The 57671-nt window shown below is 49.6% G+C and carries 49 protein-coding genes and 2 pseudogenes (2 of these 51 only partly in view); 16 read left to right on the top strand and 35 right to left on the bottom strand.

Annotation, left to right across the window (positions count from 1 at the left end):
• Positions 1-2735, bottom strand: the 5' portion of a protein-coding gene (locus H3M12_RS09325) for an SbcC/MukB-like Walker B domain-containing protein (protein WP_129032478.1). The gene continues 448 nt to the left of window position 1, outside the view; 2735 of the gene's 3183 nt are visible here — the first part of the coding sequence; the start codon lies at positions 2733-2735; the stop codon falls past the left edge of the window.
• 3 nt (positions 2736-2738) lie between these two features.
• Complete coding sequence (locus H3M12_RS09320) at positions 2739-3923, bottom strand: metallophosphoesterase family protein (protein WP_129032477.1); 1185 nt, start codon at positions 3921-3923, stop codon at positions 2739-2741.
• Between the two features lie 542 nt (positions 3924-4465).
• Between H3M12_RS09320 and H3M12_RS09315 the strand changes: the two genes are divergently transcribed.
• Entirely contained in the window at positions 4466-5272 is an 807-nt protein-coding gene (locus H3M12_RS09315) for an aldo/keto reductase (RefSeq protein WP_129032476.1), read from the top strand.
• An 85-nt stretch (positions 5273-5357) separates the two neighbouring features.
• Here H3M12_RS09315 and purH read toward each other — a convergent pair whose 3' ends face one another.
• The 4 genes from purH to H3M12_RS09295 all read right to left on the bottom strand — a co-directional run bounded on the left by purH (position 5358) and on the right by H3M12_RS09295 (position 9851).
• Entirely contained in the window at positions 5358-6890 is a 1533-nt protein-coding gene (gene purH / locus H3M12_RS09310; protein WP_182150660.1) for a bifunctional phosphoribosylaminoimidazolecarboxamide formyltransferase/IMP cyclohydrolase, read from the bottom strand.
• 30 nt (positions 6891-6920) lie between these two features.
• Positions 6921-7469, bottom strand: a complete 549-nt coding sequence (locus H3M12_RS09305) for a phosphoribosyltransferase family protein (protein ID WP_129032474.1) — start codon at positions 7467-7469, stop codon at positions 6921-6923.
• A 3-nt stretch (positions 7470-7472) separates the two neighbouring features.
• Positions 7473-8549 carry an NCS2 family permease gene (locus H3M12_RS09300; protein WP_182150659.1) on the bottom strand — a complete coding sequence of 359 codons (1077 nt, stop codon included), beginning with the start codon at positions 8547-8549 and terminating at the stop codon, positions 7473-7475.
• Between the two features lie 363 nt (positions 8550-8912).
• Entirely contained in the window at positions 8913-9851 is a 939-nt protein-coding gene (locus tag H3M12_RS09295; protein WP_182150658.1) for a DMT family transporter, read from the bottom strand.
• Positions 9852-10058: 207 nt separating this feature from the next.
• Here H3M12_RS09295 and H3M12_RS09290 point away from each other — a divergent pair, with 207 nt between their 5' ends.
• Both H3M12_RS09290 and H3M12_RS09285 read left to right on the top strand, forming a co-directional pair.
• On the top strand, positions 10059-10970 hold the full coding sequence (locus tag H3M12_RS09290; RefSeq protein WP_182150657.1) for a LysR family transcriptional regulator: 912 nt from the start codon (positions 10059-10061) through the stop codon (positions 10968-10970).
• An 81-nt stretch (positions 10971-11051) separates the two neighbouring features.
• Positions 11052-11870, top strand: coding sequence for an aldo/keto reductase (locus tag H3M12_RS09285; protein WP_129032470.1), 819 nt, complete (start codon positions 11052-11054; stop codon positions 11868-11870).
• 291 nt (positions 11871-12161) lie between these two features.
• On the opposite strand, the gene H3M12_RS09280 is transcribed toward H3M12_RS09285, so the two are convergent.
• The gene (locus tag H3M12_RS09280; protein ID WP_182150656.1) at positions 12162-12422 is read right to left on the bottom strand and encodes a hypothetical protein; all 261 of its coding nucleotides are present in this window, start codon (positions 12420-12422) and stop codon (positions 12162-12164) included.
• A gap of 109 nt (positions 12423-12531) precedes the next feature.
• On the opposite strand from H3M12_RS09280, the gene H3M12_RS13140 reads away from it, so the two are divergent.
• The 4 genes from H3M12_RS13140 to H3M12_RS09260 all read left to right on the top strand — a co-directional run bounded on the left by H3M12_RS13140 (position 12532) and on the right by H3M12_RS09260 (position 15120).
• Positions 12532-12579: a hypothetical protein gene (locus H3M12_RS13140; RefSeq protein ID WP_404820012.1), complete on the top strand. Its 48-nt coding sequence runs from the start codon at positions 12532-12534 to the stop codon at positions 12577-12579.
• 249 nt (positions 12580-12828) lie between these two features.
• Positions 12829-13149: an ArsR/SmtB family transcription factor gene (locus H3M12_RS09270; RefSeq protein ID WP_129032468.1), complete on the top strand. Its 321-nt coding sequence runs from the start codon at positions 12829-12831 to the stop codon at positions 13147-13149.
• Between the two features lie 69 nt (positions 13150-13218).
• Positions 13219-14073, top strand: coding sequence for an arginase family protein (locus tag H3M12_RS09265; protein ID WP_129032467.1), 855 nt, complete (start codon positions 13219-13221; stop codon positions 14071-14073).
• Positions 14074-14160: 87 nt separating this feature from the next.
• A complete protein-coding gene (locus tag H3M12_RS09260; RefSeq protein ID WP_129032466.1) occupies positions 14161-15120 on the top strand; it encodes a nitronate monooxygenase in 960 nt (319 codons plus the stop codon).
• A 139-nt stretch (positions 15121-15259) separates the two neighbouring features.
• Here H3M12_RS09260 and xerS read toward each other — a convergent pair whose 3' ends face one another.
• Together xerS and H3M12_RS09250 are read right to left on the bottom strand one after the other, a co-directional pair.
• Complete coding sequence (gene xerS, locus H3M12_RS09255; protein ID WP_129032465.1) at positions 15260-16324, bottom strand: tyrosine recombinase XerS; 1065 nt, start codon at positions 16322-16324, stop codon at positions 15260-15262.
• Positions 16325-16527: 203 nt separating this feature from the next.
• Complete coding sequence (locus H3M12_RS09250) at positions 16528-17853, bottom strand: MFS transporter (RefSeq protein ID WP_233449172.1); 1326 nt, start codon at positions 17851-17853, stop codon at positions 16528-16530.
• Positions 17854-17996: 143 nt separating this feature from the next.
• Here H3M12_RS09250 and H3M12_RS09245 point away from each other — a divergent pair, with 143 nt between their 5' ends.
• The 6 genes and pseudogenes from H3M12_RS09245 (at position 17997) to H3M12_RS09220 (ending at position 26096) form a co-directional block, all read left to right on the top strand.
• Positions 17997-18893 carry a LysR family transcriptional regulator gene (locus tag H3M12_RS09245; protein ID WP_170954968.1) on the top strand — a complete coding sequence of 299 codons (897 nt, stop codon included), beginning with the start codon at positions 17997-17999 and terminating at the stop codon, positions 18891-18893.
• A gap of 170 nt (positions 18894-19063) precedes the next feature.
• A pseudogene (locus H3M12_RS09240) lies at positions 19064-21261 on the top strand (Tex family protein).
• 343 nt (positions 21262-21604) lie between these two features.
• Positions 21605-21754: a hypothetical protein gene (locus H3M12_RS09235; protein ID WP_182150655.1), complete on the top strand. Its 150-nt coding sequence runs from the start codon at positions 21605-21607 to the stop codon at positions 21752-21754.
• An 84-nt stretch (positions 21755-21838) separates the two neighbouring features.
• Entirely contained in the window at positions 21839-22735 is an 897-nt protein-coding gene (locus H3M12_RS09230; protein WP_182150654.1) for an IS30-like element ISLsa1 family transposase, read from the top strand.
• 143 nt (positions 22736-22878) lie between these two features.
• Positions 22879-23484, top strand: coding sequence for a hypothetical protein (locus tag H3M12_RS09225; protein WP_129033429.1), 606 nt, complete (start codon positions 22879-22881; stop codon positions 23482-23484).
• A gap of 1898 nt (positions 23485-25382) precedes the next feature.
• Entirely contained in the window at positions 25383-26096 is a 714-nt protein-coding gene (locus tag H3M12_RS09220) for an alpha/beta hydrolase (protein WP_182150653.1), read from the top strand.
• 185 nt (positions 26097-26281) lie between these two features.
• On the opposite strand, the gene H3M12_RS09215 is transcribed toward H3M12_RS09220, so the two are convergent.
• From H3M12_RS09215 to msrB, 4 genes are all read right to left on the bottom strand, one after another.
• Positions 26282-27157, bottom strand: a complete 876-nt coding sequence (locus tag H3M12_RS09215; protein WP_129031423.1) for a DMT family transporter — start codon at positions 27155-27157, stop codon at positions 26282-26284.
• Between the two features lie 342 nt (positions 27158-27499).
• Positions 27500-27934 (bottom strand): NUDIX domain-containing protein, encoded by a 435-nt coding sequence (locus H3M12_RS09210; RefSeq protein ID WP_129031424.1) that lies wholly within the window; start codon positions 27932-27934, stop codon positions 27500-27502.
• Between the two features lie 23 nt (positions 27935-27957).
• A complete protein-coding gene (gene msrA, locus H3M12_RS09205; RefSeq protein ID WP_129031425.1) occupies positions 27958-28479 on the bottom strand; it encodes a peptide-methionine (S)-S-oxide reductase MsrA in 522 nt (173 codons plus the stop codon).
• Positions 28472-28936: a peptide-methionine (R)-S-oxide reductase MsrB gene (msrB, locus tag H3M12_RS09200; RefSeq protein ID WP_129031426.1), complete on the bottom strand. Its 465-nt coding sequence runs from the start codon at positions 28934-28936 to the stop codon at positions 28472-28474. Before msrB ends, msrA begins: the two co-directional genes overlap by 8 nt.
• An 871-nt stretch (positions 28937-29807) precedes the next feature.
• On the opposite strand from msrB, the gene H3M12_RS09195 reads away from it, so the two are divergent.
• Entirely contained in the window at positions 29808-32066 is a 2259-nt protein-coding gene (locus tag H3M12_RS09195) for a hypothetical protein (RefSeq protein WP_182150652.1), read from the top strand.
• Positions 32067-32165: 99 nt separating this feature from the next.
• Here the strand turns inward: H3M12_RS09195 and H3M12_RS09190 are convergent, their stop codons facing one another.
• The 6 genes and pseudogenes from H3M12_RS09190 to H3M12_RS09170 form a co-directional block, all read right to left on the bottom strand.
• The gene (locus H3M12_RS09190) at positions 32166-33203 is read right to left on the bottom strand and encodes a DUF5776 domain-containing protein (protein WP_129031428.1); all 1038 of its coding nucleotides are present in this window, start codon (positions 33201-33203) and stop codon (positions 32166-32168) included.
• A gap of 324 nt (positions 33204-33527) precedes the next feature.
• The gene (locus tag H3M12_RS09185; RefSeq protein ID WP_233449240.1) at positions 33528-33908 is read right to left on the bottom strand and encodes a matrixin family metalloprotease; all 381 of its coding nucleotides are present in this window, start codon (positions 33906-33908) and stop codon (positions 33528-33530) included.
• A gap of 8 nt (positions 33909-33916) precedes the next feature.
• Positions 33917-34627: pseudogene (locus H3M12_RS09180) on the bottom strand (alcohol dehydrogenase catalytic domain-containing protein); the annotation flags it as partial.
• Positions 34628-34864: 237 nt separating this feature from the next.
• Entirely contained in the window at positions 34865-35836 is a 972-nt protein-coding gene (locus H3M12_RS09175; RefSeq protein ID WP_325065010.1) for an enolase C-terminal domain-like protein, read from the bottom strand.
• A 3-nt stretch (positions 35837-35839) separates the two neighbouring features.
• On the bottom strand, positions 35840-36031 hold the full coding sequence (locus H3M12_RS13080; protein WP_318531338.1) for a hypothetical protein: 192 nt from the start codon (positions 36029-36031) through the stop codon (positions 35840-35842).
• Between the two features lie 104 nt (positions 36032-36135).
• Positions 36136-36846: a GntR family transcriptional regulator gene (locus H3M12_RS09170; RefSeq protein ID WP_129031431.1), complete on the bottom strand. Its 711-nt coding sequence runs from the start codon at positions 36844-36846 to the stop codon at positions 36136-36138.
• A 250-nt stretch (positions 36847-37096) separates the two neighbouring features.
• Between H3M12_RS09170 and H3M12_RS09165 the strand changes: the two genes are divergently transcribed.
• On the top strand, positions 37097-37957 hold the full coding sequence (locus H3M12_RS09165) for an alpha/beta fold hydrolase (protein WP_182150650.1): 861 nt from the start codon (positions 37097-37099) through the stop codon (positions 37955-37957).
• Positions 37958-38042: 85 nt separating this feature from the next.
• On the opposite strand, the gene H3M12_RS09160 is transcribed toward H3M12_RS09165, so the two are convergent.
• The 7 genes from H3M12_RS09160 to parE all read right to left on the bottom strand — a co-directional run bounded on the left by H3M12_RS09160 (position 38043) and on the right by parE (position 47629).
• Positions 38043-38852 carry a WxL domain-containing protein gene (locus H3M12_RS09160; RefSeq protein ID WP_182150649.1) on the bottom strand — a complete coding sequence of 270 codons (810 nt, stop codon included), beginning with the start codon at positions 38850-38852 and terminating at the stop codon, positions 38043-38045.
• A gap of 46 nt (positions 38853-38898) precedes the next feature.
• Positions 38899-39969 (bottom strand): WxL protein peptidoglycan domain-containing protein, encoded by a 1071-nt coding sequence (locus H3M12_RS09155; RefSeq protein ID WP_182150648.1) that lies wholly within the window; start codon positions 39967-39969, stop codon positions 38899-38901.
• Between the two features lie 77 nt (positions 39970-40046).
• A complete protein-coding gene (locus H3M12_RS09150) occupies positions 40047-40685 on the bottom strand; it encodes a hypothetical protein (RefSeq protein ID WP_129031435.1) in 639 nt (212 codons plus the stop codon).
• Between the two features lie 424 nt (positions 40686-41109).
• Positions 41110-42045: a manganese-dependent inorganic pyrophosphatase gene (locus tag H3M12_RS09145; protein ID WP_129031436.1), complete on the bottom strand. Its 936-nt coding sequence runs from the start codon at positions 42043-42045 to the stop codon at positions 41110-41112.
• A gap of 39 nt (positions 42046-42084) precedes the next feature.
• The gene (locus tag H3M12_RS09140) at positions 42085-43044 is read right to left on the bottom strand and encodes a LysR family transcriptional regulator (protein WP_182150647.1); all 960 of its coding nucleotides are present in this window, start codon (positions 43042-43044) and stop codon (positions 42085-42087) included.
• Positions 43045-43180: 136 nt separating this feature from the next.
• The gene (gene parC / locus H3M12_RS09135) at positions 43181-45586 is read right to left on the bottom strand and encodes a DNA topoisomerase IV subunit A (RefSeq protein WP_233449239.1); all 2406 of its coding nucleotides are present in this window, start codon (positions 45584-45586) and stop codon (positions 43181-43183) included.
• A 72-nt stretch (positions 45587-45658) separates the two neighbouring features.
• Positions 45659-47629, bottom strand: coding sequence for a DNA topoisomerase IV subunit B (gene parE / locus H3M12_RS09130; RefSeq protein WP_182150646.1), 1971 nt, complete (start codon positions 47627-47629; stop codon positions 45659-45661).
• Positions 47630-47887: 258 nt separating this feature from the next.
• Here parE and plsY point away from each other — a divergent pair, with 258 nt between their 5' ends.
• Positions 47888-48514, top strand: coding sequence for a glycerol-3-phosphate 1-O-acyltransferase PlsY (gene plsY, locus H3M12_RS09125; protein WP_225423481.1), 627 nt, complete (start codon positions 47888-47890; stop codon positions 48512-48514).
• Positions 48515-48646: 132 nt separating this feature from the next.
• On the opposite strand, the gene H3M12_RS09120 is transcribed toward plsY, so the two are convergent.
• The 9 genes from H3M12_RS09120 to H3M12_RS09080 all read right to left on the bottom strand — a co-directional run.
• Positions 48647-49522 (bottom strand): aldose 1-epimerase family protein, encoded by an 876-nt coding sequence (locus tag H3M12_RS09120; RefSeq protein ID WP_129031441.1) that lies wholly within the window; start codon positions 49520-49522, stop codon positions 48647-48649.
• Positions 49523-49609: 87 nt separating this feature from the next.
• A complete protein-coding gene (gene hslU / locus H3M12_RS09115) occupies positions 49610-51028 on the bottom strand; it encodes an ATP-dependent protease ATPase subunit HslU (protein ID WP_129031442.1) in 1419 nt (472 codons plus the stop codon).
• A 20-nt stretch (positions 51029-51048) separates the two neighbouring features.
• Positions 51049-51591: an HslVU peptidase proteolytic subunit gene (gene hslV, locus H3M12_RS09110; RefSeq protein WP_129031443.1), complete on the bottom strand. Its 543-nt coding sequence runs from the start codon at positions 51589-51591 to the stop codon at positions 51049-51051.
• A gap of 20 nt (positions 51592-51611) precedes the next feature.
• Positions 51612-52553, bottom strand: a complete 942-nt coding sequence (gene xerC, locus H3M12_RS09105) for a tyrosine recombinase XerC (protein ID WP_129031444.1) — start codon at positions 52551-52553, stop codon at positions 51612-51614.
• A gap of 223 nt (positions 52554-52776) precedes the next feature.
• A complete protein-coding gene (topA, locus tag H3M12_RS09100) occupies positions 52777-54888 on the bottom strand; it encodes a type I DNA topoisomerase (RefSeq protein WP_182150645.1) in 2112 nt (703 codons plus the stop codon).
• Between the two features lie 134 nt (positions 54889-55022).
• Positions 55023-55916, bottom strand: coding sequence for a DNA-processing protein DprA (gene dprA / locus H3M12_RS09095; protein WP_129031446.1), 894 nt, complete (start codon positions 55914-55916; stop codon positions 55023-55025).
• Positions 55917-55957: 41 nt separating this feature from the next.
• Positions 55958-56740 (bottom strand): ribonuclease HII, encoded by a 783-nt coding sequence (locus H3M12_RS09090; RefSeq protein ID WP_129031447.1) that lies wholly within the window; start codon positions 56738-56740, stop codon positions 55958-55960.
• Positions 56724-57593: a ribosome biogenesis GTPase YlqF gene (gene ylqF, locus H3M12_RS09085; protein ID WP_129031448.1), complete on the bottom strand. Its 870-nt coding sequence runs from the start codon at positions 57591-57593 to the stop codon at positions 56724-56726. Before ylqF ends, H3M12_RS09090 begins: the two co-directional genes overlap by 17 nt.
• Before the next feature lie 11 nt (positions 57594-57604).
• Positions 57605-57671, bottom strand: partial view of a YozE family protein gene (locus H3M12_RS09080; protein WP_129031449.1) — the 3' end only. It continues 155 nt past the right edge of the window; 67 of the gene's 222 nt are visible here — the last part of the coding sequence; the start codon falls outside the window, past its right edge; the stop codon is at positions 57605-57607.

The raw sequence follows: 57671 nt of genomic DNA, 5'->3' as shown, positions 1-57671 counted from the left end.
ACCCGTTGGAGGTAGTTCTGAACCACGTAGGTTTCAAGTTTCAACTTCTGATCGTTGCCATCTTTTCCCGTGACGATATTGTATAATCCCGTCAACTCGGCAAATCGTTTGGCGAAGTCACCTTGGTCACGTAAAATCTGCTGGATTTGCTGGTAGCTAGCTTGTGCCGTTTTGGCAGCGGTCGTGGCGTTGGCTTGCTCTCGGATCAGCTCGTCACGTTGCGCTTGTTGGGTGGCCAGGGTAGCTTTTAACGCCGCTAGATCTGGGATCGTTTGGTCGGACAACTCAGACTCCAGGGCCTCAATCGTCGCCGTGAGGTTCTGGGCGTCACGGTGATAACTGGTAATGGTGGTCTGCAGGTGATCCATGGTCCCATCAGCGATGTCTGCTAACCACTGCTGCAACGTAGCGAGGTCCTGGGTGGGGGCCGTCATGGCGTTAAGCGCCGCGGTGAGGCTATCATTTAACGCCGTGACCTGGTGTTGCTTGGCCGTCAATTGTTGATTCAAGTCTTCAAGTTTGGTCGTAGTCGTCGATTGGTCCAGCTGAGCTTGATGGGTTTCAGTCGTCGCCTTTTGGCTAGTTGCCGTGTAGGTCGCGATTGCTTGCGTCAATTGCGTTTTTTCTTGGGCCAATTGTGCGCTGGATCCCGCATCACTTGGTAAGACTTTCTGGGCGGCTTGCAGGTCACTTTGTTTCCCTTTCAAGGTTGCCTGCTGTTGCGCTAAGGTGACTTGCGCTGCATTTAAGTCGTCACGCTTGGTGGTCAGTTGCGTTTCCAAGGCTTGGACGGTTTGGGCAGCTTTTTCGGCTTGTTTCAACTCGGTCGTGGCCGTTTGCAATTGCTGGTCAAACGCCGCTTTAATCGTCTTCAGCTCAGCTGTTTGGGGTAAGCTGATTAAGCTCGTGTTCTGACGTAATTGTTGGTACTGTGTGGTTAGTTGGGTGGTCGCCGTTGTTTGGTCCTGTTGCGCAGTAGCCAGTTCTGTCTGTAATTTTTGAATCTGCTCTTGACCGTTGGCAACACTCTTTTGCGCCGCCGCCAGGGTGTTTTGCGATGCATCGACCGCTGTCATGGCCGCTTTCAACTCGGTCTCACTGGCCGCTACGTGGGGCTGCATATGCGAATGGTCCAAAGAGCCACAGACCACGCAAGGTTCACCGTTGACCAATTCCTGTTGAAGTTGGGCAATCATCAGGTCTTGTCGCCGACCCTTTTGGGTTTGAAAGTCAGTTTGTGCGGCCGTCAATTGATTTTGACGGTCTTGCTGAGCCGTTTGAGCTTGGTCATAATCCGCCTGAAGCCGTTTGACCGTGGCGCGAGTCGTTTGTTGCTGGTTAAACAGGGGGGTCAGGGTATCCACGGCTTGGGAGCGTTGCTGCGTGAGGTGATCTTTAGTTGTCCGTAACTCATCTACTGGCGCTAAAGCAGCTCGTTGTTGGGTAATGGTCGCGGCTAAAGTATCAATTTGGGCCTTCTGGTCAGTATATTGTTTTTGGGCTTGGGTTACCGTTGGTTGGAGCTGAGCTACCTGCGTCGTCAGATCTTCGACTTTTTGGGCCTGGGGGATGAGGGTGATCAATTGGTCGACCCGGTGCTGTTGCTGGTCAAAATCGGCGGCTTGATCCGTCAACTTTTTTTGCGTTTGTTGGGCTTGTTCGACCCGGTCGTTGGCCTGGACGGCAGCTGTTTGGGCGGCCGTTTGGGCCTGTTTAAGGTGTTGTTGGTCGGCTTGGGCCTGCTGATAATCCCTAACCGTATCGCTGAGCGTAGCGGCCCAGCGTAACTTGGACAATTGCGCTTCTTGGGCAGCAATTTGTGGCTTTTGTGCCGTGATTTTTTGCTGATAGTCCGCCTTAGTCGTTGCGAGACGTTTGAATTTCTGGTCGATATCGCGACCTTGTTGGTAAGCCGCGGTGGCGTGGTCGAGCGCTTGTTGATTGGTTTGCGCGTTAGCCGTTACCTTGGTTAACGTTTGTTGCCGTTGCGTAACGAAAGCTTTCAGCAGGGCAGGTTGTTCCGGCGCCGCGGCTTGCTGTAGCTGGTCTTGTTCGGTGGGCGTCCACGTTGCCGCTGTGAGTTGAGCCGTTAATTGGTTGGTGAACTGTTGACCGGTCTGGCTGGCCGCGTCATACCGTTCCTTCAGTTTGGCGGTAAAGTCCGTGTACAACTGGGTCCCAAAGATTTTCTTTAAGATGCGCTCTTTGTCCGTTGTCTTGGCCTTCAAAAATTCCGAGAAGTCGTTTTGCGGCAACAGGATAATCTTTTTAAATTGATCGGCATTCAAATTTAAAATTGACATGATTTCCGGGCCCACGTCGGCGGGTTTAGCCGCGATGCTGGCCGTTTCCGTCCCGCCAACGGTGGTCATGGTCGCCAACGTGGCGGTCGCGTTCTTTTTGGTCGTACCGTTCCCCCTTTTCTTGGCTAACGATTGCTCCGGAGACCGAGTGATTTTATAGAGTTGGTTTCCTTGCTCGAAATAAAAGGTGATGGTCGTGGCCTGATCAGCAGGGGCAAATTGACTGCGCAGTTCCTTAGCCCCGCGGCCGTCCGCACCGTCATTAGTGGTGCTGCCAAATAGCGCGTAGGTCATGGCATCAAAGATGGTCGATTTGCCGGCCCCGGTATCGCCACCAATTAGAAAGATGGGGGCCTCTTCGAGCTGGCGAAAGTCAATGGCCGCTTCTTGGTAGGGGCCAAAGTAAGTCATTTTTAAGTAAACGGGTTTCATAGATTATTCCTCCTGACTCAAGTCGATGAAGATATTGTCGACTAATCGCTGCTGTGGCTGGGATAGGTCGTGACCGGTGACCGCGTGAAAGAACTGACCGACTAAATCGTCGGGACTGAGGGTGCCGGGCGTGGCCGTTTCTGGGTGGTCAATCGGCTTAGCTTGGGTGTCGGCGTAGTCGAGTTCCACAACGGTCCCATATATTTTTTGCAACTCGGCTCTGACGTTTAGGTGTTGGCTACGGTCAAAGTCTTCAATCGTGATAGCAAACCAAGCTTGGTTGCAGGGCTGTTGATGGTAATACTCGGGATCCGTTAACGTTTTCCAAGGGGCCTTTAACGCAATTAAGTCCGTGTGGGGCGTGATGGGCTTGAAGGTGTGGGTGATGTGGTCGGCGGTGATGTCAACGATTTCCACACCTTTTCCGTGAAATTTGGGATTGGCTTCCTTCACGTTGAATTTGACTGGACTCCCGGCGTAACGGATTTTATCTTTCATCGGAGAAGCTAACCGGGTGTGGATGTGGCCCAGCATGACGTAATCAAAGGCTTCGAACAGACTAGCAGGAAGACTGGCCAAGCCACCGACCTTGGACGTGGTTTCGCTGGTCAGGTCCAACTCATCATCGGCACTGGCGGTTACAGCAAAGTGGGTAACTAGCAGATGGCGTTTCTGCGGGTCAAATAATTTGACCAAATCGGCGATAACCAATTGCATAGCATCGTTAATCGTGTGGATGGCCTTAGTTTGGTCTTCGGACATGCCTTGGTGACTGTAATAGACTCGAGCATCCATGGGATCAAAGAACGGCAGTAAGAAGATTTGCGTGCTCGCCGTTTCGATGGGCGTAAAGGCTTCTTCTAATAATGTGTTCAAATGAAACCCGGTATTGGCTAACCATTCACGGCCGTAGTTCAGGCGTTTAGCCCCGTCATGATTTCCCGAAATGGCGTAAATCGGAAGTTGATGCTCAATATTAATCGCGCGAAACATGTGGTCCAACGCGGTCACGGCGTCGGTATTGGGAACGGCGCGATCGTACAGGTCGCCGGCGACCACGATACCATCCACGTGCTCATCCAGGGCAATTTGTAAGATTTGTTGAAAGGCTTGTTCTTGTTCAGCCAATAGTGAGTAACCGTTGAGCGTCCGCCCGATATGCCAATCGGCCGTATGTAATAATTTCATGGGAAGTCCTCCTTGTTAGTCTGGTTAAGGTCTATTATGCCACATCTCACGTTCTTCGAACAAATGTTCGTTATCGAAATCCTGAAAATAACAATTAATGTCTTAATTATTAGAAAATTCGCCCGGGAACAGCGTAGAGTGGAAAGAATCACAAAAGTAAACCTGATTTGAGAATAGCAAATTGTAAAGTTCCAATGGTTTATTTTTACGTTCCCAGTATGGCTTACTCTGACTTTCAGCATAATCCTCTAGGATGACACCTGCTGACGTTTAACCACTAAAGTTTTAACTTTTTAATTCATCATAAGTTTTAATTGTCGGTCTCAAACCAGTTCTAGTGGACGATTTCCACCTCACATCATTAGCGGGCAACTTCCTTTAAAGGGTCAATCAGTTGCCGCCAGGACGATGACAAGGTATGATGGTCATAGAGATTGGCACCGCTTCATCAGCTTCAAAGTACCAGCAGTGTCAGTCAAATGGACGTTTTACTAGTCTGTTAAGATGAGAAAACGTAACTACTAAAAAAGTGAGGTCATCACATGCAAACTGCACAGTTAAGCAATGGCGTCACCATCCCCGTTTTAGGGTTTGGGACGTATCAGATTGACAACCAAGATGTTCCGGAATCTCTGCAAACGGCATTAGATGCCGGGTACCGGCACTTTGATTGTGCCCACATCTACGGCAACGAAGCCGAAGTCGGGGCAGCCCTCAAAAAAGCTGACGTCGACCGCAAAGATTTATTTATCACGTCCAAGGTCTGGAATGCCGATCAAGGCTACGACAAGACGCTGGCCGCTTTTGACCAGACATTAAAGGACTTACAACTCGATTACTTGGACCTCTACCTGATTCACTGGCCCAATGAAAAGGACTTTGACTTAACGTTAGAGACTTGGCACGCCTTAGAAACCCTTTACGATCAAAAGAAGGTCCGGGCGATTGGCGTTTCGAACTTTTCCAAGGACCAGCTCCAACAACTCTTTGACGTCGCTAAGGTTAAGCCGATGGTCAACCAAATCGAACGACACCCTTACAAGGTTCAAGCCGACTTGGGCCAATTTGACCAGGATAACGACATCGTTAACGAAGGCTACTCCCCAATCGGTCATGGGCACATGATTCTGGAAGACGAGACCATCACGAAGATTGCTAAAGCCCACGAGAAAACACCGGCGCAAGTCGTCTTACGTTGGCAAGTCGACACCGGCTTCGTGGTCTTCCCGAAGTCTTCGAAGGCCGCTCGGGTCCGGGAAAACTTCGACATCTTTGATTTTGAACTAACCGCTGATGAAATCAAAGCCATCAACGCCTTAGACCAGGATAAGCACCTGAATTACGATTAATAAATTTGATTTAAAATGAAGCCCAAAATAACGCCCCCGACCTTAATTTGTCGGGGGCGTTTTATCTTGTCAAAAGGTATACCAGTTAGTGGCGGAAGTGCCAGTGACCGGTAAAGACTAAGGCGACGCCGTGTTTGTCGGCCATGGCGATGGAGTCTTTATCACGAATACTCCCACCAGGTTCGGCAATCACGTGAATTCCGTGTTCCGCAGCGTATTCGACGCAGTCATCCATGGGGAAAAAGGCGTCGGAGACCAAGACGCTATGGTCATAACCTGCTTTACCCTCGGCCTTAGTGACGGCAATCTTTAACGCGTCAATCCGATTCATCTGCCCGGGACCGACGCCGAGCGTTTGACTGGTGGTGTTGACCAGAATGGCGTTACTCTTAACGAATTTAATGGCCTTCAAGCCAAACTGAATCGCGGCGAGTTGTTCGGCTGTGGGTTGGGCCTGACTAGGGACGGTGAAGTTAGCCAGGTCATCAATCACGTGATCGCGTTCCTGCTGTAACAGACCGCCACGCACGCTCACGTATTCTGGGGCTTCCGGGTCCTTGGCGTGGGTGAAGTCGACCGTTAACAGACGTAGATTTTTCTTTTTGGCCAGAACAGCGTAGGCATCATCGTCAAAACCGGGGGCAATAATGATTTTTAAGAAAAGCTGGTGCATCTTTTGCGCCGTCGCCAAATCAACGGGCCGGTTCAACACGATGATGCCGCCAAAGATGGACATCGTGTCTCCGGCGTAGCATTTATCCCAAGCCGTTTCAAGGTCATCCGCCGAGCCCACACCACAGGGATTCATGTGCTTCAAGGCGATCACGGTTGGCCGGTCGAATTCGCGAATCAACCCCAGCGCCGCATCGGCGTCCTTTAAGTTGTTAAAGGAGAGCGGTTTCCCGTGGAGCTGCTTGGCTGCCGGAATGGAGAAGGGTACTGGGGAGGGGTCGCGAAAAAGCGTGGCGGCTTGTTGCGGGTTCTCCCCGTAGCGCAAGGACTGTTCTTTCTGGTAGGTCAAAGTTAGTTGGTCCGTCGCGGTATCATCATCAGTTAAGTAGGTCGCAATCAGCGCATCGTATTGGGCCGTGTGTTGGAAGACCTTGGCAGCTAGCCGTTTCCGAAACGCGATGTCATCGTTATGGGTTTGTAACGCTTGACCGACCGGCTGATAATCGTCGGGGTCACAGACCACCAAGACGTCCGGGTAGTTCTTGGCCGCAGCCCGAATTAGTGACGGTCCGCCGATATCGATTTGTTCCACAGCTTCGGCGAGAGTGACGTCCGGGTCCTGAATGGTCTGGGCGAAGGGATATAGATTGACACAAACCAGGTCGATAGGGGTAATGTTGTGGTCTTTTAAGGTTTGTTGGTGCTCAACGTTGTCACGTTTCGCTAAAATTCCGCCGAAGACTAACGGATTCAGCGTTTTAACGCGGCCATCCAGCATTTCGGGAAAGTGCGTCACGGCTTCAATGGGTGTGACCGGGACGTTGGCGGCAGCTAAGACGGCCTGGGTGCCACCGGTGGAAACTAATTCAAAGTCTTGAGCCAGCAAGGTTCGGGCAAAATCGACTAATCCAGTTTTATCAGAAACGCTAAGTAACGCACGACGCATGAGAAATTCCTCCTATTATATAAGTAGTGATTAAGCACGGGGAAACAGCGGCAGGGGAGCCAAAAACTGAATATCGGTGCGAAAAGCGGCGGCGCCCTCGGCCAAGACCGCGACCTGACCGACAACTTGGGCGTTGACTTTAGCCATCAATGCTTGCGCAGCTTCCAAGGAGCCCCCGCTACTAATGACATCATCAACGATCACGACCCGGTGACCGGCTAAGCGCTGGGCATCGTCGCCATCCAGGACCAGCCGTTGGGGAGCACTGGTCGTAATTGCGCTGACGGGGACGGACAATGGAGAGCGCATGTAGTCTTTTTGTGACTTCCGCAGGACCACAAATTGTGAATGATTGGTCACCCGGCTCAATTCCTGGGCCAGGGGGATGCCCTTGCTTTCCATGGTCACTAAGTAGTCGAAGTCGGCGGGTAATTTGGTAGCTAACGCTTGCGCCGCATAATCGGTCAATTCGGCATCCCCCAATAAGACGAACGACGCGATGGCCAGTTCATCACTAATGGGAATAATCGGCAATTGTCGGGTCAACTTCCCGACGGTTAACGCATAAGTCTGTGGCATGTATTAGACCCCCAATCCAAGTAGTGGCAAGACGAATTTTAAAATGGCGCCGGTCAGGAGGCCGGTAAATGGATCAACAATGGCGGTAATCACCAGGGTAATGGCTGCGGCTGTGGTTCCCGTGCCGTGTAGCGCAATCGCCGCGTTTTCCGGGAAGATGACCACGACACCTAAAATCAATAGAAACCCGGCAATCGACGCGCTCGGAACGAATTTCCCTAACTTGGCCAACCACCCAAAGGCTAAAATGACGGCCATGATGAGCATCATCATGATACCCGCCACGACGGGTTCGGGGGCACTGGCGGTCGCCGAGATGATGGCTTCGACGGGCGCGCCACCTAACAGGCTGGTTCCCATGTCGGCAATGGCTTGTGTCCCGGTCAATAGGTTCAAGTTAACGGGGTTGGGCTTGATGCCGGTCATTTGTCCGGTGATCAACCCGTAAGAGATGTTGGCCCCAATGTTTAGGCAGGCCAGACTCAAGGCGCCGCGAACGACCCGAACGTTCACGGTTGGCTTGGTAAAAATGAAGCGGCGTGCCGTGACGTGTTCCGGTAGGTCGGCGTGGTAGTGTTGAATACCGACGGCGGCGAGGCTCGACCCCACAACCGAAATGGTGATGGTCCACACCAGATCCTTAGTGATGAGATAGATGATGACGGCTAGGGCAATGGAGATCCAGCCGGTGAGCTGTTGGTCTTTGGCTAACGAGAGGGCAATCTTAGCCAGCATGATGCCAACCCCCGCCATCATCCCTGCCATGATGCCGTTACCCAGGACGTCAACGATCTTCGTCAGGGTTCCGGTCAGGCCAATCACCAACATGATGACGGATCCGCCGAAGATGATCGACGTCCGTTCCGGCAAACTTCGGCCCAGTTTTCCGGTCAGAGCGAGCGACTCGGCTTGAAACGAGAGGGGCGCTACCGCCCCAAAGGCCCCGTTGACGGCCGAGGCAAAAATAAACGAAAACATCGTGGGAAAAATCGCAAATCCAAGGGACATGGCCATGATGCCTTGAGGAATCCCATTAAGCACGACCCCAATGGCGGACAGTAAGTCAGTTAACCAGTGCATATTCGCTTCCTCCTAATTTAAAGTTCGTCTTTAGTGAACATTATATTGTAAATAAATGGTAATTACTACATAAAATTATAAAAAAGCGAACTTTTTTGCAATTATAAATATAATTATAAGCAAAGTAGTCAATTTTGTATTAAGCTACCTGCTTGCAGATTTATAATCCATTTAATTTTATTTGTAAATAATGCGAAAATGTTGGGTATCAATGTTGTAGACCCCTGACATTGCCCTGTTTGGGCAGGGGGCTTCTGCTAGATTTAACCTAAATTTGATAGGGGAATCAATACAAATGAAACAAAGGACCCACAATTCGCGTTCGAATTGCGGGTCCTTTGTTGTTGGAGCGGCACTAACTGCTTAGATCAATTCAATTGTTACGATACCAAAGATGATGGTCAGGATGCCCGAGACTTGTATTTTGTTGACTTTGTTGACTTCAGCACCTAACAGCCCCCAGTGGTCGATCACCAAACTAATTACGATTTGTCCCATCAGACCGAGGATAGTGGCCAAACCGATTCCAATTTGCGGGACCAGCAGGGCGGTGATCAAAATATTGATTCCGCCGATAACACCGCCCAAGAAATTCCAGGCGGGCGCCGGGGCAGCAACCAGGTAGCCCAGCTTTTTGAAATTACCTTGAACCAGGTTGATCACAAGCAAGATGAGCGTAGCAATCAGAAAAGTTAAGAATGCTGAATGGATCGGTGACTTTAACACGGTCCCCACGTGGCCGTTGATCGTTGATTCGGTGGCAAACGCGAAGCCGTCTAAGAGGGCGGTGATTTGCCAGATAAATTTCGAAGATTTGGTAGTGGAGCGTGGACGCGGCGTTTGCTTCGCCAAGATTCCCGGGAGCGCCAGCGTGATCATGATCCCAGCGATGATCAACACGATACCGGCTAGTTTGGCTAGTGTTAGCGGACTCGGTTGGGTATCCAACCAGCCGAAGTTATCGATGACCATGCTCATCAGGATTTGACCGACCATCGGGATGACGACCGTTTGGACACTGCCCAGAATGGGGAACAGAAAGATGTTCAGCGTTAAACAGAGCATGCCAATGATTCCGCCCAAATAGCCCCACCAGGGCAGCGCGCTCAGGGTGTCGTTGATGAGCGGCAGGTCTGCCTCCGTAACGAGGCTCAGAATGAACAAAAAGAGTGCCCCAATGATAAATGAGATTAAAGATGATAAGAACGGTGTTTTAACCCGATTGCCCAATTGCGAATTGATCGATGTTTGAAGGGGAATAAACCCACCCGTTGTGATTCCTAAAATGATAAAAAGTAACATGTAAGTCAACCATAAAATGATAAATATTAGCATAGCGGAAAAAACTGGTATCAGGAATTGCTTAACGAGTTAGTCTCGTATTAACTAATGGTTAATGTAAAAACCGCGATAATCATTATTAACGCGGTTGTGCTAAACTTGACGTTTAATTAAAAGGAAATTAGTATTGCGGTAACAACGCGTAATTCAGAGATGGAGGGGTTATTTATGTACGATGCCAAGTTAGCGACCTTTATCCAAGTGGTGCGTGCCGGTAGTTTCTCCAAGGCCGCAACGCAACTATTTATTTCGGCTGTTTCGATCATGAAACAAATGAATAGCCTTGAAGAGATGGTTGGTGTTAAGTTGTTGAACCGAAGCACACAGGGTGTGAGCTTAACCAAAGCCGGTAATTTCTTTTATGAATCAGTGAATAAATATATGACTGAAGCCGATCGGATTGTGGCCCGGACCCGCGACATTGCCCAGCGGGGACCTAAAACCATTAAAATTGGAACTTCGCTGCTGCGTTCGGCGCAACCGTTGATCAAAGTTTGGTCGGGGATGGCTGATTACACTGATTACCAAATTGATCTGGTTTCATTTGAAGATGATCCGCTTAGTATGCAGCGGATGTTTATAAATCTGGGAACTAAAATCGATTTTTTTGTTGGGCCGATGAATTCTGAACAAATCGAACATGGCCCATACCAGACCTATGAACTGTCAGAAACAAAATTATACTGGGGCGTGCCAATCAGTAACGGTTTGGCGACTAAGCAGCGGTTGACTTTTGATGACCTGCAGTCTGAAAAGGTCATCTTGGTCAAACGCGGCCTGTCACCACGGCTGGACACGCTGCGTGACCGGCTGGAAGCGTACCATATTACCGTGATCGATAGTGATGATTTTTATGATATTAATACGTTTAATATTTGCAGCCAGAATAATTACATTATGGAAACTCTGGGAATTTGGCAGGATGCTTACGCCCCAATCAAAGCAGTCGCGATGGATGCAACATATCAAATGCCTTACGGGATCGTTTATTCACAACGCGCCACTGCTGCGGTACAACAGTTTATTGAACTGATTGGGGCGGAATATCGGCGGCAACGGCCGGCATTAACGTCAGGTTAACGTGACGCTAATCAAGCGATTATTCTGTTTTTTAGTCAGTTTGAGTAAAATGAATTCATCAGTTAGAAAGGAAGTTAAACGATGGATTATTTTGAATTGAATAACGGGGTAAAAGTCCCGGCGCTTGGGTTTGGAACGTATCAGATGGCGCCTGCCGTCACGGAGCAAAACGTGGCGGCGGCCATCCGTTTGGGATACCGGAGTATTGATACCGCCCAGAATTATGGCAATGAAGCCGAAGTCGGTGCGGCGGTGAAGGCGAGTACAGTGGCCCGCGAAGACTTGTTTATCACCTCTAAAACGCAAACTTCCGGCTATCGGAGCACGCTGCGTGGAATTGATGAATCGCTGCGGACGGCGCAGTTAGACTATTTGGACCTCATGCTCATTCACTGGCCAACAATCGACAATTCCGGTACGTATCGCGCGTTGGTGGAAGCTTACCAGGCCGGTAAATTGCGGGCTATTGGCGTTAGCAACTTTAATAGTTCAAAATTACAAGAGCTAATGGCCTATGCTGAAGTTAAGCCGATGGTCGATCAGATTGAGACCCATATTTATTGGCAACAAAACAAGATGCACCGCTTTTTGGCGCAGCATCATATTCTGCATGAATCTTGGGCCCCCCTGGGCGAAGGGCTGAGTTCGGTGCTAACGGATCCGGCAATCGTCCGGATCGCAACGGAACATCACAAAGCGACTGCCCAGGTTATTTTGCGTTTTCTGACTCAACAGGGCATCATGGTGATTCCCAAATCGATTAATCAGCAACATATCGCTGATAATTTGAATGTTTTTGATTTTAAATTAAATGATCAGGAAGTTCAGACTATCCAAAATTTGGATCAGGGACATTCGGACATCGGTTGGCCCGTTTCCATGGAGCAAGAAGCTTATTGATCGCGGTGCACAGTCAACGAGCGTTGATGAAGAATTTTAAGCGGGAACCAATTCATTTACGGATTGGTTCCCGCTTTTTGATTTTAATAGTACGTTCGCGATTGTTGGGTATGACCGGCGGTGAAGCGAAGCACCGAGTTAAAAAGCCTAAATATTAATTATCAAAGCGTGTGGGTATAATAATATTTGTAATGAAAAATAAACACATGCTACTTGACGTGCATGCGCAGTGTAAAGAGGAGTTAATAATTAAACGAGTGTCGAAGAAAAATCAATGCAATGAAAAAAAGGTCATGTCTGGCGAATTTTATGACAATATGGACGCGGGTTCAGCGAATCAATGAATTTAACTAAATTGCGGAGACCACGTCCGGTCTGCGTCAGCGCGACCCATTTCTTCGGGCCGCCCTTGGGACTTATTCCGACGGGCTGTCCGTTCTTCCACCGATTTGCGCTAATTTTGGCTTGGTCAACGTTCACGTTGGCAAGGACGTTTTTATTAATTTTGATAATAAATTTGTGGATGACGGGGAAATCTTTATTGGTGATCATACGATGATTGGTCCCAACTGTACCTTTGCAACGGCTTCTCACCCGGTGTCACGGGCTTCAATTTAATAAAACGATTCATATTGGCGATAATGTCTGGATTGGCAGCGGTGTGACGGTGCTGCCGGGAATTACGATCGGTGAAAATTCAATCATTTAAATTAAGTTAGAACTGCTCATTAAAAATACCCCCACTAAATTAACTTAGTGGGGGTATTTTTAATTTAGTTTGATAGTTTAGAGTTTCTTCAATCCCTTACGTTGTTCGTCATCAATCATGTGCGTGTACAATGATTGCTCAACTGCAGACTTATCAATGGTCAAAAATAAGCGGCTTCGCATGACAATAAATTTTATATTTTTCCCATAATTCTATTTACATATCGTAAATTATGAATATAATAGAACTATGGAAATTAATACAAAGTTGTTTTCGGTCCTATCTAACCAGACTCGGCTCGATATTCTACAATGGCTCAAGAATCCAGAAAAGGAGATTACTTCGGTATCGTGTGAAACTGTACGGTTCATGATGCGGGAAAAGGGAGGAATTTGTGTGACCGACATCGTTAAACGTGCCGGTTTGGCCCAATCAACTGTTTCTAAATACTTAAGTGATTTGCAAAACTGTGGGTTGTTGATTTCGGAACGGCACGGGAAGTGGACCTACTACCGACGGAACGACAAGCATATTCATGAGTTAGCACAGTACGTGGCAGAGGAATTGTAAGAAATTCCTTTTTATTTCCACTTAAGTATCGTTAATTTTCGATTTATAAATATAAATGGAGGCTTTAGTATGACGGAGAATTTGCGTCTGGTGTTGCCACAATGGCCGGGCGGGATGAACGCTAATTATCAAATGGGAGCTAAAATTCTGGAGGCCTTGGTACCCGAAAGTTCTCAAACGGAAACCTTGCACATCCCGGTCGATCAAACGGCAGTTACCGATAATGACCGTATCGACGGTGAAACAAGCCTGTTACGACAAATGCAAACGACCGCTGACACGTTACGGATCAAACAACCCCAGCGAGTCATCACCCTCGGGGGCGATTGTTCAATTTCGGAAGCGCCCTTTGATTACCTGCACGGCAAATATCCCGATGATTTGGGTATCATCTGGTTAGATGCGCATCCCGATGCCTCTGATCCGGACACTTCGCACCATATTCACGAAATGGTCGTAGCTAATTTGATGCAAAAAGGGGCGGCCAAATTTAACCAGCAGGTCCGACACCCATTTACCCCTAAACAAGTCTTGTTTGCCGGGTTACAAACGCAAGCGTTACGCCCAATGGACCATCTAGTTTCTGATTTACAGATGGCAGTACTCACGCCCGCAGACTTGGCAACGACTAGTGATCGCCTCTTAGCCTGGTTTACGGCAGCCGGCATCAAGCACGTGGCCCTTCACTTAGACCTAGACGTCTTAGACCCGGACGATTTTCGGTCTGTTTTACCGGCAGAGCCCGGGTTAGACCGACAAAAATTTGGCGCAGCTATTGGGTCGATGAAGTTGGCAACGGTTAGCCGGGTGCTCCAAGATGTGAGTGCCCACGCCGAGCTAGTTGGGCTATCGATTGCTGAACACATGCCGTGGGACGCCATTAATTTGCATAATGAACTCCAAAAACTAGCCATTTTTAAGTAAACACGACTAAATAAATGCCAGATGGCATTTATTTTTTCATCTAATATATTCATATTTAGCGATATATAAATCTAAGGAGGAACCTAAATGAACCCCATTACGAAAATCTTACAAACAACGTACCCGTTGATTCAAGCTCCAATGTCTTGGTTGACCAATGCTAAATTTGTTGCTGCGGTTAGCGATGCCGGTGGTTTAGGTGTCCTGGGCCCTAACGCTGGTCAGCAAACGAATGCCAGAGACCCGCATGAAGTGGCTGAACGCATGCGGGCAGAAATCAAGCAGGTCCAAAATCTCACTTCAAAATCATTTGGCTTAAATATTTTAACGCCAAACGACGGTAAAAGCTTGGCCGATACTACTTATACGCGTGAAATCCTCAAGGTCGCTTTTGCCGAGGGCGTGAAATATTTCGTTGTAGTCGGTACAGCCCACCAAGAATTATTTCAACTCATCAAAGCGCATCAGGGAATCATCATCTTTCGGCCCTTAACACCAACAGTTGCGCAAATGCAGTTAGGGGAACGTTACGGGGCAGATATCGCGGTCGCCACCGGCTCAGACGAAGGCGGGGTATTACCGAAACAAGATTTTGGAACGTTCACCGTTGTTCCAACCATGGTCGATGCCGTCAACATCCCCGTATTAGCTGCTGGTGGCATCAATGATCGCCGCGGTGTTAAAGCGGCCCTTGCTTTGGGTGCACGGGGCGTTTACATTGGGAGTCGTTTCTTAATGACGACCGAGTCGCCGATGAGTCCCGTGGCTAAAAAAATGGTTGCGACGGCAACGCACCACAACCTTTTTCGGGTATCTCCCACGCAACGTTCGCTGGACACACGGCCAGCGAAAAAATATGCTCAAGTCCAACTGGCTACGCCCAAAGACAACGATTTGGATCATCAAATCAGCGTTAATGGGGGCGTACGTCCGGGGATGCTTCAAGGGGATTTTCAAACGGGTATCGTGAGTGTGAATACTGGTGTCGATACGCTTAAAAAGGTATTACCGGTTAAAACCCTCATCCAATCCTTAATGGAGGCATAAGCGAGTTGTTACTGAGGCTCAGTTAAATTTATTTTGGACAAATCAGGTGAACTTATTTCTGAAAACACCGCCCCTGCTGAATTTGCGTAAATTTCAGCAGGGGCGGTGTTTGTTTTTTCTGAAGACAACGCTGTATCGCCTAAAGTTTCTTCAATCCCTTACGTTGTTCGTCATCAATCATGTGCGTGTATAAACCCGTTGCAGTTGTCGAGTTTTGCCCCAGCTGGGTGGCGACTAATTGCTCATTCTTCGTTGCCAGATACAATTTTGAAGCCAAAGTATGCCGCAACTTATGGGGCGTGATGCGGACTTTGAAGGCACTCGAATACTTGGCGACCATTTTTTCGATGGAATTAGCCTGCATCCGGGAGGCCTGGCCGCGATAAATGGTCAAAAACAAGGCCCGGTCACTGGCCGTTGCGTGATAAAGTGTGGGACGTTGCTCAACGTAAGCCTGAATATAGGGCATGGTCCAGGGGGCAATCGGCACGGTATCGCGTTGGCCCCCTTTGCGCACGACCCCAATCGTAGCGGTCTTTAAGTTCAATTGGCGCAAATCCGCGTTGGCCGCTTCGGATACCCGCAGGCCACTGCCGAGTAAGAGGGCGTTGATGGCGAGGTCCCGGCGCTTATCGCGTTTAAAATACCGCCGTTGGGCCGGTGTCAGGCCTTGTTCGTACTTATGATCGATGAAGTCGAGGTAGTCGTGATCCGTATTGCCCAGCATCAACTTGGTCTTGAGGTTCGCCGCCCGGGTGGCATAAGTTTCATTTGTCCGTACCAGCGCAATCTTATGCATCACGTTACGGTCAAAGTAGGCTTCACCGTGCTCATCTTCAGTGTCTTCGGTCAGATACTTGAAGAGCGAAGATAACGCGTTCAACGAGCGGTTGATAGTGGGGTGAGACCGACTGCCCCGCGCACCGGTCAGTTTTGTTTGGTTCAATAGGGCGGACTTGTAGAGTTCCACCGTTTCCTTTTTCAAATGGGCCAATAGGTCGAGGGAAATCTCGGTCGGCTGCGTCGCCGTGGTGAGGCCCTCGCTAATCAACCAGTTAAAGAAGCGCCGAAATTCGGTCAGGTACTGATACAACGTCGCCGGGGACAGGGGAATCGTCGATTTAGCCTGATAGTATTCCTGGACGAACCAGGGCGCTTGGGCGAGTTCTTCGTCGATGAGTTTTAAATAGTGTTGCTTTTCCATAAACAGGGCCTCCAAACAGACGTTCTTGACTTTAGCTTAGCATATTTGCCGGGAGAAGACGACTGTTTAACTGGGGGTAAAATGTCTTGTTTAAATTAAACAGGAACTAATTTAGCCATTTTAGACTCATCAATGGTGTCCTTATCAGCGTTAAAATGATTCTAGCCCATGCTATACTTAACGAGTGTGACTTTGCCCATACTTTAATTCGACTTTTTATAGACTAGTCGTTGGTGTGCAGCTACTCGAACCAGGTTCAGCGTAATACCCAGACCAATTAAGACGAGTAGTGCCATCCCCAGTGATTCAAAATGGTAAGCTGAAAGTAACCCGTTGTGTGAAAATAACGTTGCAAGCGTTGCTAGTCCCGTAACGCCACCAAGTTGCAACATGATGTTAATTAGACCGGAACCGATACCGGCTGCTGAGGGCGATAATCCGGTTACGGCTAAGGTGGTCACGGGACTTAAAATCCAGCCTTGGCCGTAGCCAATCAGAACCATCGGGAGGGCAACGGTTACCCAATAGTTTCCACCGGGATGAATGCCTAGTAAGCCCAGGAAACCAATCAAGCCAATCATCAGTCCCCATAAAAGTGGTTGACGATTACCATACCGACAGGTTAAATGATCCACCTGGTGAGCAGACCAGAAATTAACCAACGTCATGGGCAAAAATGAGGCTCCAACTAAAATTGGATTCAGGTGGTATAACGTTTGGAGAATCCGGGGAGTGAAAAACCAGAAGCTAGTAATTGCCGCCGAATAAACGAATCGAATCAAATAGGCTTGAGTACGGGAGGCATTATTTAAAATAGCCACTGGAATTAATGTTTGGGGGCTACTTATTTCGTGATGGGCAAAGCCTCCCAGCAGTAGCAGACCAATCAGTAGGGAAAGTAGCCGATTGCCATAGCCGTTAATTCCGTTAATCAGGCCCACAATACCTAAAAACGAAAGGGCAACTCCCGACCAATCGAGGGTGCGTCGTTGCCGACTTGACGCTGGCAGATAACGCTGGGTTAACCAAATTAAGCCTAGGGTGATGGGTAAATTAATAAAAAAGCCAGCACGCCATGACCATAAAGTTGTGATGCCCGCGCCGATAATGAGGCCGAGACTAACCCCAATGCCAGACATTGCCCCATAAACGGCAATTGCGTGGTCCCGTTGAGAACCTTGATAATTATCCATAATAATAGCTAAGGTGGCGGGCGCAATGATGGCGGCCCCAACTCCCTGGACAGCGCGGGCTAAAATGAGCATGAACATACTGGTTGCTAAGCCCACGGTCAGTGAACTGATTCCGAAAATCAGGAGCCCCGTGATAAAAATTGGCTTTCGGCCCCATAAGTCACCTAAGCGTCCACCCAGAAGGAGGAGGCTGCCAAAGGTGAGGCCGTAAGCATTGCTGATCCAGGTCGCTTGATTCGTCGTCATCGCAAAAGAACGGCCGATTTCGTTGGAGCAGGTAAAGACGAGGGATGTGTCTACCAGAATAATGAAATAGGCCAGCAGGAAAATTAACATGATAAAATCAAAGTGTTTCAAACGCATCGTTTAAACGCCAGCTTTCTTAACTAATAAGTAGTCTTAGTTTAAAACCAGTGAAATCGGTTGGGAAGAAAGCTTTTGTTAAGGCGAATTAAGGGATGGTTAATGGAGGAATGGCAATGTTAGATATGATGAGTTTGGCGATTTTTGAATTGGTCGTGACTAATGGGAGTTTTACGCAAGCTGCTGCTCACGGTTATTTAACGCCCCCGGCCGTCAAACGACGGATTGAAGAGCTAGAAAAGCAGATTGGGGTGACTCTGTTTTTAAGGACCGCCCAGGGTGTGCAACTAACGGCAGCGGGAAAATTACTCCATCAACAGGCGCCCGCCTTGATTAATCACAGTGAAAGTCTCCTGAAACAGGTTCAGCATTATACGGGAAGTCAAGCTAAAGTGATTCGGATTGGAACGTCCACGTTGAATCCGGCTAGTCGTCAATCTGCCTTGTGGGCCGAAGTTAGTCGTCAGCTACCAGATTATCGGTTTCAATTCATTCCGTTGGAGACCCTGAACATGGGATTTCCGATGCTGTATCAGCACTTAGGTGAACAGGTTGATCTGTTAGTTGGTCCTTCAGGCTTTCAGCAAACACCCTCGCATATTCATTTTTACCAACTGGCAACGGCTAAGCTGACCTTGACTATGTGCCAGACCGATGCTTTGGCTCGTCAGGCCGTGATTCAGCCGGATGATTTGGTCGGAACTAAGTTGGCCTTAATTCCCCAATATGAATCAAATGCGATTGATCAGGTTTACGACTATTTGGCCCAAGCCCAGATCAAATTTACGGCTATGGCGGCCGATGCCCACTATACGATTGAGACGTTTAATCGGGATATTTTACCGAATCAGCCTTTATTGACCCTCGATTGTTGGCCGGCAATTTTACCCGGGACAGTCACGCGGCCGTTAAATCTCCCCGTCAGCATTCCTTACGGTATCATGGCGCCGTTAAAATTAACGCCAGCCATGGTTAAGCTGACAAACGTGGTACAGCAAATCATCGATAATTAAATAACCCTGGTTTGTACGACTCTGGTTTGGGGATGCACTATGGGTATCGTCTTAATCCGACCGACCCATGCTATAATTAATGAATATGGCCTACCTGCGTTTATCTTTAGCGTTGACGACTAAAATGACAGATAAAATTGAATTTAATTTTGACTTAACGGAGGAATGACATGGTACTCAACTCAGCATCAACTGGCCTCGTAAAACTAGCCAGGTCCGTTCATCAACAACTTAGTCACTACCGCGTCCAACAGATTCAAGCGGTACTGACGCTATTAGATGAGGGCAACACAGTTCCCTTTATTGCCCGTTACCGCAAGGAGCGGACCGGGACCCTCGACGAAGTGGCGATTCGTGAAATCGAAGACGAGGCCCACCGGCTGCAAAAATTGAACCAGCGGCGCCAGGATGTCCTGAAGCTCATCCAAGAACAGGGAAAATTAACGGCACCCCTCAAGCAGCAATTGGCTCAGGCAACCGTCCTGCAACAGGTCGAGGACCTTTACCTGCCGTACAAACAAAAGCGGCGGACCAAGGCCACGGTCGCCCGTTAAGCCGGATTAACGCCACTAGCCCAGTGGTTATTGACGTTTCCTGCTGGGGACCTCGACACGAAAGCGGCAACGTTTATCGCGGCGGACAAGGATTTACCCAATCTCCCGGCAGTTTGGGCCGGAGTCCACGAAATCTTGGCCGAAACCTTCAGTGAGCAGGCGGCCTTTCGGGAATGGATTCGCCGGTACACCTGGCAACACGGTGACCTAACCAGTAAGCTCAAACGCGGGGCCCAAGCCCTCGATGAGCAGCAGGTCTACGCGACTTACTATGACTTTAGTCAGGCCTTGAAACAGCTCCCGCCATACCGGATTCTCGCCATTAACCGAGGGGAACGGGAAAAAGTGTTATCGGTCGGGATTGCGGTCGATGACCCATCGATTCTACAATATGGTCATTTTCGCTTAGTCGGGCAGCACCAGGGACCGGCCGTGGCGAAAATCACGGCCGCGTTCGCCGACGCTTACAAGCGTTTCTTAGGCCCGGCCATTGAACGGGAACTCCGTCGGCATTTAACTGAGCAAGCCAACAATCACGCCATTCAGGTCTTCGGCAATAATTTATACCACCTGTTGATGCAGGCGCCTTTGAAGGGGAAAGTTGTCATGGGCTTTGACCCGGCATACCGGACCGGGTGTAAGCTCGCCATCATGGATGCCAACGGGCGTTTTTTAGCCAAACAGGTTATTTATCCTCACAAGCCGGCTAGTGGCAAGCAACGAGCGGCGGCTGGACCCGAATTTAAACGGTTGCTAGAACAGTACCACGTGGAAATGATCGCCATTGGTAACGGGACCGCGAGCCGCGAATCCGAGGAATTTGTCAGTGAGATTTTAAAAACGTTAGATCATCCCGTCTACTACGTCATCGTCAACGAAGCGGGGGCATCGGTCTACTCGGCCAGCGCTAACGCCCGGCAGAATTTGCGGACCTCCACGTCGAAGAACGCTCGGCCATTAGTATTGGCCGCCGGTTACAGGATCCGCTGGCGGAACTCATCAAGGTTGACCCCAAAGCCATTGGTGTCGGTCAGTACCAACATGACGTGCCCGAAAAGGCGCTGGATGCGCAACTAGACCGGGTAGTTGAAACGGCGGTCAATCAAGTGGGGGTCAACGTTAATACCGCTAGTCCCGAACTTCTAACCCACATTTCTGGGTTAACCACGACCACGGTGCAAAACATCGTGACGTTTCGCAACGACCACGGGGCTTTCGCCAACCAGCAGACGTTAAAGGCCGTCCCGCGGCTGGGACCTAAGGCGTACCAACAAGCGGTCGGCTTCTTACGTATCATCGACGGTAGTGAGCCCTTGGATAACACGGATATTCATCCGGAAAGCTATGTGGTCGCGCGACAACTCCTTAAGGAAATGGGGACCACGACTAAAGCGTTGGGAACGGCCGACTTACAACAACAGGTCCGTCAATTGAACACGGCTAAGTGGGCGCAACAATTAGACATTGGGACGGCCACCTTAACGGATATTTTAGCGGGGCTGAGTAAACCCGGACGCGATTTGCGTGATAGTATGCCCGCTCCGTTATTACGCCAGGACGTGCTGACCATAGCGGATTTAAAACCCGGTATGGAGCTACAAGGCACCGTCCGTAACGTCGTTGATTTCGGCGCCTTCGTGGACATTGGCGTCAAACAAGATGGGCTGGTCCACATTTCACAGTTAGCCGACCACTATGTTAGTGATCCTAACGCCGAAGTGGCGATTGGGGATGTGGTGACCGTCTGGGTCTTAAGCGTGGACGAACAACGGAACCGGATTCAACTCACTATGCGCCAACGCCCACAAGATTAAACACACTTTTAGTTAAAATTCCCATGATGTCAATCATGGGATGGGGGAGCCTGAGACTGTAACAGAATTAGCCTCTTAAACCATGCCAAAGACTAATTAAGCTCACCCTAGATCAAGGTTATTAATGAGTACAATCTGTTATAGAACCTAAAAAATTGCTAACCTCTCGTTAAAGTGCCTCCCCTAAGTTGGCGTAAATCCAAACTTAGAGGGGGCATTTTAACGAATTAGATGACCAGTTATTCGCGTTACACGACTAAATAATTTCTATATTTTAATGATGTGTTTACCCGCTTTGTTCTGACGCCTGCGTTATAATTAAATTTGTAGGGGGTTAATATAAATGAAAAAAATAATTTGGGGTGTTTTGGCGGCTGCTTGTGCACTATTATTAGGACTTGGGACACAGTCTGCTAACGCTGCGTCAAAATATACAGTTGTTAAACAAAAATGGAATTTAAACATAACTTATTTAATTCGGCAAATTCTATAATTAATCCGAACAGAAATTAAAAAGCCCAAAGCAATCACTTACAATGGTAGTAGCTAATTCCAACCAATATAGGGAGTGATTACTTTGAGTACATCTACTTTATCACGTTTTCAACGTGGCGCACTAGCACAACTGGTCAATGAGGGGAATAAATCTTACCAAGTAATGGCTGACGCCTTAGGCGTCGCCAAAGCTACGATTAGCTATGAGTTGGACCGGGTTAAACCTTATGATCCAGAATTAGCTCAGCAAGATGCAGATCGCAAAAGGCGGAATTGCGGTCGTCGTTCGATGCTGACGGCAGCATTAGCGACTTTAATTACCAATCACTTACGATTAACCTGGTCACCAGAAACCATTGCGGCCGCTTATAACTTGAGCACTGCGTCAATTTATAATTGGCTTAATCGTGGCTGGCTCCCCTTCAAATTGACTGATCTACCCAATCGGAATGTCCGCCAGCACCGAGTGAGCGAAAATCGTGGGAAATTTACAAGTGGGACTTCCATCGAACAACGGCCAACAACTGTTGATCAACGGTTAGCTTTTGGTCATTGGGAAGTAGATACGGTGCTTTCTAGTCGAAGTGAGTCACGATCATGTCTGGTTACATTCGTAGAACGTAAGACCCGACTTCTATGGGCCATCAAAGCCCCTAATAGAACGGCTAAGGCTCTAAACACCGCCTTTGGCAAGTTTATGGGGGCCTTCGGTCCCCAAGTAAAATCCATTACTGTTGATCATGGTAAAGAGTTTGCCAATTATCAGGCCTTAGAACAGGATTATCAGATCAAAGTTTATTTTTGCCATCCATATTCACCATGGGAGCGAGGTTCCAATGAATATTTTAATAGACGGTTACGCTGGTTCTTCCCGAAAAAGACCAATTTTAGCCAAGTAACGACTGATGAGATCCTAGCAGCACTTGAACTAATTAATCAACGACCATTAAAAATACATCATCAACAGACTGCCATTTAAAGATTCCGGGCTTGTTCGGATTAAACTTGTAATTTGCCATTCCTAAAAAGGTTAGCAAGTCGGTTACGATTTGGAATAAAAAGCATACCAAAAAGATTAGCAACCTTAAGCGCGTTCCTAATAGAACTTGGAGAAGCACCGCAATGCTTACGCTAAAGCACGGTAAAACTAATGCAAAATATTATCGTATTACGGGATGGAATACGAAGAAAACCAAGTCAATTACCGGATATGTTTGGCATGGCTTTGTCAAACCGGGTCTTGCCAAAGATATGCTTAAATCGCAATATATTACCTTAAACATTTTTCCAACAACTAAGGACTATGCAAATTATATAAAGTATTCACCGTCTCAGGGAATAACTCGGCAAATGCTGAAATTACTTCCGCAGAGTAAGCTTGATTTGCAACTCACTAGATTGGCTGGGGCTAAATATAGTTACTACTATTATGATGGGATGAAACCGCTTGTTATAGCTGGCAGTTTCAATGCAAAAAAATATAAAAACATCAAATCTTTCCCTAAAGTAACTAAGTATTTGGCGCAGAGTCGCAAATCAGCTACTAAGACTAGAATTAAAAAAATTAAGAGTATTCTTTCATCTTATGGTTATTCAAAATCGAAGCTTAAAAGCTTGAAAAATTATCACGTTGGATTAATGGTTGTTGATCACACACAGCTGGGAAGTGCAGCGATGTATCCAGATAACGATTACAGCTATGCTTTCGTCATTGCTCAGAAGAAGTAATCAGGACTTTGGGTAATCAAAATTAAGCAGTGGGTCCTGTAGGCTAAGAAGACAGTTCAAATTAATTAAAGCGGCTATAGAGTTGCTAAAATGGCATGATTTCCGAGATGATTTGGAATCATGCCATTTAATATTTGTAATGACGCTTGAATTGGGAGCGAAAACTGATTGAGAGACGTCTTAAACCTTACACATTAGAAATAGGGTATGCGTATTTTAGCTAGAGAGCTGATTCCTGCCAAATCCGAACAAGTCACTAATAGACACTTTAAAAAAGGGGGAGGCCATCTTTCTCTATTTCCATTAATGAGGAAATCCACCTTGGTTAACACATACATCTTAGGGTACTGGAGTGTGAGGGGGGCTTATTTTAAATCGGCGAGTTATATTTTGCTGACAATTAGATGCTAATCGCAATTAGGGGGAGCGACCGTGGTATTTTTAGTTTAATTGGTAATTGGTGGGCGAGCAAAAAAATATTGGCGACAAGCCATACTATTGGCCATGAAATAAGTAGTAGGTTCTTTTTTGTCATAAAGTATTTTTCATATCAGGTTACGGCGCAATAATAATAGATTAAAATCCGTCTGGTTTAATTCCAGACTATTATCTTTAAAATATTAATTTTAATGAAAGTAGCCATTGAAAAATAACCGCCCTTGGAGGTAGAGAATTCGCTACCCAGTAACGGCAATAGCACGATTTAACGTTATGAGATTACCATTTAGCTTTTCTTTTCAAATTAGTTGTTATCTTATATAAAAACCGTGCTTTTTAGTTAGTTTAACCGCAATTTAGTCATTATAACTGGATGATTAAATTCAGCAATGCAAGTTATAAATCCCGGTATAATAGCATTCATAGCGGTTGATTTTCAGCAAATCAACCGGTCAGCAGTCAAAAACAGCTGGGCCTAGCAAGCCTAACAATTAGCTTGAACACCTAAAAACGCGGGTTTTGAGCAACAACTCTGCGATTTAACTTTAACTGCGAATGACTGATCAACTGTTGCTAATGTAGTCGCAATCATTCTACTATCGCTGACATAGCCAACCCAGTAGCAAGAACGGTTAAATCGCCCTAAATTCGGCAAAATCAGACGTTGATTCTGAGCACACGTTCAGCTTTTAGATGGGTAGTTGATCACGAACGTGCGCTGACAGCCGCGTTTAAAATCAGCACTTTTATAGTTAAGACTTGCCAGTTGGTCCTGAAATAGGTTGTCAGACATGATCATCTGAATTTTAACTGGCTTTAATCGAAAGAGTCACAATAATTCGATTCGGTTCATCTGTCAGTTAATTTTGAGGACCTTGCTAAGAAACGGTTGCTAATTTTGGCAACGGACGTCAAAGAAATTAAAAAACGTCACTTAAGTTAACAGGGGGTAACCTAAAAATGGCGTTTGCACGTTTCTGTTTCTCTACTTTACATAATATATATTATCGAAAGCAGTCTTAATTTTACTCAAACTCGGGATTCAAACTCCCCATCAGCTTTTCACAACAACTTGTCTTACTTTTGTCTTCATTAGCACTTTAAATTTAAAGTGGCGGCGCTTTTTAAAATTGCAGCACGCCGTTTTGAATTGCAATTACACTGGTGTTCAATTACTGGTCCTAATGAAAAATATATGTTCACCAGCAATTTCAGCTAATGATCAAGTCATCAAGCTCAATCCGCTTTTAATTAATAAAATATTTTTTACGCCTGAGTGGCACTCTTTTAATTGTAACACAGCCATCGCTTTCCAACGAAAGCCAACTTGATTGAAAACTCCTGCAAGCCATTGCCGCTCTTTTATTTGTAAAAAGAAGCCTTATATTCTGGGTTTTCTGTGAATTATGCCTAAACCGTGTCTGGTTCATGATAAAATGAATTACAGGAGGATTTATTTTATGAAAAAGATTCGTAAATGGTTACTGGGCGGTCTTCTAGCCCTGCTGCTTATCATTATAATTGGTGTGATTGTGCTTAAACAGCAAGCCTATACACCCAGCACCGCCGCTACGACCGCAGCCAAAACCAGTATCATGGTCAGTTCGACAACCAAATTTCAAGGAAACGACGCCAATCCCCAGATTATTTTCTATCCCGGCGCTTTGGTGGATCCCAAAAGCTACAGTATCTGGGCTCATCAGGTTGCTCAAGCTGGCTATTCCGTTTATATCGTTCACTTTCCCTTAGATCTCGCCGTTCTGCGGGTTAACGCTGCGAACAAAGTCCGTACTAAACAGAATTACGTGATTGGTGGCCATTCGCTTGGCGGTACCATGGCTAGTCGGTACGCACATCAGCACCAGAAAGGACTTAAAGGCGTCTTTTTCCTGGCCAGCTATCCGGAAGCTAAAGGGAGTTTGCGGCACACCAAAGTCCCCGTCTTATCACTAACCGCAACCCGTGATGGTGTTCTGAACCAAGCGCACTACCAACAGGCCAAACGTTTCCTACCTCAAGAAACTAAGTATGTCCAGATTTCTGGCGGTAATCACGCGGGTTTCGGAAGCTATGGTCATCAAAAAGGTGATCATGACGCCACGATAACGGTAAAAAAGCAACAACGACTTGTCGCCCACCGGTTAATCACCTGGTTGAATAATCGGGTTCGCTAATGGCTATTAACTTATCAGCCGCAATCATTAGTGAGGTTTAATAAAAATAGTCTAAAAAAACACTCTGAGCTCGGCATAAAACCGACTCAGAGTGTTTTTGTGCGTTTTGTGATTATATATGTTCTTGGCAACGTCAATGTTTATTTAACTAAATCATTTAAGTGAGTCTGTGTTCGCATCGGCCGCTAGCCAAACCGACTGGTCACTAACACACTTAGTAAAATCAGGAACAATCCACCAAAGAAGCCACTAGAGATAGGCTCTTGGAGAAATAACCAACCTAAAATACTACCGACTACCGGTTGAATCAAGAAAAAGATTCCAGAAGCCGGACTATCGAAACGCCGCAAGCCCTGGTTCCATAGGAAAAAGGCCAGCGCCGTCGAAATGGCACCCAGATAAAAAATACTCAGGAAAATGTGGGGACTCCCCCAGTGAATCGTCTGTAAGACCTGGTGTTGGTACCCAATGACGGGAGTCAAGCAGATGATGGCGACAACGGTTGCCAGTAAAGTGACCTGCAGGCCATCATATTCTGACCCAATCAGTTGCACTAACGCTGACATTAAGGCCCAAGTCAGTGCCGCAATCAGTAAGCAAATGACCCCTAATGCAATATGCTTCCCGGTAACTTGGTGACCGACAATAGCAAGAACACCACTACTAGCCAACGCTAAGCTTAACCAATGGTACCAGTGCGGTCGTTGCTTGAGTAAGGGCCAACTAAAGAGAATCATAAAGGCGGGCGTAGCCGTTGTGACGACTGATCCTAGCTGGGCTGAAGACAGCCAAGTTCCCGTTTCCTGGGCCACGATAGAAATCGTATCACCGATAATTCCCACCAACCCAATCAATCCTAGGTTACGCCAATCCCAATGCCATTGGATGCGGCGCAGTAACGCTAGTGCGAGCAGAACCACTGCTCCCACGACGTAACGCAACCACACTAGCTGAATTGGTAGAATCTCAGCCACAACACTTTTGACGACTACAAACATACCGCCCCAAATGGCCGCAGCCAACACGAGATCAACACTTCCGAGTATTCTATTAGTTTTCAAGATAAATTCCTCCGCTTATTTTATTTAACTTGCGATAAAATCAGCGGACACGCGCCGCTGATTAGTGGCGCGTCGGAACATCACATTCAAATAATGGTGCTAAAAACATTAGTCTCACTTCCTTAGAAAAAGTATTACCAGTATATCATAGGGCCTAGATTGGCGCTAACTACGTGGTTATTCGGTCATTCCTGACAAAAAGCACGCATCAACCAAGCCGCTTCATTTACCTATGAAATTCAGTGGGCACTTAATTTGAGACCTACTTAAAAAGCTTCGATTTTTGAATTACTCACCAAAAAAGGCATAATCACCGTTTAGCGGGCGATTATGCCGAGACATTTAAAACTTCAATTCAGTTAAAATTTGTTTAGTAATGGGCGTCAAGTCAACGGGCAAATCTTGCCGTGAAAAGTACTGAACCTGACTGGTTTCATTGCTCGTCTGCACGGTGCCCGTGGCCGTTAAAGCGTAGACGGCGGTAACTGAATCAATCTGGTCACCGTTAGGATACCGATACTGCATGTTTGGACCACTGACGACCGTCAACAGCTTCGGGTGCTGACCAACCAAGCCGGTTTCTTCATGTAGTTCACGGCTGGCCGTGGTGACCAGACTTTCGTCCAATTCCTTGGACCCAGCTGGTAAACCCCATAGTTGATTGTCACGGCGTTTGACCAGCAAGAGCTGGTCCGCTTGCACGACCAAAGCGGCTGCCCCAACCACAATCAAGGGCTGCGACCCCACAACCTGCCGCAAATTTAACACGTATCCCATCTGTTTGCCCCCGTTCTTTTACGCTAGTTCCACTTCTGTTGAATGAAGGCCTCACGACCACCCATTTCTTCAATTTGGTAGCGGAACGGGTTGCGGCGGTAAAAGTCCTGGTGTTCTTCTTCCGCAGGGTAAAACGGTTGGGCGTCCTCAATCTGCGTGACGATAGGATCATCGAACCGACCACTTGCAGCCAGCTTACGTTTAGAAGCCGTCGCAATTTGCCGTTGTTCTGGACTGTTCACGTAGATGACGGGTCGGTAACTGTCGCCGCGGTCCTGGAACTGACCGCTGGCATCGGTCGGATCCGTTTGGCGCCAGTAGATTTCGACTAGTTCGGCATAACTGATAACGTCTGGGTCGAAAGTAATCTCGACGGCTTCCGTGTGGCCCGTAGTGTGCGATGCCACTTCTTCGTACGTCGGGTTGACCGTGTGGCCACCAGTGTAACCAGAAACTACAGATTTGATGCCGGGTTGACTGTCAAAGGGCTTCACCATGCACCAGAAACAGCCGCCCGCAAAAATTGCGGTGTCAGTCTTAGCCATTGTTGGACCCTCCTTGCTTAGGAAATAGTTGGGCAAAGTCAGCATAGCCGGCTTCAGCTAATTTGCTAGCCGGAATGAATTTCAAGGCTGCCGAGTTGATGCAGTAGCGCAAGCCACCTTTATCGGTCGGCCCATCCGTAAAGACGTGGCCCAAGTGGGATTTCCCCTCTTGGCTCGTCACCTCTTGGCGGACCATACCGAATGAGTGATCCGTATGTTCGACGACGTTTTCGGCCGCAATGGGCTTGGTAAACGCCGGCCAGCCGCAGCCAGAATCATACTTGTCCGTTGAACTGAACAGTGGTTGACCACTGACGACGTCCACGTAGATGCCCGGTTCAAAGAACTGGTCGTACTTTCCCGTGAATGCGGGTTCCGTCGCGGCGTTTTGGGTCACGGCGTATTCTTCGGTGGTCAAGCGTTGCTTCAGATCTGCTGGTGTTTCCTTTGCTGTCATCCGAATCCCTCCTAGTCAATTGTGTGCAATTATTTCGCACTATCTAATATTCTAAATTTTTTAGCGCAAATAGCAACTATCTTAACTCGTGAATTGATGTCCCTGATTCATCTGGGATATTCTGAAATTATTATCGCCAAACTGTGCCCTGCTTGAACTAGCATCATTTGGGATAAGGAAAGCCCCTTAGCTAGCAACACTATGGTGAGAACTGCATGGGGTAAAACCGATGCAATAGTGATTAGAACTAATGCCACGTAATAAGCTTGAACATTCCGCCGCAAAGCTTTACTCATTTCGACTGGCCTTCTTTCTCCCGCAGTAATTACAATTTTGATTCATCTTCAATTTCAATGGAGAAAGTTTTGAAGTTTGAGCTATCAACGCCGAACCTTTTAGTTAATGTCTTAATTTTCTCAAAGTGACCATTGCCGCTTGCTTGACATATTCCAGCAGATTGAAATCAAGTTCCCCCTAATGTTAGGCGGATAATACCGGTAACCATAGCGATTTCGGCGTTAAAGGCTAAACTATCGGCCGACTGGATCGCCGCTATGGTGCGTGTCATGTACGGCCTAGGGCTTTTGACCTAATTAACATTGGGGTCTCTCCCATATAGGCAAAATCAATTTATTATGATAAAATGCTCATTAATAATTAATCTAAATATAATCAACCGGATCAAATCTGTCAACTAACACTGACACCTAATGCTTTAACCAAACTAGAGTAACCATTAAATTCTTAAGCACCGATCGAAGTCATTATTCTTCGTGACTTCCCCAAGCTTTAGTATGATAAAAAATAGGTCATGGCGTAAAGCTCACCGATGACCAGGTTTACCACTCTTACAGGTTAGGAAGTGTCTTCCATGAATTCAACTTTTATCTTATATAACGGAAAACAGGTCGATTGGTCCATTAAAAAGATTTTGGATACAGATGAATTTGACAGTTTCATCGGTGTGACCTATTCTGCATCCCCCAAATTTATCAATCATTACTTGTCTGCGTTCCACATGCTAACGCTTGTCGTTGGTATCCCGGAACATTCAGTCCAAGCTGCCAACAATGAGGAATTAGAACGACTATCCGTAGCCAACACCTTGGACTCAATTTATGAAGGTGACTCGACTAAACTTTATCAAGCATTGACGCCTCAAATGCGCGAGTCTGTAATTGATCATCGTTTTTCGATGCGAATTCCCATTCCCGGTCTCGCCATCCACGAAAAGTTATACCTATTAAGCAACACCGATAGTGGTAAAACGCGGGTTATCATTGGCTCGGCTAATTTATCTGACATGGCTTTCAACCCTAAAACCAATCAAATGGAATCCCTTGTCATTAGTGATGACCCTCAGCTTTACCACCTCTGGCTGCAACACTTTACGCTGGACATCAAGCCTAATCTAACCGATTATTTTCCCAAAGAATTATTGCATCGCACTCATCCCAATAACGTTGAGTTTAGTCCAGAACCCGTTAAGAGCTTGGACTTGTTTACCAATAATCCTACGGCAGAAGCGGCTGTCATCCTTTCACCAGACGCCCTCAATGCTGATGACATGGCAGCCATTAAAGCTAATGATACGGCTATTAAAGCCCAAGCAATTCAACGGGGAATTCAAACAAAAATTTTAAGTCCAGAGCTACCGCAACGAATTCAAGAAATTACGAACGCTAAAAGTAGAGCCAAACAAGCAGAAAAAGACAATGATCAAAAAATCAAGACCAAAACCATCTACAAAATGGCTGATGACATCATCACCGTTAAAAAAGGACAACACCCAACCATTGCGCCGCCCCGAACCTTAACGACTAAACTCATTAAAACACTACATACTAAGGTCACTCAGCCCGTGAGCGAAACTGTAAGTGAGCGGCCGCGACTATTACGACAAGATACGCAATTTAACCCCGAAAAAAATGAAAGTGGGCTATTAGCTCCAAGCGTCGTTAACCACGACGAAGCAGTCTCGTTCGGTCGATACGCCAGCCTAGCCGAAATAAAAAGCTCACTCCAAACGATTGCGACGTTGATTGCCAGTTATACCGCGTATACCATCAAACCAGATAAAACAGAGTCCAAACGTGTCTATGAAACCATTCTCTATGCCTTTACAGCGCCGTTTATTTCATATATTCGCAATCATTTGACTGGGAGCACCTCGGAAGCAGACGTCCCCCTGTTTCTATTCATTGGTGGGCGGCCTGGGTCGGGGAAAACGTTACTCTTAACCTTAATTGCTAAGATGATTAAACTGAACGTCGATTCTCAACAGATTATGAATTACGCCAGTATCGTCCCCCAACAAGCGCGCAACGCCAAGGCCAACGGTATTCGACAAATTAGTCGGTGGCTGATTGAGACAAAAGTTTATCCGTTGCTAATTGACGAAGTTCCCGATTTCTTCTTTAGTAAGGCTCGTGATCTAATTGTGGATTCTAATAATACCGCGAACGAAAATGGGGATGAATATCCGGTATTTATTGGAACGACCAATACAGTTGATTACCATTTGAATGCTCGTGCCGCTCGCCGTGCCTATTACTTAAAAATCAGTAACATCTTCGATAAAAATCATTCTAAGGATTGTTCCATCGCCTACGAAAAAGTTGCGAACGCCTTAGACAACACCCTGTTTAAAGATTTTCTTATGCGATTTGAAGAAAAGATACACGATGTCAATACGACCTTTGTCACCGACATCAATGGTCAGAAACATGATTTTTTAATTGTCACTCGGCAAATATTTGAGGACTATTATACGATGTGTCACTTGCCCTTACCCGATTTCTTTCCTAAGGGGATGATCGACGATGCCGCTCAATCAGGACGCGAACTATGGCGCAATCTCTATTTAAGCCATCCGGAGAGTTTTACCTACCAGCCTAAAAATCGTAACTTACTTTATGACATCACTAACTTGGACACCAACGCCCCCAAATTTGGTGATAAACCTTCCCAAAAATATAAAGAAGCCTTACCCCCTACCGTTTTCAATGACGATTTTGGGGGCAATATTTTACCGTTATCAGTCCCCGAATTTTTCACTTGGATAGATGTCACCGATCCTTATCAATCCCATAGCATTTTGGCAAGCCTTATAAGGCCTTTTCGCAAATAAATTTCCAACAAATAGCCCCCTAAGATGGCAATTAAGCGCCAATCTTAGGGGGCTATTCTGTACCTTTAAAATTTCTAGAAGTCATTCAAATTAATTTAACTAATTGAATACCCGTGCCACCCCGGCAATGTCCGACCGTTGACTGTTCTTAATCGGTTGAATCATGATTCGTGGTGGCCAGCTTTCGATGACCTTGCCCTGCCCCAGGTAAATGGCCACGTGCCAAATCGTGTGGGTCCCCGGCTGGTAGTAGAAAATCAAGTCGCCGCGTTGCTTATGCTGGTAAGCCACGTGCTTGAACTGCTTGCTGGCCCAGAGGTTCCGGGAGTTCCATTCGTTCCCTGGGAAAGCGTGGTGAATGGCACTGATTGGTTGAGGATTAATGCCGCCAGCGTATAAAGCTTGCATCACCAATCCAGAACAATCGGTCCCGTAGGCCGGACTACTGGAGGAACCGACCAAATAAGGGTTTCCTAGGTAAAGGCGAGCCTGCTTGATCATGGCGTTGATGTGGTCTTCACGCCCGTTCCAGGCGTGCGCCCCCAGCGGTGCAACGTACGCGTCAATGCTAGTCCAACTGGCCTTGGAGAAGCCAAGTTTCACCCAGGTCTGCTGATTCACGTTGCCCGTGACCTTTAGATGATGGCGTTTTTGGAACGTCCGGACGGCGCGATAAGTCGCCGCATTGTACTTGTTGTAGCCGTTAGCGGTCCCTAAGCGCCGCATAATCTTCCAGGTCTTGATTCCTTCGTAGTTCCGCTTGACGGTGTACCCAACCTGTCCGTAAGGCTTAATCTGGGAATAGCTAACTTGATAGTACCGCTTGGGATTTTGATACCCCGCGGTCTTCGCGACAAACGCCCGGTTAGCGGTCACGTATTTTCCGGTCGTCGTTTTGAGGACAGGCGCGTGCCCTTTGGCTTGGATCACCTGACTGATTTGAGCGTAATGATTCTTGTGGATTGTTGCCAGTCGCTTGGTCTTGGCGGCATCTTGATAGTAAACCACGGTCTTTTTGGTGCAGATGATTCCTGGATTGGTAGTGTAGTACTTGGCGCTCGCCTGGGCATCCCCGATTCCCCCAATCGTGAGTCCCCCTAACGCGAACATCAGCGCCAATAAAGCTTTATGTGTCATACGGCATCCCCTTTAAAAAAATAGTTAATAACCCTTCGTCCTTAAAGCTAACCATTTTAGCGCTAAAATCGATTAAAAATCGTATAATCCGAAAAAACGCTGGTTAACTAACGTTAAGTATACCGCTAAAGTCACGTTAAGCGACCCTTTTTCTGCTTTAAATTAATGACGTTGACCCTCTCCTCCAACTGGCAGTGTAGACGAAGCTTCAAAGGAAATTTTTATCCGATTAACACCACACCCAAAAAACGGCTAATCAACTTACTGTAGCGTTGACTAACCGGTCCTAAAGCCCTTATTTAATTGCACATTATGATGCCTAACTTAATCCGATTCACCGGCCGGCGTACTGTACCGTTCCTTAACGCCCAGCACGTCCACTTTTTGGATGCCCTCCGAGCGATTGCGGTAATACATGACGCTCCGGGAAGAGGGGTTATGATTCAACCCCATTGCATGGCCCAGTTCGTGTTCGGCCACGTGTTCGTCGTCGGCATGGGAGTAACCAAACTCAGCTAATAACGCCGGGTTCAACGTACTGATCACGGCAATTAAGTCGTTATGGCGCGCCCAGTATTCGGTCACGCCCACGTTATCGCCCATTGTCGCGGATTGTTTGGCCGTGTCCGTGGTCAGTTTGATTTGCGCGGTCTTTGCCGTTCCCTTTTTAAACTTAAACGCCCCCGTTTTGTTCCAGGCCTTAATCGCATCTTGCCAAATTGCTGGGTCAGTTCCATGATTTGCTTGACGGCCTCGTCGCCCCGGTCAGCCACGTTATCGGTGGCGCCAAATTCCTTGGCTAAGGCTTGCCGATCGGCGTGGCGACTAGTCGAGATGCTTTGCTTAGCGCCCATCAACTTGGCCGCGATGATGCCGCATTGGCCCACGGCTCCGTCACCTAAGACCACGACCGTGTCACCCGGCTTCACGTGAGCCACGCGCGCCGCGTGGTAACCCGTCGGCATCACATCGGCTAAGGTCAATAAGGACTTCAACATCCCCTCGCTGTAGTCGCTGGGTTGACCCGGAATCTTGACTAGGGCCCATTGTCCGTGTTGGAAGCGGACGTATTCAGCTTGGTCGCCGTCGCTAAAGTTGTCCGTGTGCGATTGGCAAACACCATCGTAGCCGGCCAAACAAGCGGGACAGTGGCCACACCCGTGGGTGAACGGCGCAATCACGAAATCGCCGGGTTTGACCGTGGTGATGTCTTCGCCCACGGCATCGACGATTCCGATGGCTTCGTGCCCGGAATTTTCGGAATTAGCTTCCTTATCATCGAAGCCCCGGTAGGCCAAGAGGTCGGAACCACAGACACAGGCCCGCACGATGTGGAGAATCACGTCATCGGGTTGTTGAATGGTGGGTTTATCAATGTCGGCGACCTTCATTTGGCCGGCCTGCGCAAAAACAGCTGCTTTCATTTAAGAATCCTTCCCTTCGCTCTATTGTTATCCAAAACGCGGCGGTTTCCCGTGCGTCCGGATAACAATTTAATTATACCCGTTTCGGTCTTAACTAGGGTGGCAAATTACTTACGGGGCGTCACTAATGACAGGAGCCACTAGTTGAGACTAAAGCATCCCCGTAATCACGGTAAGTCGACCGTCATCACGGGGATGTCTCTCTCAGTAAATAGAATTTGTTTTTAGCCTTACCGCTTAGGACGCCGCGACGTCGCGCAAGACTTTCATCAACTTGGCCTTGGTTTCGAAGCCAATCCCCGGAACCTGCGGCAACTTCACGTAACCGTCTTCGATGGGTTCATCGTCCGCAAAGCCACCGAACGGTTCAAAGATACCGGGATAGGATTCATTGCCCCCCAGTTTCAAGCCAGCCGCGATGTTCAACGACATTTGGTGCCCACCGTGCGGGATGCACCGGCGAGACGACCAGCCATTTTCCTTCAACATCTTCAAGGTCTTCATGTATTCGACCAGGCCGTAACTCAAGGCACAGTCAAATTGGAGGTAGTCCTTGTCGGGGCGCATCCCCCCGTAACGAATCAAATTCCGCGCGTCCTGCATGGAGAAGAGGTTCTCCCCCGTGGCCATGGTCTGCGAGTAGTAACGGCTCAGTGTATTTTGCAGCTGGAAGTCGAGCGTGTCACCGGGTTCTTCATACCAGAATAAATCGTACGGCGCCAACATGTCCGCGTATTTGATGGCGGTCGGTAAATCTAAGCGACCATTGGCATCGACGGCCAAGTGTTGCCCGGATGGGACGACCTTCAACGCTGCTTCGATTCGGCGCTGGTCTTCTTCCAGGCTGTTGCCAATCTTCATCTTGACGACCGAGTAGCCCAAATCTAAGTAGCTCTTGAGTTCTTTTTGGAGCATAGTGTCGTCCTTGCCCGGTTGGTAGTACCCGCCGGCCGCGTAAACGAAGACCTTGTCATCGGGATGGCCATCCCCGTAGCGTTCGGACAGTAACTTGTACAGCGGCTTTTCTTCGATTTTTGCCACCGCGTCCCAAATGGCCATGTCGATGGTCCCCACAGCAACGGATCGCTCACCGTGGCCCCCAGGCTTTTCGTTGGTCAACATGAGGTCCCAGAGCTTGAACGGGTCCAAATTAGTCCCGTCCGCGGTTAAGTAGTCTTCCGGCTTGGCCTGCATGATGCGGGGAATCATGCGTTAGTTGATGATACCACTCGGGGCGTAACGACCGTTGGAGTTGAACCCATACCCAATCACGGGCTGGCCATCGCGTTTAACGTCCGTGACCACGGCCACGACCGACACGTTCATTTTTGAGAAATCAATGTATGCGTTACGGATACTAGAACTAATTTTAACGGGCTTTTCTTTAATCGCAACAATCTTCATAATTCAGTAGTCTCCATTCAATTAAACCTGATCGACGGTTGAATTTAGACTAAGCGCTTAATCTAGCTTTATTGTAGTTAATGTATACATTAATGTCAAGGTGACTATTTCCCAGTTGGCGTTTCCTTATGGCGAATAATCTGGACCATTTCCTGACTCCCGCGGTGCCGGTGGCCCACCATGAGTTCTTGCGCGGCCTGGGCATTTCGCGACCGGATGGCAGCGATGATGGCCCGGTGTTCTTGCAGTGACTGGACCGGTAACGTCCGGTCGTCGATGGCGTACAACCGGGCCCGGTAGAGTTGGTCGGCGTAACTCCCAATCAGAATTCCCAGCCGGTGATTGGGCGTCGGGGCCACCAGTTGGCTATGAAACTGCTGATCGATCTGCACGTAACGGCGTAGGTCTTGCGCCTGCATTGCCGCGTCTTGCTGGGTGATGAGCGTCTCAAGTTGGGTCAACTGTTGGTCGGTGAGCTGGGAGGTTACCAGGGCCGTTGCCAAGCCCTCCAGCGTTGCACTGATCTGGGCGATTTCCGTAATGGTTTGGGCTTGAATCGGGGCGACCTGAAACCCCCGCCGCGGAATCACGGTCCCCCAGCCGGCCGCTTCCAAACGAATCAATGCTTCGTGAACGGGAGTGCGACTCATCGCTAATAGGTCGGCAATTTCCCGTTCCAAAAAGGAGTGCCCGGGTTGAAGATATAACTCCCGGATTGCTTTCAAAATCGCCGTATACGCTTGGCGCGTCAACGAAGCGTGCGCCACCTCTTCACGGTACTGTTTTAAAACGGTACTTAACGTGTTATCTGTCATCAAAACCCCTCATTTCTAGCGTAAATTTCTCTTTTAAGTATACAACGTATGCGTTAAATTAACCTAACGCGGGGTGAAAAAGTTATTTCCCCGAAAATTTTCGGCCGCCACCCGGATAGCATCGATTTAACGTATGCATCACCCCATAAAGGTTTTCGACTCTAATCGGGTCGCAGAACGTTTCGGTTATCACTGGCCCCTAACCTGTGATAACATTAAAGACATTCTTGAAAGATTAGAAGGTAAAATTATGACAACTCGTTCCACCATCACCCAACCACTGGGAACTCGCTTAACCTATACGCATGAGGGCCTGACCCTCCCCGTGTACCGGTTTGGGACCGGCCAACCGATTCTGCTGTTGCACGGCTTTCCCGAAGACGCGGTCAGCTGGAACCACGTGGTCGCCCGACTCGCGGCGGCGGGTTACCAGACCTGGGTCCCCGAGATGCGGGGCTACGCCGAAACGGCGCAGCCTAAGGGCCGAGCGGCGTACACCGTGGTGCATTTACTCGGCGATTTAAACGCCCTGATCACCCACTTTCAACTCTCGACTGTCCACTTGGTCGGCCACGACTGGGGTGGTCTTCTCGCTTGGAAATTGGCGCAAAAATGGCCCCAACGAATTACAACGTTGACAGTGATTGCCACGCCGCATCCCCAAGCGATGGCCTGGTCGTTCCACCATTCCACCCAGCTGTTGCATAGTGCCTATATCGGGGGCTTCCAGGTCCCTGGGTTACCGGAAGTCATCGCCCATAAAGGACTCAAAACTTTCTTGCGGCGTTCAGGGTTAAGCCAGCAAGCGACCGAGTACGCCCTAGCTCGGTTCAAGACGCCGGCCAGTTTACGCGGCCCCATCAACTGGTACCGCGGGTTGACGGTGCCTAACCAGCCGCATATGAAAGACCATTTGATCCACATGCCTACGACCTATCTTTGGGGCCGGCACGATGCCTTTTTGGGCGCCGCGGCCGCAAAGAAAACGGCGGAATACGTCAAGGCGGATTACCGCTTCATCCCCGTCGACGCTGGCCACTGGATTCCGGAAAACCATCCCGACGTGGCGGCACAAGCGATTTTGGATCGAATCACGTCCGCGAACGCTTAACGACTATAACTAATTAAATTTAATGCGAAAATCGGCAGTTAGTGTTTAGGTAAGCTAAGCACTGACTGTCGATTTTTGTGATTTGTCATTTTTCCGGTCCTACTGTTAGGGTATACGTCAAGTTTGCCGTGTAGGTGCCAGCGTAACTGTCACTGGGCCACTGGAGTGTGGAACCGTCGAAATCGATGGTGGCCGACCCGGTATCTGTTTGTTTCGAAGCACTTAGCAATTCATGAGCTTCATCATTAGGAACCAAGCGTAAACCAGGAATCACTGTTAAGTTAGATAACGCCCGGTTAGACTTATCCGTAGTATGGAGATTCAAAGCAACTCCCGTTGGCACTGCGTGAGGGCCCTGAAACGTTCCTAGCTTTACATTAACATGCCAATCTTGTGACGTGGGGTTGAACACAGTTAAGGTTGGCGCTGGTGGGGTGATTTGACTTGGCATCATGTGAGCTTTCAACATTATAGGCTGAAACTCAAAACTTGAAGGTGACATCGTTAGCCTAATTGCGGAAGAAGATTTATCTGAAATACTTTCTTTTTCTGTTTCAAAATTTTTGACAATATTTTGTAAATCTTGCGAATCTTGCGAATCTTTTGCCTGCTGTACTTTTTTTGCAATACTTTTATTACCAGGAAGAGAACCTAGCAGATTGCTTATTATTTTTTTATCACTTTCAAATTTTTTGGGTGAACGATTTTTCAATAACTCATCTATCATATTATCTATAAACTGAAGCATACTTGACAAATTAAAGAAGTTCGGCCATAAAGATTTTTTCTGCTTTATTCTTTGTTCCTGGATGCTAGCTTGACTCGGTAATGGTCCGCTTACGCCAAGGCAAAAGCTTAAAGTCACGACCACAAAAAGCAACCCAATTTTATGCATCCTCGTTTTTAACCATCGCACCACTGTCCCCTCTTTCCCGAATCCTTCACCCCTTCAAGTGGTGGCGTAATTGCGGCTGCGCCCATGGCAAGCGGTGCCCACGGAGCGCGTAAAGGTTCAATGCCAGTAAGACTAACACGACGCTCTTTAAAACAATCAGTCCAATGAGTAACCAGTTCACTGGCTTCTTTGGTCCCAGACTAGCGATGTGTTGCTTAACGCTTTGCGCTTGTTGCGGGGTGATGGTCACCGGTACCGTGAACGGAAAGGTAAAGCCGCCCTGTGTCGATAGGTTACCAGTTAAGGTGTACTTCCCGGCCGCAAGCTGGTGTTGCTGTGGCGCTAAATTCAAATTGAAGCGGCTCTGGGGCGCTAACGTCAGCGGTCGTTGATCAAATTTGGCCACCGTCTTGCCCGTTGCTTGTTGGAGCTTCGCCGTCAGTTGTCCCTGACCTACCAGTTCGGCCGTGTGGTTGAACATCCCCAATGCCAATTGCGGCTGCCCATTTACCAGCCGGTACTGACCACCTTTGAACGTGATGTTGGGTGGGAGTAGTTGGCTTAACCGATGGTTGTAAAACTCACAAGCCACCACGTAGTTCGTTCGCGCCACGATGCCAGCAGTCCGGTGTTTGGCCGCTTGAGTGTGCTGCGAGTCATTGCTTTGACTCACCGTGAACCCCGTCAACATGATGCCCTTGAAGGACTGTTTAGGCGCCGTCAACTGGAAGTCCACAAGTCGTGATGTGTGGGCGGGAACGGTCACGTGGCGTTGGCTAGGCGCAAAGAGCGTTGCCGCTTGGGCCGGTAATTGGGCGAGATGATTGCCAATGCTGTAGTCTAGCGTCCCGTTGGTATTGGTTCCCGCCACCCGCGGAACTACCGCGTAAGCGCCCAGTTGTTGAGACTGGTTCGTGACCCGAAGGCTTAGCGTCCGGTGTTCGCGGGGATGCACCGGGAATTGAAAGTACGCTATGTGTGAAGCATTGTCGCGAGGAAGTACGGGCGTGACCGTAAAACTAGCGGGCGCTGCTGCCTGATCAGCATGGGCACTGGGGCCACCAAACCAGAACCACCCGCTGAGAATTAGGAAACAAACCAGAGCGCGTTTCAACATAAAAATCCCTCCCTGGACATGACCAAAGCTCCCCATAAGGAGGAGCCCTGGTGTGACCGTTTAGTCGTCAATTGTGCTTAAGATTGTTTTTGAGGACCAGAAGTTAACGTGTACGTTAAATCTGCGGTGTAGGTCCCTGTACGATCAACGCCACTAAAATTCGTCAACTTAGGTTGTAGTGTCATCGATAACGTTCCCATGCCGTCTTCATCATTCTGAGGTGCACTGAACAACGTCTTTGGTGCAACTTTCTCAGTCGCTGTTGTGGGACTGGCTAGCGTTTCTTGAGTGGTCTTTAACTTATCCGTTGCGTCGGTTTTTGACAAAGCGCTAGAGTCAAATTCCAAAGTTCCTTGTGGCTTTTGGTCCTTGTTGACCGTATTAAATTGTCCTAAAGTGGCGGTTAAGCTCCAGCTGCTACCGTCACCTAAAAAGTTATCGATTTTCAGATCACCACTATTTGCTGCGGGCACGGCTTTGTCTAAACTATCCAAGCCGACATTGAAGTCAAAAGATGGCACAACGGCTTTACCATTATCTGTGGCAAATGCCAAGGTCCCGGGCGTTACCGCTACCGTGGCCTTACCGGTAGCGGTCTGCGGTGCCGTAGTAGTCGTATCGCCGGTAGCTGCTAATGCTGGGGTTACGGCGAACCCCAGTGGCAGGACCAATCCTGCCACCGCTAACGCTGAAAACAATTGTTTTTTAATCATCATATTTGTCGATTCCAGGGGTTAGCGACCGTCCGGTAAACGGCTGAAATCTTTCCGACCTTTCTTAATTTTAGGAGACGGTCATCAGTAAGTGACGGGAAAACGACTTTCGGCTCGATTACGCCACCGACCAGCGCTATTTCGTCACCTCCACTTAGTCGGCGTAGTTCTTTGCCTTAACCACCCGGTCTTTTACCGGATTAGTAACTAAAATTTAGCCTCTCACTTACCTTACCAAAGCATACTGCAGAACTTGTGTTATGAAAAACAATTAGACTAACGAACTTTTTATAATGTGATTAATTATTTTATAATCCAATCAGCGCACGAAGACATCCTAAAAAGGACCCAATCCACAACGGAATTGAGTCCTTTTTTGAACACCGTATCGCCATAAACGATGACGGTTTGAATTTTCAGTTAAAGTTTAGCCCGCAAACGCATCGGTCAATGGTGGCACGACTTGCTTTTTCCGGGAAACGACGCCTGGTAAGCTGGCGCGGTTTTGCGCTAACTTCACGTTAAAGGCCTTTTCTACGGCGGCTTGGCTGTCGTCGTCCCCAACGACGATCAATTCGGAGTCGCTGGTCAAGACGTTCGTGGCTAAGGAAATGAACAAGTCGTAACCCTTGTCCGTGCTTTCGGCTTGCATGGCTTTTTCCAGCCCGGCTTGCCGGTCCAAGACGTCGTTCAAATCGACCGTGTTGATTTGGTCGATGCGAACGTTTTTACCGTTCATGTCGAAGGACTTCGCATCAGCGTCGATCAATTCTTGGTCGCTCTTAGCGGATAAGTTAGTGCCGGCCTTTAACATGGCAATGCCATAGCTTTGCACGTCGATGTCGGCGATTTCAGCTAATTCCCGGACAGCTTCCCGGTCAACGTCGGTCGTGGTTGGCGACTTGAGTAACAGGGTGTCAGAAATGATGGCAGACAGCATCAACCCGGCTAACTTAGCTGGAATCTCAATCTTAGCTTCGTTGAACATTTCCACTAAGATCGTACTGCAGCAGCCCACTGGTTCGGCCCGGTAGTATAATGGCGCCGCCGTTTCGAAGTTGCCAATCTTGTGGTGATCAACGACCGCGTCGATGGTGACTTGGTCGCGGTCCGCAACACTTTGTTGGGCTTCGTTGTGGTCCACTAACATCACGTGGTCCGTTTCGTTAGCCACCGTCTTGACGACCCGGGGTGCGGGTTCATCAAAGTGGTTCAACACGTAGTTGGTTTCCATGTTGGGGTCACCTAAGGCCACGGCTTCAACGTCCTTGCCCTTTTGGGTTTGGTAGTAAGCGAAGGCCTTGGCGGCAACGATCGCGTCCGTATCCGGATTCTGGTGACCAAAAATCAATACTTTACTCATGGATAAAAACTCCTTTAACGAGATTAGTTTAAGTGTAGCTTAGTTGTTACGCAATTGTTTGAGCCGCGAGATGTAGTCATCGGTATGCAAGTACCGGTCGAATTGGGCCAGAAAATGGCTAATCCGCGGGATCTCCGCTTTGCCCTTGCGAAAGACAAAGGCTAAATCAAAGCGGATGTTGGGGTCAAAGTGCGCCGTCCAGGTGTCGGGCAGTTCATCTTGACCAATCATAAACGAATTGGGCAAAGCCGTTGCCGCTTGCGTCTGCATTGAAAAATGCAAAAGCTGTAACGGCGTGGTGAAGTTATCGACGCTCTTCGGAAAATCGGCCAACTGGTTCTTGTAAGCTTCATGCAACGTTTGGTTCAAATAGTAGCCCTCTGGATACATGACCCACGGCCCGTTGGTGGTATCCTGAAACTTGATGCGCCGTTTCTTGGCCAGCTGCTCATCGTGGTGGATATACAACAGGTCATCGGAAATAATCTTCTTGGAATCGTAAGGTTTCCAATTCTTGATCGAATCGTCTGGCAAATACATGATGGCCAAATCGATACGGTTATTTTCCAGTTGTTCCCAAATTTCTTTCCGGGTCAACATGTAAAACGAAATCCGAATCCCAGGGTTGTTCTGGTACGACATAATCGCGAAGTCCTCGAACACTGCGTCTTCGATGGAGGCCAACAGGCCAATGTTGATCTCACCTTGGGTGGCACTCGTGGCTTGCTGAATCTGATCGGTCGCCTGATTTAAAATCCCGTAGATTTCGTGCGTCGCGTTCAGCATAGTGTAGCCCGCGTCCGACAGTCGCAGCTTTTTGCCGACGGAATAAAACAACGGGGCGCCGACCGTCCGCTCGAGTTTCTTGATCTGCTGGGTCAAGGCGGGTTGCGTAATGCCTAAAATCTGCGCCGCCTGGGTATAATTCATTGTTTCAGCCAGCTGTAAAAAATACGTTAAAGTTTTGGAAGAAAAAATACTTTCCTGTTTGGTCTTCATCGCTTTTTCTCCTTATGACCGGAGTGCCGAGCAATCTCGGAGCACTCGTTAGCCTAATGGTTACCATTACTCACAATGATAGCCTGCGGGGACTGAAAGCGCAACTAATTCTGCTTATAAAAGCATTTATACTGGCTTAACTGACAACTAGTTCGATGGGCTTCAGACGTAACTGAATTGGCGTTCCCTCGACGTCCGTGTCGACCACGAATGAGCCGTTGGAATACCGACCGCTCAATGGGTGGTCCGTCGGCAAGACATCGTGGGTCCGTTCCCGGTCCGTGATGATCTCTAGCGCTGGGTTCTCACTTGGGACCCGCAAGAAGTCGACGACTCGGTGTGGATTACGCTTGAGTTCGTGGAGAATCAAGACCCCACGCCGAGCCCGACTGGTGACCGTCAGTTCTGTCATGGCTAGCCGTTTAAACCCACCGCGTTGCGTGATTAAGGCGATAGTGTCAGTGTCAGTGACCAACGCCAAATTAACGACCTGATCATCGTCGCGCAGGTCCATGGCGCGAACCCCCGTGGTCCGGGCCCCGTTGACGGAGACTTCATCAATCGAATAGCGTAACGCGTACCCGTTTTGCGAAACCAATAAGACGCCCCGGTCATCGGTCGGTTCAGCCAGATATTTCACCGCCACGACGCGGGCTTCGGGATGCTTTAGCTTCTCGTAGACCGCTGCCCGTTTCTTGTAAGTCCGGCCCGGTTTCAAGGTCGCAAATTCAGTCTGCTTGATATAGCCATCGCTAGTCGCAATCAAGAAGCGTCCGGTTTCGGCCAGGGAACTAAAGGCGTAGGTCGCCACGATTTCTTCATCGCTTTCCAACCCAATGGTCTGCGAGAGATGTTCGCCAGTCTCTTTCCACTTGACGTCCGCGATTTCATGCACCGGCCGGTAGATCAAGTTTCCCCGGTTGGTAAACATCATCAAGTGACTCAACGTGCTCAATTGGGCCATAAAGATGGGATAATCCGCATCCTTCAAACCGTTTTCGGCGGCGTCCGAAGCCGCATACGACCGTAAGCTGGACCGTTTCAAGTAACCATCGTGACTGACCATGACCACCACGTCTTCGTCGGCGACCGTGACTTCCGTCTTGATCTTCAACGTTTCGATTTGGTCTTGAATGGCCGTTCGGCGCGGATTACGGTATTCTTTGGCGATGGCCTTGAGTTCTTTTCGCAGGACCGCATTGAGCTTCTTGGGCTCCGCTAAAATCTGCCGGTCGGTCTCAATGGCGGCCGCCAGCTTAGCGGCCTCGTCTTCCAACTGGGTCACATCGGTGTTGGTCAACCGATAGAGCTGCAAGGCCACGATAGCGTCGGCCTGCTTCTCGGTGAAGTCGTAAGTGCTGACCAGATTGTCCCGGGCATCCCGCCGGTTCTTCGAGGCCCGAATCGTCGCAATGACCTGGTCCAAGATGGATAAGGCCTTGATTAGCCCCTCGACGATTTGTTGCCGGTCAAGTGCCTTTTGTAGATCATACTTGGTCCGGCGCGTAATCACATCGCGTTGGTGTTCCAGATAGGCCGTTAAGATAGCGACTAGCCCCACGTGCTCTGGCCGTTGATGGTTGATAGCCACCATGTTGAAGTTGTAGGTGACCTGTAACTCGGTGTTCTTGAACAGGTAGTTCAAAATTCCTTGGGCATCGGCGTCCCGTTTCAATTCGATTGCGATGCGTAAGCCGTCCCGGTCGGTCTCGTCGCGGACTTCGGCCAAGCCCTCGACCTTCTTAGTCAAGCGAATCTCGTCGATTTTCTTGACCAGTTGGGCCTTGTTAACTTCGTAGGGAATCTCCGTGACGATGATTTGACTCTTGTTGCCCCGTAAGGGTTCGATGGTGGTCTTCGAGCGGACTTCAATGCGGCCGCGGCCGGTCTTGTAGGCCTGGATAATCCCATCTTTCCCCTGGATGATGCCGCCCGTAGGAAAATCGGGTCCGGCCACGAACTGCATCAAATCGGCCAAGGTGGCTTGGGGATGGTTCAATAAGTACACGCACGCATCGATGGTCTCACCTAAATTATGCGGTGGAATCTCCGTGGCGTACCCCGCTGAAATCCCCGTGGCCCCGTTAACCAAGAGGTTGGGGAACCGCGCTGGTAAGACAGTCGGTTCGTACTCGGTGTCGTCAAAGTTCAACGTCATGTCGACGGTGTTCTTCTCAATGTCGCGGAGCATTTCCCCCGAAAGTTTACTCAACCGGGCCTCGGTGTACCGCATAGCAGCCGCCGGATCCCCGTCCATCGAGCCGTTGTTCCCGTGCATTTCGACGAGGGGTTCGCGGACCTTCCAGTCCTGACTCATCCGGGTCAACGCTTCGTAGATTGAGCTATCGCCGTGGGGGTGAAAGTTCCCCATGACGTTACCGACTGACTTGGCGGACTTCCGGAAGCCCTTGTCGTAGGTGTTGCCGTCCTTATTCATGGCGAACAGGATTCGCCGTTGAACGGGCTTTAAGCCGTCACGAATGTCCGGTAAGGCCCGTTCTTGAATGATGGATTTGGAGTAGCGACCGAAGCGGTCACCCATGACCTCTTCCAACGTTAATTCTTGTATTTTTTGTCCTTCACTCAAGACTTGTTAACTCCTTTCACCGCGCAATTAGGCTTGGCCCTTAGACTCGGTCCCCGTGATGAGGTCCTGGTCATCGTCTTCGAGGGTAAATTGAACGTTGTTTTCGATCCATTTCCGCCGGGGTTCAACTTTGTCCCCCATCAACGTGGTGACTCGCCGTTCGGCTAAGGCCGCGTCATCGATCTTCACCCGAATCAGGGTTCGGTTATCGGGGTCCATCGTGGTTTCCCATAACTGACTGGCATCCATTTCCCCCAGCCCCTTGAACCGTTGGAGGTGGTAACCGTGGGTCGGGATATGCTTGGTCTTTTCTAAGAGTTCGTCGTTGGTCCAAGCATACTCGATGCTGGCCTTCTTGCCGGTCCGTTGAATCCGATACAACGGTGGCAAAGCAATGTAGACCCGACCGGCGTCAATCATCGGCCGCATGTACTTGTAAAAGAAGGTCAACAGCAAAATTTGGATGTGAGCCCCATCATCATCGGCATCGGTCATGATAATAATTTTATTGTAGTTAGCGGCGTCGATGTCGAAATCGGCTCCTACGCCCGCCCCAATGGTGTAGATCATGGTACTGATTTCCTTGTTTTTCATGATATCCGGCAATTTGGCCTTTTCGGTGTTCAAGACCTTTCCCCGTAACGGGAGAATCGCTTGGAACTTCCGGTTTCGGCCCTGCTTTGCCGAGCCGCCGGCAGAATCCCCTTCGACCAAGAAGAGTTCGTTCTTCGCCGAATTCTTCGACTGGGCCGGCGTTAATTTCCCGGACAGCAGGCGCTCATGGCGCTTGTGTTTTTTCCCATTGCGGCTTTCGTCTCGAGCCTTACGGGCGGCCTGGCGGGCTTGGCGGGCCTGGGTGGCCTTGCGAATCAACATTTTACCAAAGTCGCCGTTTTCCATCAGGAAGTAGGTCAGTTGTTCGGCCACGATGCTATCCACGATGGTGCGGGCTTCGGGGGTCCCCAGTTTTTCCTTAGTCTGCCCTTCGAATTCCAAGAGGTTTTCTGGGACCCGCAGTGAAATCACGGCGGATAATCCTTCACGGATGTCGGAGCCTTCTAAGTTCTTGTCCCGGTCCTTGAGCAGGCCAACCTTGCGCCCATACTCGTTGAAGGCCTTGGTCCAGCCACTACGCATCCCCGCTTCGTGGGTCCCACCATCCTTGGTCCGGACGTTGTTGACGAACGACAGTAGGTTTTCGGTGTAGCCGTCGTTGTATTGAGCGGCCACCTCGACTTCGATGCCATCTTTCTTCCCGTCGAAGTACAGGATATCGCCTAAGGTATCCTTGTCTTCGTTGAGGTAACTGACAAATTCCTTGATGCCGTCTTCGTAGTGGTACTCTTCTTCGCGTTCTTGTCCGGCGCGTTCATCGGTCAGGGTGATCTTCACGCCCTTCAACAGGAAGGCCGATTCACGCAGACGTTCTGCTAAGGTATTGAAGTTATAGACCGTGGTGGTGAAGATTTCTCGGTCCGGTTTGAACGTTAATGTCGTCCCGTTGTGCGCCCGCGTCTTGCCTAATTTGGTGAGCGTCCCTTGGGGATGGCCGCCCTGGGCGAACTTTTCCTGGTACCGGACACCATCGCGCACGATGGTGACGGTCAACGTACTCGATAAGGCGTTGACCACGGAAGCCCCGACCCCGTGCAGGCCACCAGAGGTCTTGTAGCCCCCTTGGCCAAATTTACCCCCGGCATGTAAGACCGTTAATATGACTTCTGGGGTGGGAATCCCGGAGGCATGCATCCCCACCGGCATCCCGCGCCCGTGGTCCACCACGGTGATACTGTTGTCGGCGTGGATAGTCACGTTGATTTCCTTCCCGTAACCGGCCAAGGCTTCATCCACGGCGTTGTCGACAATTTCATAGACCAAATGGTGCAGGCCCCGACTGTCGGTCGACCCGATGTACATACCCGGACGTTTACGAACAGCTTCCAATCCCTCCAAAACTTGAATGGAGGAATCGTCGTAAGTTGGTTTTGCTTTCGCCATACGTAAATCTCCCTTTCGTTTCCAAACTCTTTTTTGCGCATACTCTTAGTGTACCCCATCCCGAACATATGTTCAATAAAGGTGGTCAAAGACCGCTACGAGTAGCCATAACCACATTATCATACCACAGCGACCCGATAAAAAACTAGGTTCTCTAAGGATAATTGGCGTTCTGGGAAAAACATGCTAAAATATAAAACAGCTTTAATTGGTGGTGGGTTTACCCCATCACGGTACTCAAGAGCGGAGGAATGTGTTGTGAAACTCGTTAGCTTACTTATAGTGGCCTATCTGTTGGGGGCAATTCCCAACGGGGTCTGGATTGGTAAAGCTTTCTTTAAAACCGATATTCGTCAGGCTGGTTCCGGTAACATTGGGACCACCAACACGTATCGGGTCTTAGGTCCCTATGCGGGGACGGTCGTCATGGTCTTGGACATTGCCAAGGGCACGGTGGCGACCTTACTGCCGATTTGGGGCCACGTCACGACCGGTTTAGGCCACGCGACCCCGTTACTGTTCGGGTTGTTCGCGGTCCTGGGCCATACCGTCTCGGTCTTCGACCACTTTAAAGGTGGCAAGGCTGTCGCCACGTCTGCGGGGATGCTCCTCGCTTATAACCCGTTGATGTTCGGTATCGCTGCAGGCTTGTGGGTCTGCTTGATCTATTGGACCAGCATGGTGAGTCTGGCCAGCATGATTGCCTTTACGTTGATTACTTTGATTTCGCTATTTTTCCACGATATTTATTTAACGGGCATCGCGCTGATCCTTACCCTCTTCATTTTTTACCGGCATCGCAGTAACATTCGGCGGATCCGACAAGGGACCGAGTCGATGGTCCCCTTCGGCCGGGGGTTTCGGCGCCGGTCTTCGAAAGGCTAGACATCGTCAATGTGACTAACCAGCGGTTCAGTATCCTTTCTGGGATGGCTGGACCGCTTTTTTAGGCGGTCAAAAAGGACTCAGAAAATTTTTCTGGGTCCTTTTTCACGTCGATTTTAGAAATAGGTGACCTTAGAAATAGGTGACCTGGTAGCCCGCGTTGAACTGTGCGTGGGCAGCCAGCTTTTGAATGGCCACCTTACTGGTCAACTCACCGGTCGCGTGCACGTCGTCAGCTAAGCCCCACCAAGGTTCCAAACAAACGAACGGCGCTTGTTTCGGGTACGGCGACCAGATGCCTAGATACGGGGCCGTAGTGGTCAATGCCACACCGTGGTCATCTCGGGGCGTGCCCAACATGACCGTGGTCTCCTGGTCGTTCAACGTGAGCACTTGGGCATCGTGGTCAAATAAGTCGTGACTCAAGCGTAAGGGGTGCGTGAGGTCTAACGGGACTGAATGGGTCGAATCACTGTATGGCCCGACTAACGGGACCCGTTGGTAGACCCGCTTGGGCGCCACCGTGACCTGGTAATCCTCGAACTTGTTGAAGACATCCCCGAATGGCACGTTAAAGCCAGGGTGGGCCCCTAACGAGAACGGCAACGTCTGGTCACTGGGGTTGTCCACCGTAAAGGCAACTTTGAGTTGATGGGCCGTGAGCGTGTACTTGACGGTCAAAGCGAAGTCAAACGGATACTTGGTCTTCGATTGGTCATCACTCGCGTAACGTAAGGTCACCGAACTGGGTGTCCGTGACCAGAGACGAAACTCATTATCCCGAGCAAAACCGTGCTGGGTCAGCTGATAGGTCTGGCCGTTGACTTGGTACTGATTATCCTGCAACCGACCCACGATGGGAAACAAGATAGGCGCATGGCGTGGCCAGTAGACCGGGTTCGCCTGCCACATATACTCCAAGTGACTGGCGTTGTCCTTGACGCTGGTGACTTCGGCGCCCAAAGGATTGATTAAAACCGTTAAATACTCATTGCTGATGGTTAACATTGAGGTCCCTCCAACTATTGTGACGAAATATGTAGACGCCCGGGCACCATGGCCCGGGCGTAAAAAAACAAAATTTTTAGCTGTAACTTACAGAATATAGCGGGACAGGTCCTTGTTTTGAACGATGTCACCGATCTTATCATTGACGTAGTTTTCGGTGATGGTGACGTCACCAGTACCCATCTCTGGGCCTTCGTAGAGCAGGTCTTCGAGGAGTTTTTCCAGCACCGTCTGTAACCGCCGGGCCCCAATATTTTGGTTCTCATGGTTGAGTTCAAAGGCCAGTTCGGCGATGCGCTCAATGGCTTCCATGGTGAAGGTCACCTTAACGTTGTCTGTGCCAATCAACGCGATGTACTGCTTGACCAGCGCGTTGTTAGGTTCGGTCAAAATCTTGACGAAGTCTTCCTTGCTCAGGTCGTTCAATTCCACGCGAATCGGGAATCGGCCTTGCAGTTCAGCAATCAAATCACTCGGTTTCGATTCGGCGAAGGCCCCCGCTGCGATGAACAGGATGTGGTCTGTGTTGATGGCCCCGTACTTGGTCTTGACCTGCGTGCCTTCAACGATTGGTAAGATGTCCCGTTGGACCCCTTCACGGGAAACGTCGCCACTGTTTTGGCTGTTGCCCTTAGTGACCTTGTCGATTTCGTCCAAGAAGATGATCCCGGTGTTTTCTGCACGTTGGATGGCCGCGTGATTGATATCCGCATCGTTGACTAATTTTTCGGATTCTTCAGCGACCAAGATTTCCCGCGCTTCGGCAACCGAGACCGTCCGCTTGATGCGCTTCTTCGGCATGATAGCGCCTAAGGTATCGCTCAAATCGACGCCCATTTGGCCCAACATATTGTTATCGGTCGCGTTGGCCTGTTGGGGGTCATCCATTTCGATTTCGACCTGGTGGTTTTCCAGCAAGCCCTTGTTAAGTTGGTCCGCTAAGGATAAGCGTTCGTTACGGATGTCGTCCGTGACTTCCTCATCGTTTTGGTTGGGCATCGTCGGCGTTTGACCGTTCTGCATCTGGGAGAACATGTTCATCATGTTGGCGAACTCGTTGTTATTGTTTTTGTTCTCCTTTTTCTTAGCCGGGGCTAGCAGCTTAACTAACCGCTTGTTGGCCGCCTGCACGGCATCGGCCCGGACGTTTTTGAACTGGTCCTTTTTTTCCATGGTGACCGCCACTTCGACCAAGTCCCGGACCATGGATTCCACGTCCCGGCCGACGTAGCCGACCTCGGTGAACTTGCTGGCTTCGACCTTGGTAAACGGCGCGTGCACGATCTTAGCCAATCGGCGGGCGATTTCAGTCTTCCCGACCCCGGTCGGTCCAATCATCAGCATGTTTTTCGGTGAAATTTCTTCTTGCATCGCTGGATCGAGTTGCATCCGCCGGTAACGGTTACGCAACGCGATGGCGATGGCCTTTTTCGCCTCGTCTTGCCCGATCACGTATTGGTCGAGCAGACCGACGATTTCTTTTGGTGTTTTATTGATTGCATCCACGGTATTCATTCCTCGCTTTTTTAGAGTGCTTCTGAAATCACGTTTTCGTTAGTGAAGATGTCGATGCCGCCCGCAATGTGGATGGCACTTTCGGCAATCTCCTTAGCCGTCATGTCCGGGGTGTGGTGGTGTAAGGCCGTCGCAGCCGCCAAGGCAAAGTTCCCCCCAGAACCGATAGCCAAAATATCATCGTCGGGGGCGATAACTTCACCAGACCCGGAAACTAAGAGCATTTCGTCCTTATCCATGACGATCAGTAAAGCTTCCAGCTTTTGGAGGGATTGGTCGGAGCGCCATTGCTTAGCCAATTCGACCGCGGCCCGTTGGAGGTTACCGCTGTATTCATTGAGTTGACCCTCGAATTTCTCTTCGAGATTGAAGGCGTCAGCGACACTGCCGGCAAAACCGACAACGACCTTATTGTTATAGATCCGCCGAATCTTGTGGGCGGTTCCCTTCATGATGACTTTTTCTCCCATGGTGACTTGACCGTCACCGGCCATGGCGTTATGACCGTTATGGCGAACGGCACAAATCGTGGTGGCTTCAAATTTTACTGGCATAGTTTTGCCATCTCCTTATCTCATTTAGAACGTGGGTTGGGGGCGTCAGGCGCGTCCTCCGTGGCCCGGGGAAAGAACTTGCGGTAATCGCGTTGCAAGTGTTCGCGGGTCACGTGGGTGTAAATCTGCGTGGTCGACAAACTGCTGTGACCCAACAGTTCCTGCACGGACCGTAAATCGGCGCCCCGGTTCAACAGGTGCGTGGCAAATGTGTGCCGCAACATGTGGGGATGAATGTCGGCCGTTAACGTGCTGCGCTTCATGATTTGGTTGAGCAAATAGGTCACCCCTGCCGGCGTCAACTGTTGCCCACGGTGGTTCACAAACACGAAATCATGGTGCTGTTGATACCGCGCCATCAACGGCGTGCGGGCCTCTTGCAAGTACGTCTTTAGCGCCGTGCTGGCATAGTGGCCAAACGGCACGTAACGTTCCTTGTTGCCCTTCCCCTCAACTAGCAGCATCCGGTTATCGAAATCGACGGCCGTTAGCGTTAAATTCACGCATTCACTGACCCGCATCCCGGTGCCGTACAGCACCTCCAGTAATGCGGTATCCCGTGTGGCAAGCTGAGCATTGGGGTTGGCGGCCGCCGCCGTAAACAGGGCGGTCATTTCGCGTTCATAGAAAAAGTGTGGCAAATGATCCTGCCGTTTTTTCAGCCGAACGTAGGCAAAGGGGTCGTCGCTCACCGTACCGTTACTGAGTAAAAAGTTGTACAGCGACCGTAACGTCGAGAGCTTGCGGGCAATCGTCGTCCGGGCATAGTGGCGGTCATACAAATCGCTCAAGTAGACCTCCACGTCGAGTTGGTCGATCTTGTCCCAGGGCTTTTCGCCCCCGTTAGCCGCCAAAAAATGGCAAAATTCGGTCAGGTCCTCGCGATAGGCCTTGATGGTCTCTGGCGAATACTGCCGCTCCCCCTTCAGGTAAGTCATGAAGCTTTGAATCGCATCGTTCACGGGACATCCCCTCCTGCACTAGTAATGCTAGCAAACGATTTCTAAAAATACAACTAACTCGTTACGCGATTTCCCCCGACTGACGGGCGATTGGCGTCGTTAAGACCCCAAAAGGCGACCAGTGCCCGCTCAACGCAGTCCTGGTCGCCTCTAGTGCTCACCATGTGAGCAGAATTTCGATTTGATTGTGGTCCTTAGACGTCAGTTGCCTTCACCACTGCCGCTACTTCTGGGGCGCTTCTTCGTAATCCCCGTTCGGGCACACGATTTGGCTTCCGCCGCGAATCTTCTTCATGACCAGGTAGTGGCCGTCCTTGGGGCAATCCCGACCAACGGGCTTGTCCCATGACACGAAGTCACAGTACGGGTAGCGCGAGCAACCGTAAAAGATGCGGTTTTTCTTCGACTTGCGCTCGATGACTTGGCCCTTGTGGCAGACGGGACAGGTCACGCCGATTTCCTTGACGATTGGCTTCGTATTCCGGCAATCTGGAAAGCGCGAGCATGCATAGAATTTCCCGTAACGGCCCATCTTGATGACCATCGGGGCCCCACAGATGTCACAATCAAAACCAGCTGGTTCGTCTCTGATCTGAATCTTTTCGATGGCAGTTTCAGCGTGAGCGACCTCGGTCGAGAACGGCTTGTAGAAGTCATCGACGACCTTGACCCAGTCTTGGCGGCCGGCTTCGATACCGTCTAACTCATTTTCGAGGTTAGCCGTAAAATCAATGTTGACCACGTCCGGGAAATACTCTTTGATGATGTTGTCGACGATTTCGCCCAGTTCCGTGGGTTCGAACCGCCGACCGACTAACTTCACGTAGTAACGGCGTTGAATCGTGTCCAACGTGGGCGCGTAGGTCGACGGCCGGCCGACACCGTTTTCTTCCAGCGCCTTGATCAGGTTGGCTTCAGAGTAACGGGCTGGCGGCTGGGTAAAGTGTTGGGCCGGGTCGGTCTTGGCCAGCGTCATCTGGTCACCGACTTCGATTTCGGGCAACAAGTTATCTTTTTCCTTACCGTCCTTATAGATCTTCAAGAACCCATCGAACTTCATCTTGGAGCCGTTCGAGCGGAACGTGACCCCGTTTTGCTCGATGGTCACGGCCATGGTGTCCATCACGGCGTTAGTCATTTGACTGGCCACGAACCGCTTCCAAATCAATTGGTATAACCGGAATTGGTCGCGGTTCAACCGGTCCTTCAAACTTGCCGGGGTCCGGTAGACCGAGGTCGGCCGGATGGCTTCGTGGGCGTCTTGAGCGCCTTCGGGCAACTTTCCCTTGATGGGTTTAGTGGCCGCGTATTCGGCGCCGTACTTTTCATGCAGGAACGTGGAAGCTTCGTGCTTCGCGAGACTGGAAATCCGGGTAGAGTCGGTCCGCATATAAGTGATCAGCCCCTGCGTGCCTTCCTTGCCCAGGCTGATCCCTTCGTAGAGCTGTTGCGCGGCCATCATGGTCTTGCGGGTCCGGAAGTTCAACTTCCGGTTGGCATCTTGTTGCATCGAACTAGTCGTAAAGGGTGGTTGTGGCGAGCGCTTCCGTTCTTTGCGGACCACGTTGGTAACGTTAAAGGGTTGACTTGGGTCGAGCTGGCTTAAAATGGCCTGCACGGCGTCGCTATCCTTTAAGGCGTACTTTTTGCCCTTTAACCCGTAGAAGTTGGCCCCAAATTGGGACCGGCCTTTCTTAAAGTCCCCATCGATGGTCCAGTACTCTTCGGGATTGAAGGCCTTGATTTCATTTTCACGTTGGATGATCAGCGCTAAGGCAATCGATTGGACCCGACCGGCACTAAGCCCCTTCTTGACCTTTTTCCATAACAAAGGTGAAATCGAATATCCCACGAGCCGGTCAAGAATCCGCCGCGCCTGTTGGGCGTTGACCAGATCCATATCGATGGTCCGTGGCGTCTTGAAGGCTTCTTTGACGGCATCCTTGGTGATTTCGTTAAAGGTCACCCGGTTTTTATCGGTCACGTCTAAATTCAAGATGTGGGCCAGATGCCAGGCGATCGATTCCCCTTCACGGTCGGGGTCAGAGGCCAAATAAACCGCTTTAGCTTTTTTCGCTTCGGCACGGAGGCCCTTGATGACATCCCCCTTCCCCCGAATGGAGATGTAGTGGGGATCGTAGTCGTGATCAAAATCGATGCCCATGGAACTCTTAGGCAAATCCCGTACGTGACCAAGACTGGGCATAACCTTATAAGTGCGGCCTAAATACTTCTCAATGGTCTTCGCTTTAGCCGGTGATTCCACAATCACTAATTTTTTTGGTGTTTTTTTCCGTTTCCGGGTGCTGGTTTTAGTTTTCGCCGTAGTTGGCAATACGCATTACTCCCTCAATAAATCGGGCCAGACCCTAACGATATCGGGGCTGGCTGGCTCGATTTTTTTATTTATCCAGCGAGTAGTTGACTCGCGAATCTTTTCACTCTTAATCCAACACATAATATTTCAAGTCAGGCCCGCTTGTCAACTAAAAGTTCTTCCATTATATGTTCCGAATTAAGGATTGGCTTAGCTCCCGCGAGGATTAATTCGTTGGTCCCGACCGAATTCGACCCGTCGATATTTCCGGGGATGGCCAGAACATTGCGGTTCTCCTGCAGGGCAAAATTAGCGGTGATCAAGCTCCCCGAATGGTGGGCCGCTTCCACCACCAAAACGCTTTGACACAGCCCGGCGATGATGCGGTTGCGCTCCACAAAGTGGTACTTGGCCGGGCCCGCCGTGAAGGGATACTCCGATAGGACCAACTGGGTCGTTGCCAGCTCCGCCATCAGGCCACGATTGGCTGCCGGGTAAACGCGGCCCAGCCCGGTTCCCACTACCGCAATCGTTGGCCCACCGTGGGCTAAAGCCACCTGGTGGCTCAACGTGTCAACGCCTTGAGCCAGTCCCGAAACGAGGCACACCCCCTGCCGACTAACGACCGGTAACACGGCTCGCATTGCCCGAAAGGCATACGGTGTGAGGTGCCGTGTCCCGACGACGGCGAGCTGAGGGGCCAGCAGATTTTCTAAGTGTCCCTGAAAATACAATACAATCGGGGGCTCGTAGGTTTCCTTCAAAGCGACCGGGTAAGCAACGTCTGCTAAGGTCAAGGCCTGACAGTTGACCAAGTTGGCGGCGACGCGTTGGCCAAGGTCAGCGCTAAATAATTGTTCCGTTAATAAACCCGTTTGTTTGGCCGGTAACTTTACGGTGGCCAATAAAGTTGCCAGGCTAGTTGGTGTGATGACCGTTTCTGCGGGTCGTGCGTGTAGCCAGCGCCAACAAGCAAGTGCACTGCGGCGACCCACACCGGGGAGTAAACTTAAGCGCAGTAAAAAATCACGGGGTGTCAGGGGCATATTGCCCACCTCCTAAAAGTCTTTAGGACTAACCTCCGTGATTAATCGGTGATTCTTTGGCGTACCGGGGAAAAACTCCGACGATGAATCGGGGTGACCCCTAGTTTATCTAGGCCCGCCAGATGTTCCGCAGTCCCGTAGCCGGCGTTCTTGGCAAAGCCGTAGCCGGGGTAGATACGGTCGTAGCTCACCATCAAATGGTCCCGGTAGACCTTGGCCACGATACTAGCGGCGGCAACACTGGCACTCTTGGCATCCCCCTTGATCAAGCGCGTCTGGGGCAACGCTACCGGAATTTGCATGGCGTCGACAATCAAATGGTCCGGCGCCAGCCCTAGGCCTAACACCGCACGTTGCATGGCGAGACGGGTGGCCTGATAGATGTTGAGCTGGTCGATGGTCGCACTGCTGGCGGCCCCGATACTAACGGCTTGGGCGCGTTCCAAGATGATGGGATATAAGCGTTCCCGTTCCTGCGGCGTCAATTGTTTGGAATCATTGACCAATGGGACATCAAAATCTGGTGGTAAAATGACCGCACTGGTCACGACCGGACCGGCTAGTGGGCCGCGACCGACCTCATCGATGCCCGCGACCACTAGATTTCGTTCCCAAAACCGCCGCTCGTAGTGCAAGCGCTCCTGAAAGGCGGCTTCGGCGGCCGCTTGTCGCGCTAACCGCCGCTGGATAGTCGCCACTAATTGTTGGGCACCCTTACGTGGATCAGCCTGCAAGGCGATTAACTGCGGGTCTTGCGGGTCGCTGACCGTCCGTAAATTTTCTCGCAAGGTCGCTAAACTGGGCCGTTTAGGCGTCTGGGTCATCGGCAGTCTCTTCTTTCGGCGCCCGGTCCAGGGTGAATCCGCCGAGTTTTCGGTGGCGGGCATCGAGGATCAACCGTTCACTGGCTCGTTCGTAATCGTCGCGCATCCCTAGATTGGCGGTAATCTTTAATAGCAGGTCGACATCACTGAGCTCAAGGTCCGCGGCATTCAACCGGTAACGTTGTTGCAAAGCCGCAACGTGATACTGGCGGAAAAAGCCTAAGGCAAACAAGGCCACGTCGTCTTTGGCGTAGAGCTTTTCTTTGATGGCGCCGGTCAACGCCAGTTTTTGGGCCATCTCTTGGTCCTTGAACTTGGGCCACAGGATTCCTGGGGTGTCGAGCAATTCCAGGTGCTGACTAGACCGTAACCACTGCTGGCCCTTGGTCACGCCGGGGGTATCGCCGACCTGGGCGGCCTTATGCCGAACCAGGTGGTTCAGGAGCGTAGATTTACCCACGTTGGGCACCCCCACGGTCATGGCCCGAATGGCACGGGGCTTGAGACCCTTATCTTTTTCGGCGGCTAATTTGTCGGCCAAGAGGTTCAAGGCTAGTTTGGTGATCTGTTTGGGCGTCACGTTGGCCCGCGAATCGATGGCGATAGCCGGTTGGTGTTGCGCACGGTAGTAAGCTAACCACGCGGCGGTCTGCTGCGGGTCGGCTAGGTCCTTTTTGGTGAGGATAATCAAATGGGGCTTGTGAGCGCTAATACGGGCAACTTCGGGATTGCGTGAAGCCGCCGGGATCCGGGCGTCCACTAGTTCGAACACGATATCGACTAGGTGGATGTTTTCTTCCATTTGCCGAATCGCTTTGGCCATATGGCCGGGAAACCATTGAATGGTACTCATACTATTACTCCTTATGCGAGTGAATCTTGGTAGAGCCGCCAGGCATCATCGAAGATGGTCATGGACGGCAGGTACCCC

Source organism: Levilactobacillus suantsaii (genome assembly GCF_014069315.1).
GTDB classification, from domain to species: Bacteria; Bacillota; Bacilli; order Lactobacillales; family Lactobacillaceae; genus Levilactobacillus; species Levilactobacillus suantsaii.
Note: the sequence above shows the minus strand (reverse complement) of the source record. Positions and strands in the feature narration are given on the sequence as shown.

What these genes read in the sequence shown, in the direction of transcription:
- ylqF (WP_129031448.1), bottom strand. Translation starts at nt 57,593, where the DNA reads ATGAGTACCATTCAATGGTTTCCCGGCCATATGGCCAAAGCGATTCGG.
- H3M12_RS09145 (WP_129031436.1), bottom strand. Translation starts at nt 42,045, where the DNA reads ATGAGTAAAGTATTGATTTTTGGTCACCAGAATCCGGATACGGACGCG.
- H3M12_RS09300 (WP_182150659.1), bottom strand. Translation starts at nt 8,549, where the DNA reads ATGCACTGGTTAACTGACTTACTGTCCGCCATTGGGGTCGTGCTTAAT.
- H3M12_RS09120 (WP_129031441.1), bottom strand. Translation starts at nt 49,522, where the DNA reads ATGTTAACCATCAGCAATGAGTATTTAACGGTTTTAATCAATCCTTTG.
- H3M12_RS13080 (WP_318531338.1), bottom strand. Translation starts at nt 36,031, where the DNA reads ATGAAGATTGTTGCGATTAAAGAAAAGCCCGTTAAAATTAGTTCTAGT.
- H3M12_RS09220 (WP_182150653.1), top strand. Translation starts at nt 25,383, where the DNA reads ATGAAAAAGATTCGTAAATGGTTACTGGGCGGTCTTCTAGCCCTGCTG.
- H3M12_RS09280 (WP_182150656.1), bottom strand. Translation starts at nt 12,422, where the DNA reads ATGATCACCAATAAAGATTTCCCCGTCATCCACAAATTTATTATCAAA.
- H3M12_RS09290 (WP_182150657.1), top strand. Translation starts at nt 10,059, where the DNA reads ATGTACGATGCCAAGTTAGCGACCTTTATCCAAGTGGTGCGTGCCGGT.
- H3M12_RS09140 (WP_182150647.1), bottom strand. Translation starts at nt 43,044, where the DNA reads ATGAAGACCAAACAGGAAAGTATTTTTTCTTCCAAAACTTTAACGTAT.
- H3M12_RS09270 (WP_129032468.1), top strand. Translation starts at nt 12,829, where the DNA reads ATGGAAATTAATACAAAGTTGTTTTCGGTCCTATCTAACCAGACTCGG.
- H3M12_RS09225 (WP_129033429.1), top strand. Translation starts at nt 22,879, where the DNA reads ATGCTTACGCTAAAGCACGGTAAAACTAATGCAAAATATTATCGTATT.
- H3M12_RS09315 (WP_129032476.1), top strand. Translation starts at nt 4,466, where the DNA reads ATGCAAACTGCACAGTTAAGCAATGGCGTCACCATCCCCGTTTTAGGG.
- parE (WP_182150646.1), bottom strand. Translation starts at nt 47,629, where the DNA reads ATGGCGAAAGCAAAACCAACTTACGACGATTCCTCCATTCAAGTTTTG.
- hslV (WP_129031443.1), bottom strand. Translation starts at nt 51,591, where the DNA reads ATGCCAGTAAAATTTGAAGCCACCACGATTTGTGCCGTTCGCCATAAC.
- xerS (WP_129032465.1), bottom strand. Translation starts at nt 16,324, where the DNA reads ATGGAAAAGCAACACTATTTAAAACTCATCGACGAAGAACTCGCCCAA.
- H3M12_RS09155 (WP_182150648.1), bottom strand. Translation starts at nt 39,969, where the DNA reads ATGTTGAAACGCGCTCTGGTTTGTTTCCTAATTCTCAGCGGGTGGTTC.
- H3M12_RS09195 (WP_182150652.1), top strand. Translation starts at nt 29,808, where the DNA reads ATGAATTCAACTTTTATCTTATATAACGGAAAACAGGTCGATTGGTCC.
- H3M12_RS09305 (WP_129032474.1), bottom strand. Translation starts at nt 7,469, where the DNA reads ATGCCACAGACTTATGCGTTAACCGTCGGGAAGTTGACCCGACAATTG.
- msrA (WP_129031425.1), bottom strand. Translation starts at nt 28,479, where the DNA reads ATGGCTAAGACTGACACCGCAATTTTTGCGGGCGGCTGTTTCTGGTGC.
- H3M12_RS09295 (WP_182150658.1), bottom strand. Translation starts at nt 9,851, where the DNA reads ATGTTACTTTTTATCATTTTAGGAATCACAACGGGTGGGTTTATTCCC.
- dprA (WP_129031446.1), bottom strand. Translation starts at nt 55,916, where the DNA reads ATGCCCCTGACACCCCGTGATTTTTTACTGCGCTTAAGTTTACTCCCC.
- H3M12_RS09260 (WP_129032466.1), top strand. Translation starts at nt 14,161, where the DNA reads ATGAACCCCATTACGAAAATCTTACAAACAACGTACCCGTTGATTCAA.
- H3M12_RS09250 (WP_233449172.1), bottom strand. Translation starts at nt 17,853, where the DNA reads ATGTTAATTTTCCTGCTGGCCTATTTCATTATTCTGGTAGACACATCC.
- msrB (WP_129031426.1), bottom strand. Translation starts at nt 28,936, where the DNA reads ATGACAGCAAAGGAAACACCAGCAGATCTGAAGCAACGCTTGACCACC.
- purH (WP_182150660.1), bottom strand. Translation starts at nt 6,890, where the DNA reads ATGCGTCGTGCGTTACTTAGCGTTTCTGATAAAACTGGATTAGTCGAT.
- H3M12_RS09190 (WP_129031428.1), bottom strand. Translation starts at nt 33,203, where the DNA reads ATGACACATAAAGCTTTATTGGCGCTGATGTTCGCGTTAGGGGGACTC.
- H3M12_RS09090 (WP_129031447.1), bottom strand. Translation starts at nt 56,740, where the DNA reads ATGACCCAGACGCCTAAACGGCCCAGTTTAGCGACCTTGCGAGAAAAT.
- parC (WP_233449239.1), bottom strand. Translation starts at nt 45,586, where the DNA reads ATGGGTGACCGCTTCGGTCGCTACTCCAAATCCATCATTCAAGAACGG.
- H3M12_RS09285 (WP_129032470.1), top strand. Translation starts at nt 11,052, where the DNA reads ATGGATTATTTTGAATTGAATAACGGGGTAAAAGTCCCGGCGCTTGGG.
- H3M12_RS09320 (WP_129032477.1), bottom strand. Translation starts at nt 3,923, where the DNA reads ATGAAATTATTACATACGGCCGATTGGCATATCGGGCGGACGCTCAAC.
- H3M12_RS09175 (WP_325065010.1), bottom strand. Translation starts at nt 35,836, where the DNA reads ATGATTCCCCGCATCATGCAGGCCAAGCCGGAAGACTACTTAACCGCG.
- H3M12_RS09210 (WP_129031424.1), bottom strand. Translation starts at nt 27,934, where the DNA reads ATGGGATACGTGTTAAATTTGCGGCAGGTTGTGGGGTCGCAGCCCTTG.
- H3M12_RS09170 (WP_129031431.1), bottom strand. Translation starts at nt 36,846, where the DNA reads ATGACAGATAACACGTTAAGTACCGTTTTAAAACAGTACCGTGAAGAG.
- H3M12_RS09245 (WP_170954968.1), top strand. Translation starts at nt 17,997, where the DNA reads ATGTTAGATATGATGAGTTTGGCGATTTTTGAATTGGTCGTGACTAAT.
- H3M12_RS09265 (WP_129032467.1), top strand. Translation starts at nt 13,219, where the DNA reads ATGACGGAGAATTTGCGTCTGGTGTTGCCACAATGGCCGGGCGGGATG.
- H3M12_RS09150 (WP_129031435.1), bottom strand. Translation starts at nt 40,685, where the DNA reads ATGATGATTAAAAAACAATTGTTTTCAGCGTTAGCGGTGGCAGGATTG.
- H3M12_RS09160 (WP_182150649.1), bottom strand. Translation starts at nt 38,852, where the DNA reads ATGCATAAAATTGGGTTGCTTTTTGTGGTCGTGACTTTAAGCTTTTGC.
- H3M12_RS09165 (WP_182150650.1), top strand. Translation starts at nt 37,097, where the DNA reads ATGACAACTCGTTCCACCATCACCCAACCACTGGGAACTCGCTTAACC.
- H3M12_RS09235 (WP_182150655.1), top strand. Translation starts at nt 21,605, where the DNA reads ATGAAAAAAATAATTTGGGGTGTTTTGGCGGCTGCTTGTGCACTATTA.